This window comes from Mesorhizobium sp. M6A.T.Ce.TU.016.01.1.1 (genome assembly GCF_003997065.1).
GTDB lineage: Bacteria > Pseudomonadota > Alphaproteobacteria > Rhizobiales > Rhizobiaceae > Mesorhizobium > Mesorhizobium mediterraneum.
Genome location: NZ_RZTJ01000004.1, coordinates 410,269 through 467,939, shown reverse-complemented (window position 1 = coordinate 467,939; position 57,671 = coordinate 410,269). Strand labels below are relative to the sequence as shown.

Sequence of the window (57,671 nt, the reverse complement as noted above, 5' to 3'; positions counted from 1 at the left end):
GGCCGATCAATGCGTTCGCGCATTATCTTTCGTTACAAAAACTCGACCCGTCGATGACCGTTGCTATGACGGTTGCAAGCTTCGCATTGGCTGCATTCTCCTGGAAGTATATCGAGCAGCCGTTTCGGCAGAAAAGGTCCTTCACCGCCCCGGTGCCCATCTTCGCCTTTTCAGCCGGCGCGATCGCTCTTCTTTGCGTTGGCGGGGCGGCCGGGGCGCTCGGCAACGGTTTTCCGCAACGGTTTCCGGACTATGCCCAACAGCGGATTCCTGTCGGGGACTGGCTCAAGGGCACCTGTTTCAACGAGGGCTCCAGCCAGATCGAAAGCTGGAAAATCGAGGATTGCACGCGCACTCGCGGCTTCCCTACAACCGTTCTGTTGTGGGGCGACTCGTTCGCCGCCCACTATGTTTCAGGCCTGGACGCCAACATAAATCAGCTTCAGGCCAACGTCGTCGAATATACTTACGCAGGCTGTCCACCGATTCTCTCCTACTTCTCCTATGCACGCCCGGATTGCATGCGGTTCAATCAGCAGGCCCTGAAGGTCATCAAGGACGCCGGCATCAAGACGGTTGTACTCAGCGGTCGGTGGACCGACTACGAGGCCAGAAGTTTCGACGGTCTCCAGCAAACGATCGATACGCTTCGTGGCCTGGGTGTGCGCGTGTTCGTCATCGGCCAGTCTCCGCAGTTCATAACCGACGTTCGGAAAATCGCGTTCTTCGCAAAGCGCGGAAATCTCAGTGATACATCCTGGCCAATGGCCATGGATCCCGACATCAACAACCGCGTGCGCTCATTTACCAAAGGCGCCACCTTCATCGATCCGCTCGAATTCCTCTGTAGCGCAGGACGCTGCTCCTACGCCGACGCAGGCCAGTTTCTCTATTTCGATTATGGCCACTTCTCTTCAATCGGGGCCACGCTGGCAATTTCGAAATACTGGCCGGCTTTTTCCGCAGAAGATGCCCTTGCCACGACAGAGTAACAGTCGGACGGTTGGCAAGGCACGAGTCCACGCTTAACGATTGCCCGAACGCGGGCTTGCGTGGTAACGAGGCTGCTGCGCGGGTATGATGTAATGGTAGCTTGTCAGCTTCCCAAGCTGAACGCGCGGGTTCGATTCCCGCTACCCGCTCCAGTTTGTGCCACAAGGGTTTGCGCCTGATTTGGCGAGTGCCGAAAACCAGCGGTTTTACAGGTAGTTTTACACAGAGCGTTCACTTTTTGGCCTGATCGAGTTTTCGGATGCGCTCCTTGATTGCGGCTCCGCGGCTCACATAACGCCTTATGATGCGCGAAACATGGTCTTCTTCCCAGCCCATGATCTCGGCGATCTCGCGCTCGGTCAGGCCGGCGGTGTAGAATTTCGTCGCGGCCGTGCCCCGAAGATCATGGAAGTGCAGGTCATCGCCTTTCGGCCATGCGATCTTCTTGGCGTCGGAGAACGAGCTAGCCAAACCGTTGACAGTCCAGGGGCGCTTCTTGCTGCTGGTCAGGATGACCGGTGAACGCTTCGGTATTCGCCCGAGGGCGTCGCGCAGTTCCTGATAGAGCGGAATGATGGCTTCGCGCTGGTGTCTGCTTTTGCCGGTGGCGATGGTTATGGCATCCTCGTCGACGTGGGACCATGATAGGCGGATGAGATCGCCTACCCGAAGACCAGTGCATGCAGCCAGATCGAGGGCATAAGCAATTTCGGCCGAGCACGTCTTCTTCAGATGCTCGACGTCGTTGTCTGTCCAGATGATCTCCGAGCGAGAGCCGCTGTAGAGCTGCCTGACGCCTTCGCAAGGGTTCGAGCCAATCTTGCCGAGTGGATCTACCGCGTATGAGAGCACGCGAGAGAGAACCTGAATGCCGTAATCGGCAGACCTGGGCGTCTCGGCATATGCCGCGCGCCACCGGCGGATTATTGGTCTGATCTTTTCCGGCCGATCGAACTGGGCGATGCGCAGTTCCCCGAAATGGCCGGCAATCCGGTCGAGCCAGGGACCCCAGTTACGTCGCGTCGACTCGGCGAGCTTCCTGTAGTCGGCGCTCGCCTTGTATTGCGTGATCAACGATCGAAAGCGGTTATTGTCAGGTGTCGTGCGGCTGGCAATCGCCTCATTGTAGGAGGCGAGGAATTCCGGTGTGCTTGGCATCCCAGCAAGGCGCGGACCACCGCGCCAGGCATACCAATAGACCCTGCCCTTGGCCGTGACCCGATGTAGGCCCTTCAATTCAAGCGTGACCATGGTGCTTCGTCTCGAACGCTGCCAGTTCGCGGTCGAGATCATCCTCGTCGCGGACTGGAGAACGTGCCGCAAGCGTCTCGATGCCCGACATGGCGTCGACGGCACGATCGAGTGTCTGAACGTCCCAAACCTTCCGACCGAGGAGTTCGAACGGCCCTGGAAAGGTGCCGTTGCGGACGAGCTTGTCAAAATGGGTCGGACTAACACCTACATAGGATGCAGCTTCCCTTCGGTTACAGCCGCGGCGGGCTTCGAACGGTAAGGCGTGTATAAGCTCGCAGGTGATCATCGTCATGGCAGAATGCTCCTTCTGCCTGACGTTATAGCGCTCTCGCCGCCGAGGAGCCGAAGATTTGAGAAAAAGTCGTCCTGGAGAGGACGGCGCCATGCCAACGCACAGACCTCCGCATGCATACTGATCAACTTGCCGAAGCATGTAATGCGTGCTTCTTAGGTGCTAGCTGTATGCACCAAGGACATCTGACATTGAGTTACATCGTTGCCTTCGTTCGCTTCGCGCCCAAGGAAGACCTTTACCCGGTCAATTGCTGGCGATCGGACGTAAAAGAAGGGGATGTCGTGGTAGTCCGCATGAAGACACGAGGCGACACTCTTAAGCACGCTGAAGTTGCTTACCTTGCTTACCTCAATTGGGATTGCTCCAATGCGATTGAATGCATGGCAAGAGAAGCGGAATTCACGCCGCACGGGATCTTCCCGCCAAATCCCCCTCGGATACACCAAGGCATCAACCGACCCGTTGACGTCTGGAACGCCATCCGGGAGTTTGGCTGGCGCCTTCACCGAACCAGGAGTAGGACGTATGAATTCGCGTGCTCCGCATGCAATGCGTCGTCAGTCTGTTACCTGTTCTTCAGGAAGAACGGGGTGGACATCCAGATCATGGACTTGGCCTCGGTCCCCGGAAAGGGCGATGACGTCCTCAGTTTTTCTCCTACCGTCGGTAACGTCGATCGAGCGGATTGCAGGGGCACGGATGCGAACTTCTATGTCTACATCTGTGAACTGGCGATCGCGTTCTCTGAAAACCGAGACTGCCTGAAAGTGGAGCGTCCTTCGCTTTCCACACGGCGGATACCATGGTCGGGGCCTGCCAAGCCAGAGCAAGACACGAATTGGCGTGACGCTTTCAGGGACACGTGTGGCTATCTACATGACGGTCAATACCTTTGATGCGCATGCCTATTCCGAGTGATGGCTGCTCCGTCACTAAGAATCGCGCAGCTTCCGGCGGGCTCCACTCGCTGACGTCGGGTTCTCCGGGAGGGTGCCAATGCGGGCCATAAGGTCCTTTGCAGTGTTGTGGGTCCAGCGTCCACCTCGAGCGGAGGAGACGTCAGACGCGTTCAGCGCCGTGGCCAGGGCCGATGGAGAGAGCTTCTTGCCAGCCGGCAGCTTGGCCATCTCCTTCAGGACGAAATCCTGAAGGAGATGAGCGCGCTGGTCAGCGTTACGACGATTGGCGCGATTGCCAAGCTTATAGTTGGCGCTCGGAGGTGCAGCTCTCTTTGTTCGGGATAGCCGAATTCCGGCTTTCACCGGTTCCGACCGCGATTTGTTCGTCTGGGCGGCGATTGTGACAAGAGAGCGCCGTTCGTTGTCCGTCATCGATTGCCAGGTGCGGCCCAAGGATGCATCCCAGACGTCGATATCGAGAGCATCTAGGGCATTGGCGCACTCGCTGATCCGGTCCCGTGTCGTGCGGTCCATGAGTTCGCGGACGTCAGCCAAAAGCAGGTCGGCGCCGGCGCTACGCGCAACCGTGACCGCTTGCCGGAATCTCTCACGCGAAACGAATGGAGCCGCGCGGTAAGTGCTCCAGTCTGGGAAATTCTCCAGGATGCGTCTTCCGCTAGCTTTCTCGAACCTCCTCGACGTGCGGCGCAATGAAAGTCCGTGCCTCCTCGCGCGTCATCATCTTGGATCGAAGCAGTTGCCTGAGCCCGCCTCCGGCACACCGCGAGCGACCAAATAAATAGTCCTTTGGCTAGATCTCCATCGGCAGACGCCGGGTGAGGTTCTGGTCATGAGGAGCGACGCGTTCGCAGGCGAGCTCACTGGAGAGCTCGGGCACCGGATTGCATCGATCCGCTACACATCACCATGGCGCTCTCTGACGGTAACCCCTGACGGTGTGGTGAGCGAATTTGGCGCCCTGCGACCTGATTGCCCCTTGCGACACCTCGCGGACCTTCAAGACACCGGTTGGTGGACGGACTTCCGTCGATCCTGAGAGACGGTTCGCGGTGAATAAACGGTCATCGAGGACGCGACCCCGCCGGAGAACCATGGGGCTCATAACCCAGCATTCAGGACATCGAACCAGCGAAACGAATGATGAAAATGGTTGAGCCCAAGTTCCGCACGTCTCCCGAGCACCTGCATTCGGCACATATAAATGCGTCTATTTAGGCGAGGCCCGTCAAAGGTTTAGGGGAACAGCGACCTGGGAACCGGGCAGGACGTGAAATAGATTCCTTGCGGTATCGAAGCTTGTAGCGCCCGTGCATCTTACCTTCGGTCCGCATAGAGCAGCCTGCCCCGGCTCGGCACCGCTTCCTGGATCCAGTCGTGGTTGACAAAGCCCGAAAAACTGGATTTCGGAGGATTCTGTCAACTTGAGGTAAACTTAGTGTAATGCGTTCTCTTACCGGCCTAAGAGAACGCACGTTTCTGGTTGATAGAATTCGTCGCGGGTAGTCGGTGAATGGGCGGCTAAGTTGTCATTTGTCAACCTGGGCTTGATCAAACCCGTCTCCTTCCGACGACCAGGGTGCACCCCACACAAAGCGGTGCATTGGTGGGAATATTGTCTGCCGCAACAAAACGCATCCCCACGCGCTTAGCACGCCGACTCTAAGACTTCGATCCATGGGTTTTCCTAGGAGGTTCATCCAATCTCGTGAACAAAGTCGATCGGTTCCTACCCCCGCTCTGGTTGCACAGGAAGACCCGGGGCACCGGTAATCATTGGCACCGCAGTTCCCGATTGTTCGCATACGATCAATACCGACTTATCTCGGTCCACGGAAGACACGTCATCAACGTGTGGGAGCGGCCGCCAGTGGGCGAGGTTTGGGCGTTACACCGATTGGTAGCTCCCACAGCACGCCGTCATTGACCCGGGTATGGTCCGATCTTCCCAAAAATGGCCCGCAAGATCTTTGCGCGCTTCGCCGTCAAGGGAGGATCGGTATTGTCCGACGCTTTACGAAGCGCCTCAATCCACGAGAGCTCGTTCTGGCTCACGACAGTTCCGAAGATCTGCTTGATCGCCACCAACGCGCTGCTTTCAAAATGCTGCTCGAGCGCCAGGAGGAAAAGGCTCGCAGGGTCGCACTCGAGTGCTTTCGCCAACCCGGGAACGCGGTCGAACGGAATTTTTGTGGCGCCGGATTTCATCATCGAGAGGACATTCACGTTGGTGAACCCAGCTTGGACAGCGACGTCTTTCTGGCTTTTCCTGCCCTTGAGCTGATCGATGCGACCATCTATGAACTTCGCGATTTTCGTATTCGCATTTGGGCGGCCCGATGGTGTATTCATTTCGTTTCTCGCTTCATCTGTATAAGATCATGTATATCTTATCTATAGCGAGAATATAACGGGATACTCATATAATACTCAGCCTACGTGCGCAAATCACACAAGTATAGATCGATCCTTTATTGCCTACTGCAATCGACCATCGATTGGAACGCCTCGCAAGCGGGCCGCGTCCAAATCGGGCTCGGAGGCCTTGCCTGATCGATATTCGATCTGGAGCTGCCCCGGGGCCTGGCTTCACCCAGCGCAGCACGTCTTTCTCGAAAATGACATGTGATACAACCTCTGCTATTACGCCTAGACGTCGAGGATATGTCACACAAGCCTACACAACGGGATCAAGCCCGTGCACTGCTGCAGGATGGCAGTCTGGTCCGTCTGCGCGACCTGACCACAGCGGGAGTGAGTCCAGAGACAATGGCCCGCCTGGTTCGCGAGGGTGAGGTCGTGCGGCCCGCGCGTGGCCTCTACCAACTGGCAGAAGCCATGCCAGATGGGCGCCGTTCAATCGCTGAAGCTTCGGCACTGGTTCCCAAAGGCGTGGTCTGCCTCACCTCAGCGCTGCAATTCCACGATCTGACGCTGCAGATGCCCGCCCGATCTCCAAGACGCCGCCGTCCAAACGGTGCTTCGTCAAGCTGAGGCGCTTTCTGCTACTTGGACAGCTTAATCGAAATTGCTCGGCAGCCATCCCTGAGAGCGCCTTTGCGCTACCTGCTCCCCGGATGAGGAAGTGACTTCATGAAGTTGATGACCTCCAGCCGCTGAATGAAGTAGAGCTCACTCGCCAGCCTGCGGACCGGTTTGGTCGCGAAATACCACTCGCCATTAATCGGCCGCGAAGTTCTTGCGAACCACCCGCGCTTCAATCGACGGAGGGAGATCCAGTCCTTAGTGCTGTAGCTGGTCCACACTACGGTCGGCTTCTCCTTCAAATGAGCTTGGTGCTGGCGGACTTTCTCCCACTCGCCGGCAGCAAGGCGCAGAGCTTTCCGCGCCGCCTCGGCTTCATGGAGTTCGATCTGAAGCTCGCCGTGCAAGTGAAGCCGACGACGCTGCGAAATCTCCAACGCAAACCAGCAATCGACCTCGCGGCCAAGCGCGGCCTGTAGACGTCGGGCTATGCGCTTCGACAGCCAGCCGGCGGCCTGCGCCTCCACGTCTGTAGACAGTCGAAGGGTGAAGGCTCGGATATCCTGAAGTCAAGACCCAAACACTCTAGACGACCGATTCGGGTGCCCTCTCGGACGTCTGACGCACAGCGCTTCCTCCAGTTCCTGGTGCCGCCGCCCAAACTCATTGGTGAACAACCGGAGCTTGGGCAGCCGACGAAAGTTCTACGAGCGGCTATCACGCGAGAGCGGGACCATATCGATTGTGTGGACGCACGTCGCCCAGCCCCGCCCGGACCAATGACCGTGCGGGGAACGAGCATGCGCCTGGAGGCGTATCTTGCGCGGCTGGGGAACGCCGGGGATGACTTCGATATTGTCGGAGAAGGTCACACGACATTCCTTCTCGCTGCCGTTCGCCTCTTTGAGGCCGCCGGTCAGGGTTTCCTTTGCGAGAACGTAACCTTCCGGTGCGGTGAAAAACTGGACCTGACTATCGCAGGCCTTCCGCCTTCCATCGCCTTTGGTCGCGTCGGTCGTGCACTGCGCCGTGATCACCACAGCCTGAGGCGCGGGGTGCTTCTCAGCGGCGGAGGCGAGCGTGGCACCAAGAAGACTCAGAGTCACTGCAGTAGTGTGCGTTTTCATGGTATCAAACCTTCTTCCTTAGGAGACAAATAGGAGCCGCGCATTTTGCAACAGCTCGGCTTCGAAAGATGAGCACCAGAGAAATTGGGGCAATGGAAAAATATCTGGGGAGCTGCCGAAAATAAATCTGCTCAAATGGCCCCCAAAAAAAACGGAGATTGAAACCCTAGCGATGGCCTACTACCTTCCGTAAGGAACAACCTTTCCAGGAGGCCTCGTGTCCCCGCTTCAAGGCCTTAAAATGTTCTCTCATGCTTGGAACCAGATTGCTGCCGAGCTACTCCTCTCTGATCCGTGGAAGTTTGAGCACGGAGCACCGAAAGGTTTTCAGAAGGCGATTACCGATCTCGAGACCGGTGCAGCCTTCGCTGTTATGGCCACCATGGCGGAAGAGAGTGATGGGGTTCTGAGCCGAAGCGTCTTGTGGAAGGAATGGGCCGAGGCCGAGCTTGCCACTCACGCCATTTCGCTGGAGAAACTCAAGACGATCGAGTCGCTTAAGCAGATGGAAGCCTACGAGAAGACGGAGAAGCGCATCAAGGCAGAGATCGATGATTTTGCTAAACTATTTGCGCATTTCGGCCTGTTCACTGGACTCGCCGGGAATAAATATCGGATCGAAGCAGAAGGTCGGAAACGGCTTGCACAGCTAGCGGCTTAGGAGGTGGATATGTTGAAGAAGTGGGTTGTCGCGATTCTGCTCGTTATATCTGCTATGCAGATCGCATCCATTCCATTGAGCCCCCCCGCGCAGGCTATTCCGGCAGGCCTGGTCGACAAGGTTATCAAGTAGGTCGGGCTGATCGCGTGCGATCGGCCGGACGGAAGATCCATAGTGTAAGTGCCGAAAGGCGCTCCGGAGGAGCGCCAGAAACGTCACGTTCTCGCCCTCTGTGCTCGCCCCGGCTCGGCCATCGACGGCAGCCCAACTGATGAGTTTCGCCCCAGCCCATGAGGATGGGCGCTTCCGGATTTTTATGCTCTGTGGCGCCAGAACGCATCCGGATGGAGGGACGGCGGGCACCCTAGGACTTCCAAATTGGGGACGGAATCACCCATCGATCAAAGTCGGTTGGTTTCTGGGGTTTTGGTCCGGCGACGGATGACCGGTGGTGACGCAGCTGGTTTCGAGGCATACCAATCGGCGCAGAGCTTGCAGGTCAACCTGCGTGACACCTTGCTGCGAGAACAGATTGACGATTAGCACCACCTAGCTGGCTGATTGTCCGGACGAGAGTCCTGACGATCGATAGAAGACCCAAGCACCCGCCGGGTGGAGATCGTGTGACTCCATTTATCGGGGCGGGGCGGCAGATGGCTTTTCATCCTCTACGATCGCGAATCGAGTGGGATTAATCGGAGCTTCGATCAGATTTTGGAGTGGCGGCAGCTCTCACTCACGACGATCTGACATGTCGTGGACAGCTTTGAGATCCGGCTGCTCCCCACACATCGTTCCGTCGCCAGGCGCGATGGTCGTCATGGACGTTCGAGTGACCAGCCGTTCGATCTGGAGATCCCGACTCACTATGAATGTGGTGCTCGAATTCACCACTTGATGAGCACGTGGTCTCTCTCGACCGTGGTTGGCAATTCCGATCAGCTTCGATGAGGGACTGCTTCGGCGGGCCTCCGAGCTATCGGCATCTTCTAAGATTCGCCCGAATTGTCGGGAGTGGGGTGCAGGCACGGACTGCCTGCACACCGTTCAAAACCATCTCAATCCAGAAAGTCATTCCTTCACGGACTTCGCCTCGGTGCGCGTCATCATTCCTATCAGGGCGACCCGATCTTCTGCCGTCAGGGTTCCCAGGAGATCGTAGTCGAGCAGGCGCTCCGCCAAGGCGTTTCGGTAGGAAAGCATGCGGTGGAGTCGTTCCGGATAGTGGAATTGTCCGTCCAGGAACTCGCTAGCAAGCGGCATGTCCGAAATAATCGCGGGGTCGGTGCCGTCAGCCGGCAGGAGTTCTGCCGTAACGACCCCGCGCTTTTCATCAAACGAGAAAGACCAGCCGTCGCCGAACAGGGCCTCCAACTCCATGAAGCGTCGTTCATTCGGCTTGCTGGCGTAGTCCAGAGCCATATCGTAACCTTGCATAGAGTCGACGGCGGGATTGAAGGCGCCTCTCGGTAGAGCGGAATCCGGTCGAGGCGAGCGCAACGCGATCATCAGGACGTTCCGGCTCAGATACGGGTTGCGCGTGAGGAGTTGCCTGATTGCGGCGCGGTCGTCCTTCAGGTCGCCTTCCTTTCCATTGCGCACCGTGCCCAGCTTGGCCGCGACAACATCGGCTCCGATGTCTCCGTAGGTCATTGCATAGGAAGCGATTGACGCGTCAAGAACGAGCGAGATCTTGTCCAGCGCGCTACGGCCCTGTCTCTGGAGGTCGACGTTCTCAGAACCCAGCACCTGCTGGGCCTTTACAAAAGAATCATTGGAAAACAGGTCGAAGACGGGAGCAAGCGTCAGCAGCCAGTCGCTGATCAGCATGATGTGGTCCGTCACCATCGGGCTTTCGAGGAGGAGCTGGGCGTTATGTTCGGCGCCCTCTCCCGTGGAACACAGCAGTCGGCGGGTGTCGCTGTCCGTGAGAAAGCCTTTTTCACCGTTGCTGTTGCAGGCGGCAGGCTGCTGGTTTTCCGGAAGATTCTTTCTCAGGGCATTAAGGAGGGCAGCTTCGGCAGCCGTTCTCCGACGAAGCTCGACTGTTGTAGCGCTCGGGGCCACCAGACCCTGATAGACGAGCGGCAATGGTGTCCGCGAATTTGCCGCCTCCTCCTCGACCCAGTTTCTGACTGGGTCATAAACGTCTTTCTGGTAAAGCTCGAGCGACTTCTTTTCGTGATACTTCTCTGCCGCGCTACCTGTAAGGTCGGCATCGACCGTGATGTTGATTGCAGCAGCCAGAGAGAAGAAATTTCCGAACCAGTTCGTGGCGGTGATGCTGGCTGCGGTCGTCTTCGCCACGTTCAGGCAGTTCTTCAGCTCCTGTCCCGATGCCGAGATAAAGCGGTCGATCCCCGTCAGGCTCGTGAACTGCCCGTTGACAAAATCGAACATGGCCGGAGCATCAGTGAGTTCCTGGTAGGCAGAATGGCACTGCAGCCAGGGCCGCCACTCCTCCCGTTTCTGGGACAGAAGCACGGACTTCAACTCGAAGTCCATCCGATCGAGCTTCTCGTCCAAAGCCTGATAATAAGCCTCGAGCTGTTTTGACAGATCGGCAATCATCTGTAAGGTCTGTTTCTGGAGGCCGACAATCTCTTCGAGTTTCTTGTTGATCTTGGCGAACTCCTGCCCAAGATAGGCCATGAGTTGCGCATGTCGCTCGGCGGCCGGATCGGCGGTTCTGCCGCCGAAGACGCCGCTCACCGCCGAGATCGCCCCGAGGTAATCGCCGGAGGCGTAGGCAGCGAAGGCGCTGACGGCAGCATTGCCTATGCTCACCGCCTGGTCCAGGCCATCGATCTTCAGTCCAAGATTGTTCGCGATGGAAGCGACGTTGCTCACCGCAGCCAGTGTCACGCGCATGTCCCCGAGCGCCTCCTGGACTTTTGCCTCCGCCTTGAATTGCTCGATCAGCGCGTCCTTGGTCTTGGCCACTTCGCAGTCGGACCCGCCGTCTCCGCACCGGAACTGGTCTTCCTTGTAGCCGGCTTCGAGCAGGGCGGCCTTTTCGGCCGGGCTGGAATTGTCGAACATGAATTCGGCGATAAAGGCCCCCTGCTGCTCCTGCGCCTTCAGGCGGTCGTCGAGCCCCTTGACCGATTTGCCCAAATCGCCCATCGCGCCCTGCAGGGCACCAATCGCATCCTCGTGCGCCTTGAACGCCGTGGTCGTCTGGTCTTTAAATTTCTCGAGAGACTTGTTGACCGTTTCGATTCTACCCTTCGCCTCGTCGATCGCTTTTGCGTTGAACTCTATCTTGTCCAAGGCGACGAGGGTGGTGTTGCGCACGGCGTCGACGATCAGCGAGTCCGCGAGGGCCTTGCCGTCCTCGTCTACAGGAAACATCGATCTTAAGTCGCTGTAGAGTTCCGGCGACTCCGCCAGCTTCTCCTTAATCTCCTTGACGGGCAGATCTTTGAGCTGATCGTATTTTACGCCCCCCACCGTCTGAAGCTGGTCTCGCTTCGAAGCGAGCACGACGCGCAGGTCCTGCTTGAGCTTCTGCTCGGCATCCTCGAAATAGGCGTCGGTAGCGGCCTGCGCCGCTGCCTTGATGATGATGCCCCCCACTGGGCTGGCGCCAAACGCGACGCCTGCAGATACTGAGGCAACACCAAACTCGGCGGCCGATTTTTTCAAGCCGAGACTGCGCTCCCTGCGAGCGCGCTCCTCCTGATATCCTCCCATGACCTTCTGAAGCGCCGCCCGCTCGGCGGGCAGATTTGGGTCGGCGACAGCAGCATCAGGCGATGACTTGATGACGGTCTTGACCATGGTGAACGTCATTTTCGAGGAGGCTTCAATAAGGCTCTTCGTAAACTCGACCTTGTTCCCGGCGAAACAGGGCACAGCGCCCAAATACAGGGACGTAGTAAGCAAAACCACTCTGTGACCAGGGCGCACGGCCATTCCCCACTCAGACGCGATCTCTTATACTACGTTTTCGAAGTCCAAGCGAATTCCAACTACGCCGCGCGTGACGATCGTGGCCGAATTCCTGCAGGAACCGGAGAATTATGGAGAGGTTGTCGGGGGTTTGATGAAGAACAGGGAGAAGAAATGCGCACATTGGAACGGTTCTCGGAACCTTGTGCCAACAATCTCGAACGAAGGAGGAGAAGATGTCGCAGTGCTTTAGGCTGTTCGCGGGCTTGGTCGCGGCCACTTGCGTTTCAATTTCGACTTCGGCAATTGGTCGCGCTGAAGGCCGATTCATCTCGGAAGGGAAATTCAATGTTATCGGCCGCTTCGCGGGGGACGCTTACCGCGGACCACGCGTAGATCTCGACGCGGGCAAGGTAAGAAACTGTCCAAATCCAAAGTCGCCGTTGAGTTCATGCAGCCCGGCGAAGCCGAAATCACCTTACGATTTCATGTTCACGGTTATTGATACTGGGCAGATGTCGATTATAGCCTTACAGCCCTGGGTGGATGCTCGGATTGATGGAGAACTTACGGCCGTGAGGGCTGAGATAAAAGCTCTTGGAAAGAGGCTCGACGAAGCCGATGCTTCACAACAGAAGGCACTAAAGGATTTCGCCAAACAGGTGCTGGATCGATTCGCGCAAATGCCGTTGGAAACCGTGAAAGACAAGCGAGCCTATCCGCTACTTCGCGACCGCATCGTCGCCGACGTCCTTGCCGAGCTGGAAAAAAAGGGAAAATAGTCCGAGTCCGATTTCATCGGTTTACCCGGACGTGCGGTTGCGGCGTTTCGAGGTGGTGAGGTCCCGCTCAGCTCGCCTCCTGGTCCAGGCATGGGCATGGCTCGTGCGGCAGGCTGGCCACACCGCCGCTTGCGTCGCCGCAGACCTTCCGAAGGGCCTAGCCACGCCAGAACTGGTCGATCCGCAAGCTGCCACTCAATGTTCCAGGCCAGCTATGTCTCGCGGACCGGCGATCTGTTCGAGGCGCGCACGCCATCACCGAATAGCCGACATGAGCGCCGAGCATGCAGAAAGGCGGCGTATCACGGGGGTTAATCGCCCAGCCTCGCACCCTAGCCCTACACTTCTCGAGCGCTAGGTGCCTCCCTTCTCGATGAACCGGATTGTCGGGATTTTGCTTCTCTAAGTCACCTCGAACCGAGCAGGTCTGGTTCGAGCAAGCGGCGGGAGTGTCGGCTATGCGCATCTGTGATCTGGCCGATCGCCAAGTCGATCCGAAGCAGCACCGGAACCGGACATCGGCTCATCGCCATTCATGAGCGTGCTACTTGATTACTCCGTCAGTCCTCGCTCACGCATTCGGCGTCGCTTTTCATTTAGCCGCTTCATTAGCGATTGCTAAGGAAGCCGAAGTGCCCCGACTAGAGTATCATCGGCGGCACCGCGACGGCGCTCAAAGGTTTTACAGGCGCATTGATTTCATTGGGTAACCTCTGGTCGAAAAACGACCTGTTTTACAGCTAAGTCACTGAAATGTCGGCATTAAACCCAGCTTCCCAAGCTGAACGCGCGGGTTCGATTCCCGCTACCCGCTCCAGTCGTCTCTCTCAGCCCACCTCCCTCAAAATAAAGTCGTGCAGCATCTTGGCCGCGGGCGACAGCACGCGGTTTTTCACGGTGATCAGGCTGTAGGGCCTGACCTCGATGTCGAATTCGGTCTGAACGACGTCGATGGCGCCGGCCAGCCCCTCGGGGTTCTGGATGAATTTCGCCACCTGGATCGACACCGGCGCGATGGCGTCCGACTGCGCGACCATGACCAAGGTGAGCAGCAGCGAACTGGTGTTGAGGATGCGGTCCGGCAGCGCGATGTTGCGGTTCAGGAAATTGCTTTCCATCGCCTGGCGCAGCGGCGAGCCGCCCGACTGGAAAACCCAGTCGTAGGCGGCGGTCTCCTCCAGCCGCACCGCCTTGCCCTTGGCGAGCGGGTGGCCGCGGCGCACGATCAGGCAGGCTTTTTCGACACCGATGACGCGGGCCTCGAACAGCCGTGGATTGAGGTCGTCGGGGATGCGCGCGATGATGAAATCGTGACGCGTGGCGATCAGCTCGCGCGCCAGCACATTGGAGGTCTCGACCTGCATGGTGATCTCGATACGCGGATAGATGCGCCGGATTTCGCGGATCGCCGGCACGGCGAGCTCGATCGCAGGGGCCGTCACCGCTCCCAGGAACACCGAGCCGCCTTTGCCCGCCTTGAGCTCGGATATCTCGCGGTCGACTTCACGCATCTCGAGCAGGATCGAGCGCGCGCGCCTCGCCAATGCCTTGCCATAGGGCGTCAGCGTGATGCCGCGCGGCAGCCTTTCGCACAGCTTGACGTCGAGCACTGCCTCCATCTCGGCGATCATCCGTGAGGCGGCGGGCTGCGAAATGTTCATGACCTGGGCTGCCGCGCTGACCCGGCCATGGTCGTCGAGGGCTGCGATCATGCGCATGTGGCGCAGACTGAGGCCGCTGCGCAGCAGGACCTCTCCGTCGCCGGGGGGTTCTTCGTAACTGGCTGAAAGTCCGTCAGGATTCCGCAGCGCCGCCATCGTCTTTTTCCCCGCTCGTGTTCGGCCGGCAATCCGGCCAGCTCTTCGTCGGCTTTCAATATATCAGTTTCGGTATAGCAACCATCAAAGATCGCATTTGACAGTTATGGCAAAGAGCCACACCCTTTGCGCGTCCTGAAGCTTGACCGTCGCCAGCGAGAAAAATCGCATCGACTGGAACCAGAGTCTCAGGGCCGATTGGGAGGATACCGGAGATCGATATGACGGCAGCGGCGCGTTTGGCGCTCCTGCACGATCGCGCGGCCCACGAAACCCAGGGTGCGCGTCCATCAAACAGGGAGAGTTAATGTGAAGATCATCAAGACACTGGCCGCCGTCGCGGCCCTTGGCATCGCGGCCATGACGGTCCCGGCGCAGGCAGGCGAAGGCCTCGTCGGCGTGCTGATGCCCACCAAGACCTCGCAGCGCTGGATCAACGACGGCGACGCCGTCAAGTCCCAGCTCGAGGCTCTGGGCTACACTGTCGACCTGCAATATGCGCAGGACGACATCCCCAATCAGCTCAGCCAGCTGGAAAACGAAATCACCAAAGGCCCGAAGGCGCTGATCATCGCCTCGATCGACGGCACCACGATGTCGGACGCGCTGCAGAAGGCGGCCGATGCCGGCGTCGTCGTCGTCGCCTATGACCGCCTGATCAAGAAGACCGCGAATGTCGACTACTACACCACATTCGACAATTTCGGCGTCGGCGTCATCCAGGCCAAATCGCTGCTCAAGGGCCTCGGCTATCCCGAAAACAAGGGTCCGTTCAACGTCGAGCTGTTCGGCGGTTCGCCGGACGACAACAACGCCTTCTTCTTCTACAACGGCGCCATGTCGGTGCTGCAGCCGCTGATCGACGACAAGACCCTCGTCGTGAAGTCCGGCCAGATGGGCATGGACAAGGTCGGCACGCTGCGCTGGCTGGCAGCGACCGCCCAGGCCCGCATGGACAATCTGCTCTCCGCCAACTACTCGGATGGCAGCCGCGTCGATGGCGTGCTCTCGCCGTATGACGGCCTGTCGCGCGGCATCATCGCCTCGCTGCGCGCCGTTGGTTACGGCACGGCCGACCAGCCCTGGCCAATCGTCACCGGCCAGGACGCCGAGACCGCTTCGGTCAAGGCGATCATCGCCGGCGAGCAGTACTCGACCGTGTTCAAGGATACCCGCGAACTCGCCAAGGCGACGGTCGAGCTCGTCGACAAGGTGCTCTCGGGCGGCAAGCCGGAAGGCCTCGACACCACGACCTACAACAACGACGTCAAGGTCGTCCCCTCGATCCTGCTGACGCCGCATGAGGTCGACAAGTCGAACTACCAGGCCCTCGTGGTCGACTCCGGCTACATCAAGGCCGAAGAGCTGAAGTAACCGCAGTTGCAAAGTCTGGGGTCCTGCGCAACGCAGGGCCCCTTTTCGTTAACCAGCGAGGCCGGTATGTTTGCCGATCTCGGAGGAGCTTAATTCCTGATGACCTCGACGATTTTGGAGATGCGTGACATCACCAAGACGTTTCCCGGCGTCAAGGCGCTGTCGAATGTCAACCTCAGCGTTGAGGAAGGCGAGATCCATGCCGTGGTCGGCGAGAACGGCGCCGGCAAATCGACGCTGATGAAGGTGCTTTCGGGCGTGTACCCATCCGGCACCTATGACGGCGAAATCATCTATCGCGGCGATGAGTGCCATTTCAAAGGCATCCACGACAGCGAGCGCCGCGGCATCGTCATCATCCACCAAGAACTCGCGCTGGTGCCGATGCTGTCGATCGCCGAAAACATCTTTCTCGGCAACGAGCAGGCCAGATTCGGCATCATCGACTGGAACGCCAACGAGACGCGCACCGGCGCTCTGCTCAAGAAGGTAGGCCTCAAGGAAGACCCAAAGACGCTGATTACCAATATCGGCGTCGGCAAGCAGCAGCTGGTCGAGATCGCCAAGGCGCTCAGCAAGGAAGTGAAGCTGCTCATTCTCGACGAGCCGACGGCATCGCTCAGCGAAAAGGACAGCCAGGCGCTGCTCGATCTGCTCCTCGAATTCAAGCGGCAAGGCATCACCTCGATCCTGATCTCGCACAAGCTCAACGAGATCAATCGGGTCGCCGACAAGGTCACGATCATCCGCGACGGGCGCACCATCGAGACGCTGCCCAAGAAAGACATCTCGGAAGACCGCATCATCACCTCGATGGTCGGCCGTTCGCTGGACGACCGGTTCCCGCCGCGAGAGCCAGAGATTGGCGAGACCGTGCTCGAGGTGAAGAACTGGTCGGTCTATCACCCGATCCATGCCGAGCGGCAGGTGATCAAGGGCATCGATATCAACGTCCGCAAGGGCGAGGTGGTGGGTATCGCCGGGCTGATGGGTGCTGGACGCACCGAATTCGCGATGAGCCTGTTCGGCCGCTCCTATGGCCGCCGCATCACGGGCGAAGTGCTGCTCAAGGGCAAGCCCATCGATGTCTCCTCTGTCAGCAAGGCGGTGGAACATGGCATTGCTTACGTCACCGAGGATCGCAAGACCTACGGTCTCAACCTAATCGATCATATCAAGCACAACATCACGCTGGCCAATCTTCCCGGCGTGTCGCGCCATAGCGTGATCGACGATATGCGCGAGCTTGCGGTAGCCAACGACTACAAGGCCAAGACCAACATCCGCTCGTCCAGCGTCTATCAGATGACCGGCAACCTGTCGGGCGGCAATCAACAGAAGGTGGTGCTGTCGAAGTGGCTGTTCGCCAATCCGGAAGTGCTGATCCTCGACGAGCCGACGCGCGGCATCGACGTTGGCGCCAAGTATGAAATCTATACGATCATCGCGCGTCTCGCCTCGGAGGGTAAGGCGATCATCGTCATCTCGTCGGAAATGCCCGAACTGCTCGGCATCACCGACCGCATCTATGTCATGAACGAAGGGCGTATCGTCGGCGAAATGGCGGCGAGCGATGCCAGCCAGGAAAAGATCATGCGCGCCATCGTTCGCGGAGAAGGAAAAGCATCATGAGCACCGAAAGCGCTCCCGTGCCGAAAAGCGGCGTCGCCGAAGATGTGCAGCAGGGGCCGCGCGTTGCCGTCTCGGCGCTGGTCACCAACCTGCGCGAATACGGCCTGATCCTGGCGCTGATCCTCATCATGGTGTTCTTCCAGTTCACGACGTCCGGAACGCTGTTCAAACCGGTGAACCTGAGTAACCTGGTGCAGCAGAACAGCTTCATCATCGTGATGGCGCTGGGCATGCTGCTGGTGATCGTCTCCGGCCATATCGATCTCAGCGTCGGCTCCGTCGCCGGTTTCATCGGCGCGCTGGCAGCGATGATGATGGTCATCTGGCCTCTCGGCCCTTTCAGCAATCCGCTGGTGGTGTCGATCATCTGCCTGATCGTCGGTGGCGCAATCGGCGCGGCACAAGGCTACTGGATTGCCTATCACCGAATACCAAGCTTCATCGTCACCCTGGCGGGGATGCTGATCTTCCGCGGCATCTGCCAGGCGCTGCTGGGTGGCGGGTCTTCCGTGGGGCCGCTTCCGGTCGGCTTCAAGGCGCTAAGTTCCGGCTTCATTCCGGACGTGATCGGCTCGTTGACGCTGATCCCGCCGGTCGTGAACGCCGCTGGCAAGACCATCGTCGGCAGCGGGCTGACGCTGCACATGACGACGATCGTGATCGGCCTCGTCGCTGTGCTCGCCTATGCCTATCTCGGGCTCAGGGCGCGGCGCAGCCGAGAGCGGCATGGCTATGAAGCCGAACCCTTCCCGCTGTTTGTCGTCAAGACACTGGTGATCAGCGCCCTGACGCTGTTCCTGGTCTACCAATTCGCCACCTACAGAGGTCTGCCAATCGTTCTCGTGGTGATGGGCGTGCTGATCGCGCTGTTCGTCTTCGTCACCAAACGCATGACGGTCGGCCGTCGTATCTACGCAATGGGCGGCAATGCCAAGGCGGCGCAGCTATCGGGTATCAAGACCGAGCGGCTGACCCTGATGGTGTTCATCAATATGGGCGTGCTCTCGGCGCTCGGCGGGCTGATCATTGCGGCGCGCCTTGGCCAGGCGGTGCCGGCGGCGGGCCTCGGCAGCGAGCTCGACGTGATCGCCGCCGTGTTCATCGGCGGCGCTTCGGCGATGGGCGGCGTCGGCCAGGTTATTGGCGCGGTGGTCGGCGGCTTCATCATGGGCGTGATGAACAACGGCATGTCGATCATGGGCGTCAATGTCGATTGGCAACAGGTGGTGAAAGGCCTGGTGCTGCTCGGCGCCGTGGTCTTCGACGTCTACAACAAGAACAAGGCTTGAGCCGGGAGAAACCTGGCCGGACGAGGAAACCATACGGGTCACATCGCGGCTGCCGGCAAGAGGCCGGTGCGAAGAAGTCTCCTGAGAGACCAGGCCAGCGAGCGCAATCCGGACGAAGAATTTCACCCGTGGCACGGATTGGTCCCGAGCCGCGCAGGTCAGGGTTTGCCAGATGGGCGGCCGGGCCAAGACAATAGAGAGGGCACATCATGCTGATTTCCCAGATCCTCGACGACGCGGAGACCATCCGCGTTGTTGCCCGCAACGGCGGCAAGACCAGGATCATCAACGGCGCCCGCAGCGTCTATTCGCTGGCGATGGAGGCCGCGCGCACCGGCACCGGGCTCGCCGCCCTCATCGAGCGCAAGGGGTTCGGTGAAGCGGTCGACCTCGATGCCGCCTACAAGAAGGGACGGCTGTTGTCGCCGATCAACCATCCGGATCCGGCGCATCTTCATCTCACCGGCACCGGGCTGACGCATCTCGGCTCCGCCGCGACCCGCGATGCCATGCACAAGAAGCTCAGCACCGGCGGCGAAGAGCAGCTCACCGATTCCATGAAGATGTTCCGCATGGGGTTGGAGGGCGGCAAGCCGACCAACGGCCAGACGGGCGTGCAGCCGGAATGGTTCTACAAGGGCAACGGCACCATGGCGGTGGCGCCCGGTGCGGCACTTCTGTCGCCCGCCTTCGCCCAGGATGCCGGCGAGGAGCCGGAAATCGCCGGCATTTATGTCATCGGCGACGACGGTGCCCCGTTCCGCGTCGGCTTCACGCTGTCAAACGAGTTTTCCGACCACGTCACCGAGCGTGTGAACTATCTTTTCCTCGCGCATTCCAAGCTGCGCAACGCCTCGTTCGGGCCGGAGATCCTGATCGGCGACCTGCCGTCCGACATCAGGGGTTCCTCACGCATTGTCCGCGACGGCAAGCTGCTGTGGGAAAAGCCGTTCCTGTCAGGCGAGGCGAACATGTCGCACACCATCGCCAACCTCGAACATCACCACTTCAAATATTCGGCTTTCCGCCAGCCGGGCGACGTTCATGTGCACATGTTCGGCACCGCGACGCTGTCCTTCGCCGACGGCGTCAGGACCGAGGCCGGCGACGTGTTCGAGATCGAGGCCAAGGATTTTGGCCTGCCGCTGCGCAACCCGCTTGAAATCGAGCAGCCGGTGAAGGTGTCGGTGAAGGCGCTGTAGCGGGATCTCCCCCCTTGAGGGGGAGATGTCGCCGAAGGCGACAGAGGGGGTCGTCTCGCGTAGAGCGCCAGCCCCCTGCGTCTGCGATAAAGAGCCGAGCCCGGCCGGACCGACCCCCTCTGGCCTGCCGGCCATCTCCCCCTCAAGGGGGGAGATTGGCAGTTCCTACCTCAGTAAATATCGAAGTCGAAATATTTGGCCTGGATCTTCTTGTAGGTGCCGTCGGCGACGATTGCATCGATCGCGGCGTTGAGCTTTTCGCGCAACGCATTGTCTTCCTGGCGCACGGCGATGCCCGCTTCCGTCTCAGTGCCCTTGACGTCGCCGACCATCTTGCAGCAGCCGTCGCTCGACTTCTTCATCCAGTCCATCAGCACGAACTTGTCTGAAAGGACGGCATCGAGGCGGCCGTTCATCAGGTCGGTAACCGCCTCCTCCTGGGTCGGATAGAGCTTCGCCTCGGCACCGGCCTTGCCATAGACATCCTGGGCATAGTCGGCCTGGGTGGTCGAAGCCTGGGCGCCGACCGTCTTGCCGGCGAGTGCGGCGGGTTCGGTCGAGGCAATATCGCTGTCTTTCAAGGCCACCAGCGAAAGCGGCGTCGTATAGTATTTGTTGGTGAAGGAGACCTGCTTCTTGCGCTCTTCGGTGATGCTCATGGACGCGACGATGGCGTCGAACTTTCTGGCCTGGAGCGCCGGAATCATGCCGTCCCAGTCCTGCGTGACAAGTTCGCATTCGACCTTCATCTGAGCGCAAAGCGCCTCGGCGATGTCGATATCGAAGCCGACGAGCTTGCCATCCGCGGTGATGGTGTTGAACGGCGGATAGGCGCCTTCGGTGGCGATCTTCAATTTTTCCTGTGCTTGCGCCGAAAAGGACCCGGCTGATATCACCAGCATGGCGGCTGTTGCTGCCGATGCGATCCATCTTGAAATCTGCATTTTTTTGTTCCCTTGGTTCAGAGCCACCCTGACGGCTGGGCACAGCCAAGCACGACGCGCAGGGTTCAGGCAAGCGCGGTCTGATCGTGATAGGCGATCAGCGCGCGGCGCGGAAATGCTTGGACAGTTTCAGGCCCTGTGCCTGATAGTTCGAGCCGAGATCTGTGCCGTAGAGCGACTGCGGCCGCTTCAGCATGTGCTCGTAGACCAGCCGTCCGACGATCTGACCGTGGTCGAGGATGAACGGCACTTCGTGGCTGCGCACTTCGAGCACCGCCCTGCTGCCGGTGCCGCCGGCCGCCGAATGGCCAAAGCCCGGATCGAAGAAACCGGCATAGTGGACACGGAATTCGCCGACCAGCGGATCGAAGGGCGTCATCTCGGCGGCGTAGAGCGGCGGCACATGCACCGCCTCCTGGCTGACGAGGATATAGAATTCGTCCGGATCGAGCACCAATTCGCCGGCACCGCTCTTGTAGAGCGGCTCCCAGAAGTCGACAACATCCTGTGCGGCGCGCTTGTCGACATCGACCAGGCCGGTGTGGTGCTTGCCGCGGTAACCGACCAGGCCATCCTTATCGCCATCGAGATCGATCGACAGCGCGATGCCGCCGCCGGAAATGTTCGGTGGCTCGGTGGCGACGAGCGTCTCGGCGCGGTGCAAGTCGTTGAGCTCGCTTTCAGACAAAAGCGCATTGCCGGTGCGGAACCTGATCTGCGACAGCCGCGAGCCGGTGCGGACGACGATCGGAAAGGTGCGCGGGCTGACTTCCAGATAGAGCGGGCCGTTGTAACCGGCAGCGATCTTGTCGAACTCGTGGCCGCGATCGGTCATCACGCGGGTGAAGATGTCGAGCCGTCCGGTCGAGCTCTTCGGGTTGGCCGAGGCCGAAATGTTTGCCGGAAGCGCCAGGCTCTCCAGCAGCGGCACGATATAGACGCAGCCCGTCTCCAGCACCGCGCCGTCGGCGAGATTGATTTCGTGCAGCTTCAGGCGGTCGAGTTTTTCGTCGACCCTATGGTTCGGGCCGGGCAGGAAGGAGGCGCGCACCCGCCAGGCCTTGTCGCCAAGCCTGAGGTCGAGACTGGCCGGCTGTATCTGGTCGGCATCGAGCGCGCGTAGCGACGTCAGCGCGCCCGACTGGAACAGCGCGGAAATATCCTGATCGGGAAGAATGCCTGTCTGCCGCAAAGTCTGGCTCCGCTCGAAGGCCGGGCAACGTATCGTTTGCCGCAGGTTCTTGCCGCGGAACCTGCTGGTACAAACCTCTTAATCATGCCGGCAATTGACGCAAGCGCGGCGCGGGTCTAAAGGGTCGTTATCCCGTGGTGATTTGGCCGGTCGGCTTGCAGCCACGTTAAACAAGTCGCTAAAGGACCGTCGGGCCGCAAGGCCGTATGGACCGGTTGCGACTTTCGCGACCGGTTTTTTTGTGTCTGGAACAAAAGTGATGACAAGCAAGAAGCGCAACTGGAAACCTCAGACAGCACTCGTGCATAGCGGGACCTTGCGTTCCGGCTTCGGCGAGACCTCCGAGGCGATGTACCTCACCCAGGGCTATGTCTACGACACCGCGCAGGCGGCGGAAGCGCGCTTCAAGGGCGAGGAACCGGGCTTCATCTATTCGCGCTATGCCAACCCGACGGTCGACATGTTCGAGAAGCGCATGTGCGCACTGGAAGGTGCCGAAGATGCACGCGCCACAGCATCCGGCATGGCGGCGGTCACCGCAGCACTTTTGTGCAGCGCCAAGGCCGGCGATCATATCGTGGCGGCGCGCGCGCTGTTTGGCTCCTGCCGCTGGGTGGTCGAGACGCTGGCGCCGAAATACGGCATCGAGGCGACGCTGGTCGACGGCACCGAAATCGCCAATTGGGAAAAGGCGGTCAGGCCGAACACCAAGCTGTTCTTTCTTGAAAGCCCAACCAATCCGACGCTGGAAGTCGTCGACATCGCAGCCGTTGCCTCGCTTGCCAATTCGATCGGCGCGCGGCTGATCGTCGACAATGTCTTTGCCACGCCGTTGCAGCAGAAGCCCTTGCAGCTCGGCGCCCATATCGTCGTCTATTCGGCGACCAAGCACATCGACGGCCAGGGCCGCTGCCTCGGCGGCGTCATCCTGTCGGACAAGAAGTGGATCGATGAGAACCTGCACGACTATTTCCGCCACACCGGTCCGAGCCTGTCGCCCTTCAACGCCTGGACGCTGCTGAAGGGCCTGGAAACGCTGCCGTTGCGCGTGCGCCAGCAGACGGAAAGTGCCGGCCGGATCGCAGATTTCCTTGCCGAGCGATCAGAGATTGCCCGTGTCATCTATCCGGGCCGCACCGACCACCCGCAGGCGGCGATCGTCAAAAAGCAGATGTCGGGCGGCTCGACGCTGATCTGCCTCGACGTCAAGGGCGGCAAGCAGGCGGCCTTCGCCTTCCAGAACGCGCTCGATATCGTGCTGATCTCCAACAATCTCGGCGACGCCAAGAGCCTGATCACTCACCCGGCGACGACGACGCACAAGAATCTGAGCGACGAGGCGCGCGCCGAACTCGGCATCGGGCCAGGCACGCTCAGGCTGTCTGTCGGCCTGGAGGACGCCGACGACCTGCTCGAAGACATCGAGCAGGCATTGAAAGCCGCCAGATAGGGATACGCACTGGAGCGGCTTTGCTCGCATCGTCAAAAGCAGGCGCTGTCAGGCGCCCGACGGGGTCTCTTCCAATTCCGCAGCGGCGCTGGTGTGGATGGTCATCGTGTTGCCGCGCCAGTCGACGGCACCGCTGAGCCAGCCTCGCGCCCAAATGGCGGGAAGCATCACGTCCCGCGCAACCATCGCCGGGATCATGCGCAGCGACAGGTGCCAGTCCTTAGCCGAGGCGAGAGCGCATTCCGGCAAATACGCGACTACCAGCACGGCGATGGCGGTTGCCGACAGGCTGAAGCCGGCGCTGGCCGCCGCAATCAGCGCAAGCGCCAGCGGCATCGCCGCGCCGATCAGTATCTCGGGCGCGAAGAACAGGGGGAAGGTGACGCGGCGCAGGCGTGCCCAGCGGGCCTGGCGCGACCAGATTTCGCCGAGAGTTCGCAAACCGAGCGGCTGCTCAAAGGGCGAGGCGACGAGATTGACGCGCAGTCCGAGCCCGTTGACCAGCTTGGTCGCGGCGGCGTCCTCGGCGATCTCGGCGGCAAGCGCACGGATGCCGCCATTGGCGTCGAGCATGGGCTTGTCCCACAACATGCTCTTGCCCTGGGCAAAACCGAGGCCGATCGCCTCGCCGGCATATTGCCAGCGCGCCTGTAGCGTGTTGAGGAATGCGCATTCGACCTCCGCCCAGAACCCGTCCGGCCGCGAGCCGATCGGCGTCGAGCAGACAAGGCCGGTGTCGGGCCGCCACGTCGCCATCAGATGCTGGACATAGTCCCTTGGCATCAGGACGTTGGAATCGGCAAGGATGACCCAGCGGTGGCGCGCGGCCTCCCAGCCCTTCACACAATTGTTGAGTTTCGGATTGCCGCTGATGCGGTCGTCGCCGACGAGCAGCCGGGCCGGCACGGCCGGAAAGCGGGCGATCGCATCGGTGATCGGCCTGACCACCGGGTCGTCGGCATGGGCGACGCAGAAGATGAGCTCATAGCGCGGCCAGTCGAGCGAGAAGACGCGCTCGAGCGTTTCCTCGGCAAACGGCTCGACGCCGCGCGACGGCACGACGATCGACACCGCAGGCGCCTTGCCGGCTGGCGGCGCGATCCTGCCAGGCCGCTTCAGCTTCAACGAAGCGAGCAGGATGCTGGCGAGATTGACAAGGAGCAGAGCTGTGGAAAGCAAGGCGGCTGTGACTGTCAGTTCCATCGATATCTGGTCACTCCAGAAAAACCGGCCGCATGGAAGCCGTTTTCAACAGTTCGACAGAATGCTGAGTCGCCCGGCCCTGCACACCATCATTGTCATGTGTCACTTAAATGACATTGTTCTTCGGCAGCTGCGCTCAAAGGAGTCGGACAACGCCAGAAAGCACCCGGTTGACCAAACCACGGAGAGCGTCGAAAGTTCCGTCTACATATTGTGGAGTAGTCTATGTACAGCGCCGTTACGCGCAACATCGAAGTACAGGTCAGGCCGTTCTATCTGGAGGATCGCTCCGATCCGTCGGAGAACCGCTATGTCTGGGGCTACCAGGTTACCATCGACAATCAGTCGGATGAATTCGTGCAGCTTCTGTCACGCTACTGGCACATCACCGACGGCACCGGCCGGGTCGAGGAAGTGCGCGGCGCCGGTGTTGTCGGCGACCAGCCCGAACTCAACCCCGGCGACAGTTATCAATATACATCCGGCTGCCCGCTCTCGACGCCGTCCGGCATCATGGTCGGCCACTACACGATGCGCAACAAGCGGGGCGAGACGTTTGATATCGCCATCCCCGCCTTTTCGCTCGACTTGCCGGGCACACGGCGGACGGTGAACTGAGAGAGAAAGCATCGGCCGTTCGCGCCGCCCCTCATCCGCCTGCCGGCACCCTCTCCCCGTAAAGGACGGGGAGAAGGGACAAGCTCCAGCGCCCCCTCTCCCCGTCCTTATGGGGAGAGGGTGAGGGGCAGCGCCAACGCTATCCACTTTACTGTGCCGAGCCGAACTCCGCCGGATCGAAGTCATATTGCTTCGAGCAGAATTCGCAGGCGACGTGAATGCCGCCATCCTCGGTGCTGTCCCTGATCTCGTCGGCGGAGAAGCCTTCGAGGATGCCGCGGATCTTCTCCTTGGAACATGAGCACTGGTCGGCGACCGGCACGCCGCCGAAGACATGGACGCCGTGCTCGTGGAACAGCCGGTAAAGCAAGCGCTCGGCGCCGATCGTCGGATCGATCAACTCCGTCGGCTCGATCGTTCCAAGCAACGCCAGCAGTTCCTGCCAGGAATTGTCGGCCGGATCGTGGATCTCCTCACGCGGATCGCCGTCGCCGCCCGGAAGGTCGGGCACGCGCATGCGTTCGGGCGATTGCGGCAGGAATTGCGCCAGAATGCCACCGGCACGCCATTGCTCGCGGGCACCGCCAACGCCGGGCGTCAACAGCTTGGCCACCGAGAGCCTGAGATCGGTCGGGATCTGCTCCGACTGACGGAAATAGGTGCGCGCGGCCTCCTCCAGCGTCTCGCCGTCGAGCTGGACGATGCCCTGATAGCGTTGCGTGTGGGCGCCCTGGTCGATGGTCAGGGCCAGGACACCGCTGCCGAGCAGCGTCTGCTGCGAGGTCTCGCCGGCAGACGTCAGCGCTTCCAGCCGGTCGGCATCAAAGCGCGCATAGGCGCGCAGAGCCTGCGGCGTGGAAAAATCCGCAACCAGCATGTCGACCGGCCCGTCGGTGCGGGTCTGCAGGATGAACTTGCCCTCGAATTTGAGCGAGGTGCCGAGCAGCACCGTCAGCACGCAGGCTTCCGCCAGCAGGCGGGCGACCGGCTCGGGATAGTCATGACGGCTGAGGATCGCGTCGAGCATCGGCCCGAGCTGGACGGTGCGGCCACGCACGTCGAGCGGGCCGACCTCGAAGGGCACGACATGATCGTCGCCGGCATAGCCGAACTCGCCGAGTTTGGGTTGATGTTCAGCCAATTGATGAGTTTCCAACATAACAAAGCTCCGGGGCGCGGCCATGCCGCCCTCCGGGGCGCATGCGTCGAAACGCGCTCGATTTGCGTGATGCGCCTGAGATAGGCACCACACATTGCCGGATCAAGGTGGGCCGGATCAAGGTGGGCCGGATCAAGGTGGGCCGGATCAAGGTGGGCCGGATCAAGGTGGCCCGGATCAAGGTGGCCCGGATCAAGCGCCGAGGCACCAGGCCAGAACCGCCTTCTGGGCGTGGAGCCGGTTCTCGGCCTCGTCGAACACCACCGAATGCGGCCCGTCGATGACCTCGTCGGTGACCTCCTCGCCGCGATGCGCCGGCAGGCAGTGCATGAACAATGCGTCGGGCTTTGCCTTCGCCATCAGCGCCGCGTTGACCTGATAGGGTGAGAAGACATTGTGGCCGCGGGCACGGTGCTCCTGGCCCATCGACACCCAGCAGTCGGTGACGACGCAGTCGGCCTCGTGGACCGCCTCCTCGGGCGAGCGGGTGAAATTCAACTTGCCGCCATGCGCCGTCGACCAGTCGACATGCTTCTGCGCCGGCTCGCTGCCTTCCGGCACGGCAACGTTGAGGTTGAAGCGGAACCGCGCCGAGGCTTCCAGAAGCGAATGCAGCACGTTGTTGCCGTCTCCGGTCCACGCGATGGTCTTGCCGGCGACCGGACCGCGATGTTCCTCGAAGGTCATGATGTCGGCCATCAGCTGGCAGGGATGGGTATCGTCGGTCAGCCCGTTGATGACGGGAACGGTGGCGTTCTCGGTCAGCTCCAGCAGCCGGTCATGCGATGTGGTGCGGATCATGATCGCATCGACATAGCGCGACAGCACCTTGGCCGTGTCGGCGATGGTTTCGGAGCGGCCGAGCTGCATCTCGGTGCCGGTCAGCATGATGGTCTCGCCGCCGAGCTGGCGCATGCCGACGTCGAAGGAGACGCGCGTGCGCGTCGACGGCTTGTCGAAGATCATCGCCAGCACCTTGCCTTCGAGCGGTTTCGTCCGCTCGCCGGCCTTGAGCCTTGCCTTTCGCACGACGGCATCGTCCAGCATGAAGCGCAGATCGCCCTCAGAAACGGCGGAAAGATCGGTGAAATGGCGAAGGCTCATTTGGGGTCTTTCGACTGTTACTTCGCGGCAGCCGCGGCGATGGCGTCGGCCAGGCCCCGGGCGCCGGCGCGGATGCGGTCGAGCGCCTCGTGGATCTCGGCATCGGTGACGGTGAGCGGCGGCAGCAGGCGAAGGACGTTGTCGCCGGCCGGAACCGCCAGCAGATGCTGGTCGCGCAACGCCATGTTCACCTTGGTGTTGGGTGCGGCGCATTTCAAGCCGAGCATCAGGCCGGTGCCTCTGATGTCTTCGATGATATCAGGAAATTCGTCGGCGACACTCGCCAGCCCCTGCTTCAGCAGCAACGCCTTGCGCTGGACATCCTCCAGGAAGCCGTCTTCCAGCACCACGTCGAGCACGGCGTTGCCGACCGCCATCGCCAGCGGGTTGCCGCCGAAAGTGGTGCCGTGCACGCCGGCCGTCATGCCGACGGCCGCCTCGTCGGTGGCGAGGCAGGCGCCCATCGGGAAGCCGCCGCCGATGCCCTTGGCGACCGCCATGATGTCGGGCGTGACGCCAGCCCATTCATGCGCGAACAGCTTACCGGTGCGGCCGATGCCGCACTGGACCTCGTCGAAGATCAGGAGCAGGCCATGCTGCTCGCAGAGCTGCCTCAGCCGTTTCAGCGACTGCGTCGGCACCGGGCGGATGCCACCCTCGCCCTGCACCGGCTCGATCAGGATCGCGGCGGTCTCTGATGTGATCGCCTTTTCGGCGGCGTCGATGTCGTCGAAGCCGACCTGGTCGAAGCCTTCGACCTTGGGTCCGAAACCTTCCAAGTATTTATACTGGCCGCCGGCGGCGATGGTCGCCAGCGTGCGGCCATGAAAGGCGCCTTCGAAGGTGATGATGCGAAAGCGCTCGGGATGGCCCTTGACGAAGTGGTAGCGCCGAGCCGTCTTGATGGCGCATTCCAGCGCCTCGGCGCCGGAATTGGTGAAGAACACCTTGTCGGCGAAGGTGGCGTCGGCCAACCGCTCGCCCAGACGGCTCTGCCCCGGAATCTCGTAGAGGTTGGAGACATGCCAGACCTTAGCCGCCTGCTCGGTGAGTGCCGAGACCAGATGCGGATGGCTGTGCCCAAGCGAATTCACGGCGACGCCGCCGCCAAAATCGAGATATCGCTCGCCCTTGTCGGTGACCAGCCAAGTGCCTTCCCCATGGTCGAAGGCCAGGGGTGCGCGGGTAAAGGTCTCGAAAAGCGCCGAACCGCTCATTATATGCGTCTCCGGTACCGGAAAATCAAAAAAGCCGCCAAAGCGGCGGCCTTTGCGGCTTATCGTGTTTTTCGGCCATGAAGTCAACGAAAACGTCGCGCAATGACGCGCGGCAAGCCCTCCAGCGAGGCGCCGGCTCATAAGCGACCGGGCAAGTTGGGGAAAACCGAAAAAACCGATTCGTGTTGGCCCTCGGACTCTTGTCACCGAGTCAGCGCATAAGGTAATTGTAGTCGAGAAATAACTAGATTTCGTGCGGCGGACCTAATCACCCGATATATGTGGTGTCTGCCCGGCGAAAGCCGGATCGTGGAAGGATTCCGATCGCCGCACATTTCAGCAGGAGCGCGGTCTCATGAATTGGACTGACGAGCGGGTCGAACTTCTTAGAAAATTGTGGTCGGAGGGACTGAGCGCCAGCCAGATCGCCGCACAGCTCGGGGGTGTCAGCCGCAATGCTGTCATCGGCAAGGTGCATCGGCTGAAACTGTCGGGCCGCGGACGCTCGACCGCCACGCCGGCACGCCAGAAGAAGAGCGTGCAGGGATCAACCGTCCAGAAATCGGTGTCGCGGGCGGCAAGCACAGCGCGGCATATCACCACGTCGATCGGCGCGACCGCGCTGCAGGCGCAATTCGACGCCGTACCGATGACGCGTCATTACGTCCGTCCGGTCGAGAACGTCGTTGTGCCGATCTCGCGGCATCTGCAACTCGTCGAGTTGACCGAGCGGACATGCAAATGGCCGAATGGCGATCCGCTTTCGGAAGAATTCCATTTCTGCGGCAACGACGCGGCCGAAACCGGACCCTATTGCAAGTATCACTCCCGCATAGCGTTCCAGCCGGCCTCGGAGCGGCGCCGCAGTCGCTGAGCGAATAGCGAATAGCGAATAGAAACGGATTGAGCCTCCGCGAGGAAGCAGCTTCATTTTCACCTATTCGCTACTCGCTATTTCCTATTCGCTCTCTTTCACAGCCAGCCGCTCTTGCGGAAGCGCCAGTAGAGAACCGAGCAGACCAAAACAATCGCTCCCAGCACGATCGGATAGCCATATTCCATCCTCAGTTCCGGCATGTCGTTGAAATTCATGCCGTAGATGCCGGCGAGCGCCGTCGGCACCGCCAGGATGGCAGCCCATGAGGCAAGCTTCTTGGTGATCGCCGTTTCCTGGCTCTGACCAACCAGAAGGCTCGCCTCGAAGGCAAAGGCGAGAACCTCCCGCAAGCTGTCGATCTTCTCCTGGACGGTGCGGATGTGGTCCGTGACGTCGCGGAACAGCGGGTGCATGGCCGCATGGATCTGCGGCAGGTCGGCGCTGGTCAGCCGGCGGCAGACTTCCACCAGCGGCAGTGCCGCATTGCGCAGGCGCAACAGGTCGCGGCGCAGCATGTAAAGCCGTTCTATGTCGGAGCCGGCCATAGGTTTCAGCAGAACCTTGTCCTCGATCGCCTCGACCTCATCCTCGATCTGCTCGAGCACCGGCATGTAGTTATCGACGATGAAATCGAGAATGGCATAGAGGACGAAATCCTCGCCCTTGGCCAGCGAATGCGGGCAGCTTTCCCAGTGCTGACGAACGGCGGCATAAGAGGTTGATGGACCGTGCCTGACGCTGACGATGTAGCCGGCACCGACGAACAGATGGGTTTCGCCGAAGGTGACGCGACCGTCGATCAATTGAGCCGTGCGGGCAACGATGAACAAGGCGTCGCCATATTGCTCGATCTTGGGCCGCTGATGCGGATGCTCCGCGTCCTCGATCGCCAGATCATGCAGATGGAATTGCGCCTGGACGCGAAGCAACAGGTTGCGGTCGGGCTCCAGCAGGCCGATCCAGACGACATGGCTTGGCTTCTTTGCCCATTCGCCAGCTTCCTCGATCGGAATGTCGGCGATACGCCGGCCGGCCGTGTAGACGCCGGAAGCGATAATGCTGGACGTCGGCGGCGCAGGCATGAACTCCCGAACATATTCCATTCGCAGCCTCCTGAAAGGATGGCCTTCACTAGGGAACTGAGAAGCTTAACGTCCGGATAGTTTAGCGCAGTTTCATAAAGCGTTCGAGAGGCCGAGCGAGATGAGTTCAGACGGGATCTTCTCGCTTTGGCCGTTCATTTCGCGGGTAGCGCTCCCGGGAGAACAATCTTGTCTGTATTGTCGCCCTTCGGCCGCTCGGCCGGCATCTGATCGCCGGTGACGATGTAGTAGATCGTCTCGGCGATATTGGTGGCGTGGTCGCCGATCCGCTCGATGTTCTTGGCGCAAAACAGCAGGTGCGTGCAAGGCGTGATGTTGCGCGGATCTTCCATCATGTAGGTCAGCAATTCGCGAAACAGCGAGGTGTACACGGCGTCGATCTGATCGTCGCGATCACGCACGAAGACGATCTTTTCCACCGAGCGCGACGCGTAGACGTCGAGCACTTCCTTGAGCTGCGTCAACGCTAGGTCGGCCAAGGCCTCGATGCCGCGGAACAGGCTGGTCGGCTGGCGTCCTTCTGTGACGGCAACCACGCGCTTGGCGACATTCTTGCCGAGGTCGCCTACCCGTTCGAGATCCGCCGAGATGCGGATCGCGCCGACGATCTCGCGCAAATCCGTCGCCATCGGCTGGCGCTTGGCAATGATGACGATCGCCTTGTCGTCGATCTCGCGCTGCCCTTCGTCCAGAACGAGATCATCACGGATGACCTTCTGGGCAAGGCCGGGGTCGGCGTTGACGAGCGCCGCAATCGCCTGTTCGACCATACGTTCGGCATGCCCGCCCATCGCGGCGATGCGCTTTGACAGATATTTCAGCTCCTCGTCATAGGCGCTTACGATGTGCACGGACTGCATGGAAATGCCTTCCAGAGTGAGTCGTTTCCTCGAATCCCCGCTGATACGCTAGCCGGATGACAGAAAAAAGAAAAAGCCCGTTAATACGTAGTGCGGCGCTAATGCGCCGGCAAATGAACCGAGAAGGCTGCGCCCTTGCCGACCTGGGACTTGATCGAGAGCCTGGCGTTGTGGCGCGTCAGGATATGTTTGACGATCGAGAGGCCAAGGCCGGTGCCTTTCTGGGTCCGGCTGTTTTCGACATCGACGCGGTAGAAGCGCTCGGTGATGCGCGGGATGTGTTCCTCGGGAATGCCGGGACCGAAGTCCCGGATGGTGACGTCGATGCCCGGTTCGGGACCGTCATCGCTGTGAGCAATCGTCACCACGACACGTCCACCCGATTGTCCGTATTTGCAGGCGTTTTCCAGCAGATTTTCGAAGACCTGGAAAAGTTCGTCGCGATCCCCAGGCACATCGAGCGGTCCTTTCGCGAAATCCCGCTCAATGGCAACGCCGTTTTCCCTGGCAAGCGGCCCGAGCGAATCGATGACGCTGTCGAGCGTCTGGCGGAGATCGACCTCGGTTCCCGGCTTTAGATAGGGTTTCATCTCCAGCCGCGACAGCGACAACAGGTCATCGATCAGGCGCGCCATGCGGCCGGTCTGGTTCTGCATGATCTGCAGGAACTGCTCGCGCGCCGCCGGGTCGTTGCGGGCCGGGCCACGCAGCGTCTCGATGAAGCCGGAGATCGAGGCGAGCGGGGTGCGCAGTTCGTGGCTGGCATTGGCGATGAAGTCGGCGCGCATCCGGTCGATCCGGCGCGCCTCGCTCTGGTCCTTGAAAACCAGCACATAGAGGTCGGTGCCGTGGCCGACTGAAGACGCACTCACCCGATAAGCCCGTTCGACCGGCAGCTTTTCGGTATAGTCGACGACATCCGAAGCGGCGGCCCCAGACAAAATACTGTCCAGCAAGGCCTGCATCTCGGGCGCACGGAATTTCAGCGACAGCGACATGCCCGGTGCGATGCCGCCGAAGGCGGCGAAGGCGGCGGCGTTGGCATGGACGATCGTGGCGGTGCGATCGAAGATGATCAGCGGATCGGCAACGGCCGCCGCCAGATATTCCCCCGACAGGTGTTGCAGCCCGCTCGCCTCGATCGCCGCGGCATCCCCGGCGGACTGGCGCGCAACGCCGGCCGGCAGCATCGCGGCGGCAAGCAGCAGCACCGCACATGCCAGCAGCACCACATAGCCGGCCGCGAAAACATAGACCGTCAGGACCGCGACGATGCCGGCCGCCAGCAGCCAGCGGCTGTTCCACAACCGACTGGCGACGGCTTGCGCCTTGCTTCGTTGTTCTGTGCCGATGTCAGCCATTGTCAGCCATTCACGCGCGCCGTGCGTCCAATTGGATGCACAAAGGACGCTCTGCCACTTTTAATCTGCTGCCTCGTTCTTTCCGAAAATCGATTCCGATTTTCGGGCCGATGCAGTTAGGCTCCCAATAGCATGAGTCCGGAAGCTGGAAAGGTTCGTCTCGATGAAAAACTCCAAGGAAGATGCCACCGCGCCCGTTGCAGGCCCGCTGAAGATACGGATCGACGGCAAGGAGCTCGAGTTTGACATCGAGGATCCCAAGCTTCCCAATTGGGTCGAGGACAATAAGCTGACCGCCGGCGGCTACCCCTACGACAAGAAAATGAAAAGCGACGAGTACGACGAGACGCTCGAGCGGCTGCAGATCGAGCTGGTCAAGGCGCAGGCATGGCTGCAATCGACCGGCAAGCGGGTGATGTCGCTGTTCGAAGGACGCGATGCCGCCGGCAAGGGCGGCACGATCTTTGCGCTGCGCCAGTACCTGAATCCTCGAACCGCACGCAATGTCGCGCTGACCAAGCCGACCCCGACCGAGCTCGGACAGTGGTATTTCCAGCGCTATGTCGCGCACTTCCCGACGTCCGGCGAGTTCGTCACTTTCGACCGCTCCTGGTACAATCGCGCCGGCGTCGAGCCTGTCATGGGCTTCTGCACGCCGGAGCAGCATGAGAAATTCCTGGACGAGACGCCGTATTTTGAACGGATGATCTGCAACGAGGGCATCCATTTTTTCAAATTCTGGCTGAACATCGGTCGGGAGACACAGCTTGAGCGGTTTCACGATCGCCGCTGGAGTCCTTTGAAGAGCTGGAAATTCTCGCCGATCGACATTGCCGGCATCACCAAATGGGACGACTACACCAAGGCGCGCGATCTCATGTTCGAACGCACGCACGAGGAATTCGCGCCCTGGATCATCGTGCGGGCAAACGACAAGCGGCGCGCGCGACTTGCCGTCATCCGGCGTATCCTGTTGTCGCTTCCCTATGAGGGCCGCGACCTCGACACCATCGGCAAGGAAGACAAGAAAATCATTGGGGAAGGGCCTTCGTTCCTGGGAACACGGGCCTGAAGCACTGCCGCGCGCCAAAGACGCGCGGCACGATTCCGGACATTCTTGTCATTCTCCCGAGTGACTTCTCATGCCGCCAGCCGGGCAATCCGCTGCAGTCGCTTCAGCGTGGCATCGTCCTGCAAAGCCTGCTGAAACAGCGAAATCTCCTGGTCGATGCGATCGCAGAGCGCGCCTGTGTCGCCCTTGAGCAGGTCGCGCGTCTGCAGCAGCGCGGCGACCGGCTTTTTGGCGAGTTGCCTGGCTCTGCCAAGTGCGGCTTCCTCGACATCGCCCGCCACGATCTCCGTGACCAGGCCAAGCATCCTGGCGTCCTCGGCACTGAGCGTGTCGCCCAGGCAGAAGAAGCGGAAAGCGCCGGCATAACCGAGTTTCTGCGGCGCCAGGATGCTGGTCGCCGCGTCCGGCACGAGGCCGAAATCGACGAACGGCACCCGGAACGTGCTTTCATCAGATGCGATCACCATGTCGCAATGGAACAGGATGGTGCAGCCGACGCCGACGGCGCCGCCATCGACACAGGCAAGGACCGGTTTTGGAAACGTCGCCAGCGTGCGGAACATGTCGGTGACGGCGGCGATCAATCGTTGATGCTTGGTGGCGTCGAGGAACTCGGAAAAGTCGCCGCCGAGGCAGAAGCAGCCGGCGAGGCCGCGCAGCACCACGACGCGCACATCATCGTCGACGGCGGCTTCATGGAAGGTCTTGGCCAGGCTTTCATAGGCTCGCCTATCCAGCACCGGCCGGCCGTCATCCGACGACACCGTGACGATCAGCGTATGGTTGCGGAACTCCGTTTGCGTGTGGACGTTCATGGTTGTCTCCAATCTCACGAGGCCTGCCTCATTCCGAGCCTGTCGGGATACCCCCTGGCCAGCACCGGCGCGAAATGGCTACGACGCGAACGCACCACCTCAAGCGTATGCTCGTTGAAGGTGAGCAGCGTGGCGACGACCTGCTGGTTGCCATAGGTGCGCTGGTAGCCAAGCGGCTTCGCCAGGAAGTGCAATTGCAGCGCCCGCAGGACCCACATCGGCTCGAACTCGATGATCACCTGATTGACGTTCCGCTTCAGCCCCCACTCGACGAAGCCGGCAATGAGCTCGGTGCCGACCGTCGATACGCCGCGCTTGCCGTCACGAAAGCCCGGCGCCACCGCATAGCGGGTCAGCTCCCAAACGTTCGGCCCGGACGGTGGCGTCCCTTCATAGAGGTCCGCCAGCACCTCGGTCAGAAGATGCGCCCGCGTTGTCGGCAACATCCGCTGATAACCGGCAAGCTCGCCGTTGCGGATGACGAGCTGATGCACCGCCTCGTCGTGGTCGAACTGATCGATCTCAAGCCCATCGGGGCGCTGCAGATCGGTCCACCCCATTTCCTCGACGAAAATCTTGTAGCGCAAACGATGAACGGCCTCCCATAGGTCGGGACGTTCCATAAGTTCCTGTGTGGTAAGGGAAAAAAGCATCTGCCGTCTCCTAGGTTCAATAGGAAGATACGGCCGGGCTGTCCCGAGAAAATTACGCGATCACGTAGGCAAGAATTTCTAGGCCGGCACGGCCGAGCTAGCTAATATAGCCGCGCCTTATCGCTTCCGCGACCGCCTGCACCCGGTTGACGGCACCGAGTTTGCTTTTGGCGTTAAGAAGGTGTTTCTCTGACGTGTGTTCCGAAATGCCGAGAATCTGTGAAATCTCCCATTCGGACTTGCCGACGGCGGCCCATTGCATGCATTCGCGCTCACGCGGCGTCAGTTCGACGTGGTCGATGGTCTTGGCCGCCATCGTGTGGAGTTGCATGGCGCGGCCGATCGCATAGGTCGCTGCCAGCGATACCTGCCCGAACTCGGCTCCCGACAGTTCCACGGCCTCGCCGCCGAGCGACACCATAACGATCTGACCGTCGAGCGTGACCAGCGGGAAGGCCATGCCGTCGCGCAGTTTGAATTCGCTGGCGTCGCCCATCACCTCGCCACTGCTCTTGTCGATGCGAATGCCCTGAGACGCTTCCCGCCACTGAAACGGCGCCTGCAGTTGCTTCATGTGACTGACGACGGGGTCATGGTCAACATAGTTGCGCGCCACATAGCGCTCCAGCCATTCTCCCGGCCAGTCACAGAGCAGCACATGGTCCTTTTGCTGGCCTCGCGGGGTGCCTGGCTGCGGAACCGTCCCGGCCATAAGTGCCGTCAGGCCGAACTCCGAGGTTATGCCAAGCAGTTTTTGGCAGACCGCCGCCGCTGTGTCGGCGTGCTGCAACTGATCTATGAATTCCAGTGTGCGATCGAAGTGGCCCATCGCAACATCTACCCCATGTTGCCTTCCGCGTTGAGATCAACGGTCCGGTGCCTGATCTGCACTTTGCCATCGACCCCGGATTACAAACCTGCTCTCCTCTGCTTGCAGCGCCTTGCTCCCCTCCAGCCGACGCCGCACACGTTTGCAAACTCGCTAAACCATATCCCTAAATCGGCGTGATGAAATCAAAAACCGTTGTGCCTGCACCATTTTCGTACGAAAAGCCAATCTGGACAGAACAGGGCGGAGTTCCGATCGTGGCAATTCGGTGGATATCCATCGTCCTGATGCTGGTAATGACGGGGGCACAGTTGCTCACGAATGCGCGTGCCGCGGAGCCGCAAGTGCCGGTGCTGTGGGATGCCAAGGAGCGGCTGCCAAAGCCGGACCTTTCCGCACTGCCGCGTCTGAGATTCCTGACCACCACCGATTTCCCGCCCTTCAATTTCCTCGACGGGGCAGGCCGGTTGTCCGGCTTCCACGTCGATCTGGCGCGCGCCATCTGCGCCGAACTCGGCATCGCGGAAAAATGCCAAATCCAGGCGCTGCCCTGGGCCGAGCTCGAAGGGGCGCTGCAGAAGGGCGAAGGCGAAGCGATCATTGCCGGCATCGCCGCCACGCCGGAGTCGCGGTCGAAATATGCCTTCTCACGTTCCTACCTGCAGTTTCCGGCGCGCTTCATCATGCAGAAGACAAAGGCGCTGACGGAACCGATCTTCGACAGACTGCGCGACAAGCGCGTCGGCGTGGTCGCCGGTTCCGCGCATGAGCGGATGTTGCGCGATTATTTCGGCACCGTTCAGGTCGTTCCCTTCGACCGGCCGGAAGAACTCTATGATGGCCTCAAGGCCGGCAAGGTCGACGCCGCCTTCGGCGACGGCATGCGCTTCGCCTTCTGGCTGGGCGGTTCGGATGCAGCAGCCTGCTGCCGCTTTGCCGGCGGCCCCTATCTGGCACCCGAATATCTGGGCTCGGGCATGGCCATCGCCACCAGGGCCAACGATCCGGCGCTCGCCGCAGCGTTCGACTACGCGCTGCAGGAGATTTCGGTGAAGGGCATCTTCGCCGAATTCTATCTGCGCTATTTCCCGGTCAGTTTTTTCTGATCCGGCCCGGTCAGTTTTTTTCTGATCCGGTCCGATCAGCATCTTTTGGCCCTTCAGTGCCTGGATCAGGTCAGCGTGCGAAGGCGGGCCTTGGCGGCACGGGCGATCGCGGCGACGGTCAGCGTATCGAGATCGAGCTGGCGGCGGATGAGCTGCAGCACCCGCACCTCTTCCATCCGCATTTCGAGATCGACGGCCGCGACCTCGAAAGCGGCGGCATAGGCGGTATCGTGGAGCCGCTCAGGCAGCGACTCGGCGACGCGCGCGAGGACGCCTTCCAGCCCGTCCTTTTCATGCAGCATCTTCTGGCAATCCTGGGCGACGCCAACCACTCGGTCGTGGTCGAAATCCTCGAAGACCGGCCACGAGCGGACGACGTCGCCAATCCGCGCCAATTCGACATCGGTCATGTCGCGATCGGACGCGGAGGTGATAACCATCAGATAGATCAGGGCTTCATGCGGCGGCAACGACATTTGAAAACTCCTCGAACGGGCTCCGAAGTTAGGAACGAGGCACCAACGCCGCAAGGAAAAAGAGCCGCGATCGTTGACGCCCACGGCAGGCACGCCTAGAGACCGGTTGAAAAAACCTCTTCCGGCCCCCTTCTGCGGCGATGCCGGCGAATGATTTGGAAAACAGTGACATGGCGGGATCAAACATCATCGATCTCAATCCCGAGGTGCTTGCGGCGGCGGGTGAAAGCAAGGCCTGGCCGTTCGAGGAAGCCAGGAAGATCGTCGAGCGCTACAAAGGCACTGACTTTCCCGACACCGTCCTGTTTGAGACCGGCTACGGTCCGTCGGGGCTGCCCCACATCGGCACTTTCGGCGAGGTCGCACGCACCTCGATGGTGCGCCACGCTTTCCGTGTGCTTACCGGAGACACGGTCAAGACCAAGATCTTGTGCTTTTCCGACGACATGGACGGTATGCGCAAGATTCCGGACAACGTCCCGGATCGCGCCGCACTCGAGCCGCACCTGCACAAGCCGCTGTCGTCCGTCCCCAATCCTTTCGGCGGCGACTATGCGAGCTTCGCAGACCACAACAACGCAATGCTTTGCCGCTTCCTGGACACGTTCGGCTTCGACTACGAGTTCGCCAGCGCGACGGAATACTACAAGGCTGGCCGTTTCGACGAAGTTCTGCTGCGCGCTGCCGAACGTTTTGACAAAATTATGGACGTGATGCTGCCGACGCTCGGCGAAGAGCGCCAGGCGACCTACAGTCCGTTCTTGCCGATTTCCCCCAAGAGCGGCCGCGTGCTTTACGTTCCCATGAAGCATGTCGACGCCAAGGCCGGCACCATCACCTTCGACGATGACGGCACCGAGACAACACTTCCCATAACTGGCGGCAAGGTGAAGCTGCAATGGAAGCCCGATTTCGGCATGCGTTGGGCGGCGCTCGGCGTCGATTTCGAAATGTTCGGCAAGGACCACCAGACGAATGCGGTGATCTACGACCGTATCTGCAACATCCTAGGTGGGCGGGCGCCGGAGCATTTCGTCTATGAACTGTTCCTGGACGAGAACGGCCAGAAGATTTCAAAGTCGAAGGGCAACGGACTGACCATAGACGAATGGCTGACCTATGCACCGACCGAAAGCCTCGGGCTGTACATGTACCAGCGGCCGCGGCAGGCCAAGAAGCTCTATTTCGACGTCATTCCGAAGGCGGTGGACGAATATTACGCCTTTCTGTCCGCCTATCGCCGGCAGGAGTGGAAGGAGCGGCTGGGAAATCCCGTCTGGCATATGCATGACGGTAACCCGCCTGTCGTCGACCTGCCGGTGTCGTTCGCGTTGCTGCTGAATCTGGTCAGCGCCTCGAACGCCCAGAACAGGGACGTGCTGTGGGGGTTCATTTCGCGCCACACATCGGGTGTGACGCCGACGACCCATCCCGAGCTCGACCGGCTGGCTGAATATGCGATCCGCTATTTCGACGATTTCGTGAAGCCGGCCAAGGTGTACCGGGCCGCCGACGGGGTCGAGCGCGAGGCGCTGACGAAACTCTCCGAAGCGCTCGCCGCGTTGCCGCCAGACGCCGATGGTGAAGTGATCCAGAATGCCGCCCTCAACGTCGCGCGCAAGGTCGAGCGCTATCAGGACCATTCGAAGCAGAGTCCGGAAGGCGGGCCGGGCGTCTCCGTCGCCTTCTTCCAGATGATCTACCAGGTGCTGATCGGACAGGAGCGCGGCCCGCGCTTCGGTTCGTTCGCCGCGCTCTATGGCATCGCAGAGACCCGCGCGCTCATTCAGAAGGCGTTGGCTGGTCAGTTGGTGGCGTAGCCGTCGTCTCGGATGGCGGCGTAGCCGTCGCCGACGGATCGAGAATCGGCTGCGTCGGTTGCGATGCGGCAGCGACGGGGGCTGGTGCCGGAGGCAGGCCGGAGAGACTGGGCGCCGGCCCGAAAATGCCCTTCTTCGCCGTACGCGCCTTGTCGCCGGCCTCGACGTAAGGGCCGTTCTTGGTGGCGCGTGCCCAACCGTTTTCGATCAACCACTGGCCGACATCCTGGTTGCCAACGCGGCATTCGGCGGCGACCAGGTCGCGGCCGCCCTCGGGCGGCACCGTGCAGACCACCGCCCGGCCGCGCAGGAAAGCACGGAACGCCGTTCGCGCCCGGACGCCGCACGTCCAGGACTTGGCGCTGTCGGTGCAAGTTTCGTCCTGCCTGACGATGTCGATACCGGAAATCGCGACCGAGTAGCCCTTGGCCTCGATCACTCCTGCGGCCGATGCAACCGGCTGGAACAGCTTTGTCCCGTTCCAGTCGTCGGGCATTTTCGTTTTGGGCGGCTTGGGCGGTCCGGCCAGCGCCAGCTCGCTCAACGGCGCGCGCGGCTCGACCCGTTCAAGCTCTTCGGACTGAAGCTGCGGCGGCGCGATGACCTCGGGATCGATGGCCCTGGAATGGACCTCCGGCCTTACCATCTTGGGTCGGGGAATCGCTGATGTAGCAGGCGCCTCGGATTGCGCCGCCATGCCGGCCTGCGCCCGAGCTGCGACACGGACGCTTTCGTCATGCAGCACGGCGCGGCCGCCGGCGACGATCGCGGCCCCTGTCACCAAAATCGTCAACACCGCAGCGGCTGCATGAAGCGGACGCACCGGCGGCCCCTTACTGGCTTGCCCAGACAATCCGCGCCACCCATTCGACATCGCGCATAGGAATGTCGCGGTCCGGGTGATCGGGATTGAGCGAGACCAGCATGATCGACTTCGCCGTCTGACGGTCCAGCACCTTGGCCATCACCTCGCCGGCATTGGTCTTGACGACAACCCGATCGCCCTTGCGGGTGGCAGCGCCCGGCTCGACGATCAGCACGTCGCCGTTGCGGTAGAGCGGCAGCATGGAATCGCCCTGGACCTGCAGCGCATAGGAGGTTTCGGTCGCCTGTGCCGGAAGCTCGATCAGGTCCCAGCCCTGCCCCGCCGGAAAGCCGGCATCGTCGAAGAAGCCGCCGGCGCCGGCCTGAGCGAAGCCAAGCAGCGGCACGGAAGACCTCTGCGCGGGCAGGGATCCGGGGCCGGGCTTGCCCCGGCCTTCGACCAGTCCCGTAAATTCGTCGAGCGAGGCGCCCGTCGCCTCGATGATCTTGGCCAGCGATTCGGTCGACGGCCAGCGCGGCCGCCCGTCCGAGGACAGCCGCTTCGACTTGTTGAAGGCGGTCGAATCGAGGCCCGCACGCTTCGCCAGCCCCGAGGCCGAAAGCGAATAGCGCTCGGCGAGAGCGTCGATGGCGGCCCATACGCGATCATGCGAGAGCACTTTTGCTCTCCTTCAGAACAGGAAAAAATACCTTCCTCGTTCTAACCGGTGGCCGTGATTTTGTCCACCACCGAAGGCGGCATCAGGCTGCCTTCTTCACCTCGCCTTTCGCGTAGGGATCGAAGCGCTGGTAGAAGGTCTCGCCCTTCTCCGCCATGTCGAGCAGGAGCTTGGGCGCCTTGAACTCGGCGCCGTACTTCTTCTGCAGGCCCTTGGCGATCTTGACGAACTTCTTGGCGCCGACGCCGTCGATGTAGGACAGCACGCCGCCGGTAAAGGGCGCGAAGCCGAAGGCGAGGATCGAGCCGACATCGGCTTCGCGCGGATCGGTGACGATGCCCTCCTCCATCACTCGCGCCGCCTCCAGCGCGATGGTGACCAGGAGCCGTTGCTTCAGTTCCTCATAGTCGACCTTTTCGGGCGCCAGCTGCGGATAGAGATCCTTCAGGCCCGGCCACAGCTTTTTCTTGGCAGGCTTTTGCGGATAGTCGTAAAAACCCTTGCCGTTCTTGCGGCCGAAGCGGCCATGCGTATCGACCAGCGTGTTGATCAGCGCCATCTGCTTCGGATCGACCGCCTTTTCGCCGAGATCGCGCATGGTCTGCTTCATGATCTTCTGCGCGAGGTCGATCGCCGTTTCGTCCGTGAGCGCCAAGGGGCCGACCGGCATGCCGGCGGCCTTCGCCGCATTCTCGATCATCGGCGCCGGGACGCCTTCGATCAGCATCTTGTAGGCTTCCGACATGTAGCGCAGCACGCAGCGGTTGACGTAGAAGCCGCGCGTGTCGTTGACGACGATCGGCGTCTTCTTGATAGCGCGGACGAAGTCGATCGCGGTAGCCAGCGCCTTGTCGCCCGTCTTCTTGCCCAAAATGATCTCGACCAGCATCATCTTGTCGACCGGCGAGAAGAAATGGATGCCGATGAAATTCTTCGGTCGCGCCGAATTCTTCGCCAGCGAAGAGATCGGGAGGGTGGATGTGTTCGACGCGAAGACTGCCGCCGGCTTCAGCACGGCCTCTGCCCTTTCAGTGGCGTCCTTCTTGACGCCCGAATCCTCGAACACCGCTTCCACGATCAGATCGCAGCCGGCGAGGTCGGCATAATCCGCCGTCGGCGTGATCAGCGACAGCAGTCTGTCCTTGTCCTCTGGCTTGGCGCGGCCCTTCCTGACCTGATCCGAGATCAGGCTGTCTGAATGCGCCTTGCCCTTGGCGGCCGCTTCCATGTCGCGGTCGAGCAGCACCACCGGAATGCCGGCCTTGGCGGTGACATAGGCGATGCCGGCGCCCATGAAACCAGCGCCGAGCACGCCGATCTTCTTGAATTTGGTTTCCGTCACACCGGCCGGGCGGCGGGCACCCTTGTTCAGCTCCTGCAGCGAGACGAACAGCGAGCGGATCATCGCCGCAGCTTCCTTAGTCTGCATGATCTCGGTGAAATAGCGCTGCTCGATGCGCAAGGCGGTGTCGAACGGCACCAGCAGGCCTTCATAGACACATTTCAGAATGGCCGCGGCGGCAGGATAATTGCCATAGGTCTCGCGACGCAGGATGGCGATTGCCGGCGGCCACAGATTGGCTCCAGCCACCGAATAGATCGGGCCGCCAGGCAGCTTGAAGCCCTTCTCGTCCCACGGCGCCACCGGCTTCAAGCCATTTTTGATCATGGCCTTGGCGGTCTCAACCAGCTTTTGCGGCTCGGCGATCTCGTGGATCAGGCCCATCGACTTGGCCTTCTGCGGCGACAGCGTCTGGCCGGAAGTGAGCATCTGCAGCGCCTGCTGCTGGTCGGTCAGCCGCGGCACGCGCTGGGTGCCGCCGGCACCCGGGAAGATGCCGATCTTCACTTCGGGGAGCGCCATCCTCACCTTGTCGGAATCGGCCGCGACACGGCCATGGCAAGCGAGAGACAATTCGAATGCGCCGCCCATGCAGGTGCCGTTGATCGCCGAAACCCACGGCTTGCCCGAAGTCTCCAGCTTGCGGAACAGGCCGGTCATGTAGCCGGCATTGTCGAACAGCGCCTTGGTCGCCTTTTCGACGTCCTTGCCCTTTTCGGCGGCGAAGGTCGTCAGCATCTTCTGCAGCATGGTGATATCGGCGCCGCCGGAAAACGTGTCTTTGCCGGAGGTGATGACCGCCCCCTTTATCGCCGCATCGCTCGCCACCTTGTCGACGATGGCGTTCAGTTCCAGCATCGCCTCTTCGGTGAAGACGTTCATTGAGCGGTCGGGCATATCCCAGGTGATCAGCACGATGCCGTCTGCGTCGATGTCGAGGGTGAAATTGGTGTAGCTCATCGGTCTCTCCCGTCAGACGCGTTCGATGATCGTCGCGGTGCCCATGCCTGCGCCGATGCAAAGCGTCACCAGCGCGGTGTTCAGGTTCCGGCGCTCCAGTTCGTCCAGTACGGTGCCGAAGATCATCGCGCCTGTGGCGCCGAGCGGATGGCCCATGGCGATGGCGCCGCCATTGACGTTGATCCTGTCGTGCGAAATGTCGAATGCCTGCATGTAGCGCAGCACCACCGAGGCGAAAGCCTCGTTAAGCTCGAACAGATCGATGTCCGACAGCTTCATTTTGGCGCGCTTCAGCAGCTTTTCGGTCACGTCGACCGGACCGGTCAGCATCAGCACCGGTTCCGAGCCGATATTGGCGAATGCACGGATGCGTGCGCGCGGCTTCAGGCCGAGCGTCTTTCCGGCCTTCTTCGAGCCGAGCAGAACGGCCGCCGCGCCGTCGACGATGCCGGACGAATTGCCGGCGTGGTGGACGTGGTTGACCTCTTCCACCTCGGGATGCTTCTGCACCGCGACGGCATCGAAGCCGCCCATTTCGCCGGGCATGACGAAGGACGGATTGAGTGCCGCCAGCGACTGCATGTCGGTCGAAGGCCGCATATGCTCGTCATGGTCGAGGATGGTCAGCCCGTTCTGGTCTTTGATCGAGATCACCGAATTCTTGAAGCGGCCTTCGCCCCAGGCTTTGGCGGCACGCTTCTGGCTCTCGACCGCATAGGCGTCGACGTCATCACGCGAAAAGCCGTATTTGGTGGCGATCAGATCGGCCGAGATGCCTTGCGGAACGAACCAGCCCGGCAGGCCAACCGAAGGGTCCATGAACCAGGCGCCGCCGGATGCGCCCATGCCGACGCGCGACATCGATTCGACGCCGCCGGCGATGACGATCTCATCGGCGCCTTGTGCGATCTTGGCGGCGCCGAAGTTGATGGCGTCCAGGCCCGAGGCGCAGAAGCGCGAGATCTGCATGCCGGGCGCCGTGGTCGCATAGCCGGCTTCGAAGGCTGCGGCACGCGGAATGACAGAACCCGCCTCGCCGACCGGATCGACGCAGCCGAAGATGATGTCGTCGACGGTGCCGGTGTCCAGCCCATTGCGGTCACGGATCGCCTCGAGCACCTTGGCGCCGAGCCGCACCGCCGGCACTTCGTGCAGCGAGCCATCCTTCTTGCCCCTGCCGCGCGGCGTGCGCACGGCGTCATAGACATAAGCTTCGGCCATTTTCCTGCTCCTTGGGTTTGCTGAAAAGTCGCTCAGAGAGAGCGCCCGATCAACAATTTCATGATCTCGTTGGTGCCGCCGTAGATGCGCTGAACGCGGGCGTCGCGGAACATGCGGGCGATCGGGTATTCGTTCATGTAGCCATAGCCGCCATGCAATTGAAGGCATTCGTCGACGACTTTTCCTTGCAAGTCGGACAGCCAGTATTTGGCCATTGAGGCCGTCACCGGGTCGAGGCCGCCATTGATGTGGCGAGCGACGCAGTCATTGTAGAAGACGCGGCCGATGGTCGCCTCGGTCTTCAGTTCGGCCAGCTTGAACTGGGTGTTCTGGAAATCGATGATCGCCTTGCCGAAGGCCTTGCGCTCCTTGACGTAGTCGATTGTCAGCGCCAGCGCCCGCTCGACCATGGCGATGGCGCCGGTGCCGATCTGCAGCCGCTCCTGCGGCAATTGCTGCATCAGTTGGACGAAGCCTTGGCCTTCCTCGTGGCCGAGCAGATTTGAGGTCGGCACGCGCATATCGTTGAAGAACAGTTCCGACGTGTCGTTGGCCTTCAAACCGATCTTGTCGAGGTTGCGGCCGCGCTCGAACCCTTCCACCTCGTCGGTCTCGACAACGATCAGCGAAGTGCCCTTAGCGCCCTTCTCCGGATCGGTCTTGGTGACGACGATGATGAAGTTGGCGAGCTGGCCATTGGTGATGAAGGTCTTCGAGCCGTTGACCTTGTAATGGTTGCCATCCTTCTCGGCACGCGTCTTGACGCCTTGCAGGTCGGAGCCAGCGCCGGGCTCGGTCATGGCGATGGCGCCGATCAACTCGCCGGTCGCCAGTTTCGGCAGCCACTTCTTCTTCTGCTCCTCCGAGCCGTAGTGGAGGATGTAAGGGGCGACGATCGAATTGTGCAGGCCGATGCCGAAACCGTCGACGCCGACATGGCCGATCGCCTCGATGATGGCGCTCTCATGCGCGAATGTCCCGCCCGAACCGCTATATTCCTCCGGTATCGAGGCACAGAGCAGACCGGCCGCGCCTGCCTTCAGCCAGCACTCGCGGTCGACCATCTCGTTCTTCTCGAACTCGTCATAGCGCGGCGCGATCTCTTCCGACATGAAACGGTGCGCCATGTCGTAGAGCATGCCGACCTCATCCGCCGCCCAGGCGGGTTTAGGGAGGCCGAGGATTTCGGCAGGATTTGTCGCCACGATTTCCTCCGCGTATCGACAGGTCAAAGGTCGGCTGTGCCGACGCTGTCGAGCTTAGAACGCTTCCGCCGGCAGTGCCATCAATGTCTCGGCGCCGCTGGAGATGCGAGCGAGGTGCGCCGACGTCTCCGGCATGATCCGCTCCATGAAGAAGCGCGCCGTCACCAGCTTGCTGTCGTAGAAAGACGAAGCACCGTTGGCGCCGTTCGCCAGCTTCGCGCCGGCGGCCTTCGCCATCTGCGCCCACATGTAGCCCAGCGCCACGAGGCCGAAGAGATGCATGTAGTCGGTCGAGGCGGCACCGGCGTTGTCGGGCCTGGCCATGCCGTTCTGCATCAGCCACATCGTCGCCGCCTGCAGATCGTTGTGGCCCTTCTTCAGCGCCTTGGTGAAAGGCGCCATCTTCTCATCTGTGCGATTCTCCTCGCAGAACTCGTCGACCTCCTTGAAGAAGGCCTGTACCGCGCGGCCGCCATTCAAGGCCAGCTTGCGGCCGACGAGGTCGAGCGCCTGGATGCCGTTGGCGCCCTCGTAAATCATGGCGATGCGGGCATCGCGCACGAACTGGCTCATGCCGTGCTCTTCGATATAGCCATGGCCGCCGAACACTTGCTGCGCCATCACCGCGTGGTCGAAGCCCTTGTCGGTGAGCACGCCCTTGACCACCGGCGTCATCAGGCCGGTGTAGTCGTCGGCAGCCTGGCGGTCCTTGTCGTCGTCGGAGCGGTGGGCGATGTCCGACTTGATCGCCGTCCACAGCGCCAGCGCGCGACCGGCTTCATTGAAGGCTTTCATGGTCATCAGGCTGCGGCGGATGTCAGGATGGACGATGATCGGGTCGGCCTTCTTGTCCGGCGCCTTCGGCCCGGACAGCGAGCGGCCCTGCAAGCGATCCTTGGCATAGGACACAGCGTTCTGGTAGGCGACCTCCGACAGAGAAAGCCCTTGCAGGCCGACGCCGAGCCGGGCCTCGTTCATCATCGTGAACATAGCCTTCAGCCCGCCATTGGCCTCGCCGAGCAGCATGCCTTGCGCCTCGTCATAGTTCATGACGCAGGTCGAATTGCCATGAATGCCCATCTTCTCCTCGATTGAGCCGCAGGAGACGGTGTTCTTCTCACCCGGATTGCCTGATGCATCGAGCTTGAGCTTCGGCACGATGAACAGCGAAATGCCTTTCACGCCTTCCGGCGCACCCTCGATGCGGGCCAGCACGAGGTGGACGATGTTGTCCGACATGTCGTGCTCGCCGGCCGAGATGAATATCTTCTGGCCTGAAATCCTGTAGGTGCCGTCGCTGTTGGGAACCGCCTTGGTGCGCAGCAGGCCGAGATCGGTGCCGCAATGCGGCTCGGTCAGGTTCATGGTGCCGGTCCAGGTGCCCTCGACCAGCTTCGGCAGCCATGTCGCCTTCTGCTCGTCGGTGCCATGGGTGATGATGGCCGCGATCGCGCCCTGCGTCAGGCCGGGATACATCATCAGCGACATGTTGGCCGAAACCATGTATTCGGAAACAGCGGTATGCACCGCGTAAGGCAGGCCCTGGCCGCCAAATTCGACGGGTGCCGCCAACCCCATCCAGCCGCCTTCGCGATACTGGTCGAAGGCCTCCTTGAAGCCTTTCGGCGTCGTCACCGAGCCATCGTCATGGCGCACGCAACCTTCCACGTCGCCGACGCGGTTCAGCGGCTGCATGACGTTTTCGGCGAGCTTGGCGCCTTCGGCGAGGATGGCCTCGATCACGTCCGGCGTCGCGTCGGAAAATCCGGGAAGATTGGAATAGCGTTGGTAGCCCAGTACCTCGTTCAGCACAAACAGCGTGTCCTGGACGGGAGCCCTGTAGATCGGCATGCTCTTCCTCCACCATGCGGGCTTGGTCCCGAAATCAAGCCCCAAAATGAAGTCAGGGACAGATGCGGACCAATGTTCAGATCGAGATAGCAAAAGTTGACGTTTGCGTAAACGTCAATTTTTTGATACGACAAATTTTCCCTCCCGTGAGGTTAGGGGCGCTATGCCGTTGAAGCCAGTGCGGAACAGATTGAAATGTCTTCTTCCCGCCGCAGCCACAAGACAACGGAAAGAGCCGCGCGGCCAAGGCCACGCGGCTTTCATTCTCAGAAGGGCGGCTCACCGGAAGCCGGTGAGGCCGAATTACCCGGCGACGCTGGCCTGCGGCGCCGAACGTTCGCTCAGCATCTGGCGCACCGCCGCCATCGAGTTGCTCAACTCGTTGATGGCATCATCGATCAGCGCCCGCTGCTTCTGCAGACGGGCAAGCTGCTTCTCCGACTTGTCGAGCGCCAGCCGCAACTGCTTGGTGTTGGAGCCGGTCGGGTCGTAGAGGTCCATCATCTGCTTGACGTCGCGCAGTGAGAACCCGACCTTGCGGCCGAGCAGGATCAGCTTCAGCCGCGCCTTGTCGCGGCGCGTGTAGAGACGGGTCGAGCCGTCGCGCTGCGGATTGAGAAGGCCCTTGTCCTCGTAGAAACGTAACGTGCGCAACGTTACTCCGTATTTCTTGGCCATCTCGCCGATGCGGACAAGATCCTCACCGGCTTTGTCAGACATGTCATTGGTATTGGCCGCGGCTTCGCCGGGCGAAACAAGTTTCATGGTCACTGGCTTTCCCCATCTGGCGGCGCCGCGGTCCCGGACCAAGCGTCGCCTGAGTGGAAGCGGGGGCGTGCTTCCAGTCGTGGTTTCAACAAACAAATCGCAAACGGCACGGTCTGTGCACCTTTACGTTTACGTCAATTCTATACCGATAGCCGCCTCACGAAGCAAGGGCGTTGTGCGGGAGGAACTTTTTGCCGCATCCGCCAGAGCATCACTCCGGCTTTAGGCGGCCCGCCAACACAACGTTGCAACTTCTTAAGCTTGGTTAACGCGTTGTTTACCACGTTGGGCGAAATGTGCGCATGTCGGTTACCCGTGTTTATCCTGTAGCGAATTTTTCACGGTTTTTCGGAGCGCGGGTGAAACCCGGGAAGCTCGTCTTCCACCGCAGCAGAGCCGCGCGGCCGCCTTCGTTTCCGGCAGACTTGGGAAACTGGTCATAGGCCAGCATTTAGACGGACCAGTAATTCTGAACGGGCGCATCGATGAACAGCAAGCGGTCCTATCTCGATACACTCAACGCCGGCAGGCAGCGCAGGCCGCACACCACGCTTGAACAGCTCAACCGTTCCTTGGAAACGCTGGAGCAGCGGCTGGAGCGGACGCGCGAGGACATGAGCGAGCGTCCCGATCCTCGCCGGCCGAGCGCGGAGCCGCGCTATGCCAGCGCCCGGCCTTATGATGATCCGCGCCCCGCGCAGCCGCCGAGAAGCCAAGCACCGGCTGCCTTCGACCAGAATTACCACGCGATCGCCCGCGACATCGACCGCGTGCGCGGCCAAGAAGACGGCGTCGCCGTGGTCGGCAAGATCGCCGGCGAATTGCGCGGCCTGCGCGAGGAACTGCGCCACCAGATGACCGCCGGCCTGCAGCGCGAATTCGAAGCGCTGCGCAAGGACATCGAGCGGGCTTTCCAAGCAAGCGCTCAGCCGGGGGGCTCCGGCAAAGGCAGCGCCGAACTCGGCGTCGAGTTCGAACGGCTTTCCGGCGCCATTCAGACCTTGGCCGAAAAGAGCGACGACAGAAGCGTCAACATGCTCCGGCTCGAGCTGGAGCAGGTCAAGGCCGCGCTCGACACGCTGGCGCGCGAGGAGAGCGTGCAGGCGGTCGGCCGCCGCTGGGACGATTTCGACCGCCGCTGGACCGCGTTCGAGGATCGTGTCGATGCCGATCAGCGCAAGCGATCGGACGCACCCGGTCTTTCAATGCTGACCGACCGGCTCGAACAGATCAGCAATGCCGTCAACAATTTGCCGGAATCGCTGTCGCTGCGGTCGCTTGAAGAGAAGGTCCGCACGCTTGCCGGCGCCGTCGATCATTTCGCCAGGCAGCAGGACAATCGCGGCAGCGGCACATTCGGTATGATCGACGAGCGGCTGGATGAGATTTCCCGCGCTATCGTTGCCTCAACCGTCGCCGCGCAGGCCAATTCATTCGACCCCGAGCCCTTCGAGCGCATCGAGAAGCGGATCGCCTCGCTTGCCCAGCAGATCGAGGAAGTCACGCAGGTGCACCCCAGTGGCGAGGTCATCGACCGCCTCAACATGCTGTCGAGCCGGGTCGACGATCTTGCCGGCCGGGCCAATCTGCCGGAGCAGGCGATGGAGCGCCTCGACAAGCAGATCGCGCTCGTTGCCGAGAAGATCGACAGGGCGCCTGCCATGCCGGACGCCGATTACATCTTCCAGGGGCTGGAACAGCGTTTCGACGTGCTGTCCGGCATGATGGAGCGCCGCCAGGGAGACGCGATCGAACAAGGCAACATGCTGTTTCGCGATCTCGAGCGCCGGCTGGACGAAGTCGCCGACAGGCTGGACCAGCGCATGCCGCAGATCGATGGGGCCGGCATCATGGACGCCATCGACGCCCGCTTCAGCGCGCTGGCCAAGCGCATGGAGACGCGTGTTCCCGATTCCGCAGGCGAAGCGGCGATCCGTGGCCTGGAAAGCCGCCTCGAAGACATTTCAAGCCGGCTGGATTCATCCGCGGCACAAGTCGCTGGCATCGACCCGGCCCTGATCCGCAGCCTGGAAGCGCAGGTCGCGGGCCTGTCGGCGCATCTTTCGAAGCCCGGCACGCCATTGCCGGAATTCGAAGACATCAGCCCGCGTCTCAACGAAATCGAGAAGTCGCTGGCTGGAACCCGCGATTCCATCCTTAGCGCGGCGCGCGAGGCAGCCGAGAGCGCTGTCCGTTCGCTTGCCGACTCCAGTGCCAATACGGCGGCCGTTTCTGGCCTCGCCCAGGATCTGAAGACGCTCGAAGCACTGACGCGCCGTTCCGACGAGCGCAATTCGAGGACCTTCGAGGCCATCCACGACACGCTGCTCAAGATCGTCGACCGACTGGGCTCACTGGAGACCGGCGAGCCGACCGACGCGGTGAGCGAACTTCTCAGCACGAAACCGGTCGAACCGGACAGCTGGCGCGGCGCGCGATCGTCAAAGATGGCCGTTCGGGACGCGCCGTCCATGGACATCGACCAGCCATTGCCGCTGACCGGGGACATGGCCGACCTCGACAGCCGTGCACCTGCCGTCATGCGCAATGAGCCAGGTTCGCGTAGCGAACCAGGCACCCGCACGCCAGCCGAAGCCGCTGCGGCCGCGGCCATGGCGGCGCTTGGTTCGGACACGACGACGGAGAAAAGCGAGCAGACCGGCGGCCGGAGGTCGATGCTCGGCGGACTGGCGCGCGCCTTCAAGGGCAAGAAGGAGGCGGATGTTCCACCGCTTGCCGGCTCGGCGCCTGATGTCGAGATACCGAGCGCCGATCTCGACGAGCCACTGGATCCGAAGGTTGCCAACCGGCCGCTGGAGCCCGGCTCCGGGCCACCCGACCTCAACGCCATCATGAAACGCGTGCGCGACGAACGCGGACCGCCGGTCAGGGCCGGCAATGCCGATGCATCGAAATCCGACTTCATCGCAGCAGCCAGACGCGCGGCGCAAGCCGCCGCTGCCGAGGCCGAGGCTCTCAAGCGGCAGTCGACGACGCGTGGCCCGGTGAAGGCGCTCAGGATCGGCGACCTGCTCAAGGCGCGGCGCAAGCCGATCCTGATGGCGGCCGCTGCAATCATGCTGGCGCTCGCCGGCCTGCAACTGGGCAAGGCCTTTTTCTCCGACCCCGTCGAAATAGCCAGCAACGATGCGGCGTCGACCGTGGCCGCGCAGCCAGCGGAAGCCGCGTCGGTCGGTGCCGCCAGGGAGCCAACGACGGACGCGCAAACTGCAGCGCCGGACAGCGCGCCGGCCCGCGCCGTCCGGCAGGCAGAGCCGTCCGAATCGGTAACCGAGAACGACATGCCGGCACAGACCACCCTCGCCGCGCCGTCGGACGCCGGAACGCCGATGGACACCGCACCCGAGGCCGAACCCGTTCCTGCCATGGCTTCAACGGCGTCGCCCGATCCGGGGGCGGACGCGACAGCGTCGGCACCTGAGGGCCCGGCAGCTGCGGACACCGAGCCAAAGGCCACAGAGCTGGCCGCCACGCCGGCGACCCAGGACATGACCGGCACGGTTATGCCCGCAGATGCTTCGATTGCGGCAGCCACTGCCAAGATCGACATCCCGGCCGATGCCGGTCCGGCTGCATTGCGTGACGCAGCGGCCGGCGGCGATGCCAAGGCGTTGTTCGAGATCGGCTCGCGCTACGCCGAATCGAGCGGCGTCAAGCAAGACATGGCAGCGGCCGCCAAATGGTATGAGAAGGCCGCCGAGCTCGGCTTCGCACCGGCGGAATACCGCATTGGCAACTTCTATGAGAAGGGCACCGGCGTCGCGCGCGACGTCAAGAAGGCGAAGACCTGGTACCAGCTCGCGGCGGAGCAGGGCAACGCCAGCGCCATGCACAATCTCGCCGTGCTCTTTGCCATGGCGGCCGACGGCGTGACCGACAATGAATCGGCCGCGCACTGGTTCCAGGCCGCCGCCGATCTCGGCGTCAAGGACAGCCAGTTCAATCTCGGCATCCTGGCGGCGAAGGGCGTCGGCATGAAACAGAATCTCGAGGAATCCTACAAATGGTTCGCGCTCGTCGCCAAGACCGGCGACAAGGATGCGGCGGCAAAGCGCGATGAGATCGCCAAGGCGCTCAGGCCCGAGCAGCTCGAACGCGCACGCGCCGCCACCGAAATGTGGAAGGCGAAACCGCTCGATCCGGCGGCCAATTCGGCCGACATTCCTGAATCGTGGCAGGACGGCACGCCGCAGACGACCGCCAGCGTCGACATGAAGAAGGCCGTTCAGAACATCCAGCGCATTCTCAACAAGAATGGCTATGAAGCCGGCAACCCCGATGGCTTGATGGGCCTGAAGACCAAGAATGCCATCATGGCTTTCCAGACCGACAACGACATGACGGCGACCGGCACGGTCGACGAAAAGCTGGTCAAGGCGCTGCTTGCGCGCAAATAACGGCAGATGCGTCGTTTACACGATGCCTTTGCCACACATTTGCCTGTTAACTGATTGAGTTGTTTTTTGTTTCGGCTGTACGGCGGGGTTTGACTTCGCCGTCCTGCCGGCGCAATAACAATTTAGCTTTTTGGCGCAAAAATGCCCGCAACGGTTGCATTCACCGAGAGGCAAACTGATCGAGACTGACGGGTGGGCATCTATCTCCCGATCGCGGAAATTTCCGTCAACGTCTTCGTGCTGCTGGCCATGGGCGCGGCGGTGGGCTTTCTATCGGGCATGTTCGGAGTGGGCGGCGGCTTCCTCATCACGCCGCTTCTGATCTTCTACAACATACCACCGGCGATCGCGGTCGCCACCGGCGCCAACCAGGTCATCGCCTCCTCCTTCTCCGGCGCATTGTCGCACGTGAAGCGCGGCACGCTCGACTTCAAGCTTGGCGGAGTGCTTTTGGCAGGCGGTATCGTCGGCTCAACCGGCGGCATCTTTGTCTTTGGCTTCTTGCGCCGGCTCGGCCAGCTCGACCTGTTCATCTCGCTACTCTACGTCGTGCTGCTTGGCACCGTCGGCGGGCTGATGCTGGTCGAGAGCGTCAATGCGCTGCGCGCCACCCGCAGTGGTGCCGCGCCGGTGCTGAAGAAATCCGGCCAGCACAACTGGATCCACCGCTTGCCGCTGAAGATGCGGTTCAGGGCCTCGAAGCTTTTCGTCAGCGTTATCCCAGTGCTCGGCCTCGGCGCCGGCATCGGCTTCCTGTCGTCGATCATGGGCGTCGGCGGCGGCTTCATCATGGTTCCGGCGCTGATCTATCTCTTGAAAGTGCCGACCAACGTCGTCATCGGCACCTCGCTGTTCCAGATCATCTTCACCTCGGCCTACACCACGCTGGTGCATGCCACCACCAACCAGACGGTCGACGTCATGCTCGCCTTCCTGTTGATGGCGGGCGGCGTCGCCGGCGCGCAATATGGCGCCAAGGCTGGTCAAAGGCTGCGTGGCGAGCAGCTCAGGGCGCTGCTGGCACTGCTGGTGCTGGCGGTCGCCATCCGGCTCGCCATCGATCTGTTCGTGACACCGCCCAACCTCTATTCCCTGTCTGGCGTGGGTCTGACCTGATGGCCGGCTTGAGGGCGTTCTTGGCCGTTGCCTCGCTGTCGCTGTTCGCTGCCGTGTCACCGGGAGAAGCGCAGACGCCGGCTGCCGAAAACATCCAGATCGGCCTGTCCACCGACCATGTCTCGATCACCGCCGGCTTTTCCGGTGCCGACCTCACCATCTTCGGCTCATTGGAAAATGCCGACCCGCTTGTCGCGCGCCAAGGTCGCTACGACATCATCGTCGTGCTGGAAGGGCCGGCCCGGCCGGTCGTCGTGCGCCGCAAGGACCGGGTGCTCGGCATCTGGATCAATCTGGAGTCCGAGACCTTCGAGAATGTGCCGGTGTCCTATTCGGTGGCGACGACGCGACCGCTGCAGGACGTCACCGACCCCAACAGCTACAAGCAACTGTCGCTCGGCGCCGCCAACCTCTATATGCAACCGGCCGATGACGACGACAGCCCGGCGACGATCGAGGAATTCACCGCGGCGCTGCGCGAGCGCAAAACGGCAACCGGCCTCTACAGCGAGAATGTCGGCGGCGTGCAGTTCCTGTCGCAGAACCTGTTCCGGGCCACCGTCAGGCTCGCCCCCAATGTTCCGGTCGGCACCCACAAGGCCCGTGCGTTCCTGTTCAAGAGCGGCTTGTTCATCAAGGAAAGCTCCGCCCAACTCGAAATCCGCAAGTCCGGTTTCGAACAGTCGATCTTCCGCGTGGCCCACGACTATTCCTTCCTCTACGGCATCTTCGCCGTGTCGCTGGCCATGCTGACCGGCTGGCTCGGAAGGCTCGTCTTCCGGAAGGACTGATCTTTTCCGAAAGACGGTTCCCCTTTCGAGCTTCATGGGTTAGACCGCGTTCCCCGGCTCGGCCGAAGCGCGAGCTGTCGCTCCCCAAATCAAGAATACAGGATCTTGCGATGCGACCAGCATTCGGCGGTATCGATTTCGGCACGTCAAATTCCACCGTGGGCGTGGTCAGAAACGGGCAGCCGCGGCTTGTGGCCCTGGAAGACGGCCAGGTCACGCTGCCCAGCGCCGTGTTCTTCAACTTCGAGGACAACCGCACCTATTTCGGGCGCAGCGCCATCGCCAACTATACCGACAGCATCGAAGGTCGCCTGATGCGCTCGCTGAAGAGCGTGCTCGGCAGTTCGCTTGTCCATGAAAAGACGCGGATCAAGGCACGGTCGATCGCCTTTACCGAGATCATCGGTCTGTTCGTCGGCCATCTCAGGAAAAGGCTGGAAGAGGATGCCGGCGACGTGGTCGAGAGCGTGGTGCTCGGCCGGCCGGTGCAATTCGTCGACGACGATGCCGAGGCCGATGCCAAGGCCGAAGGCGAACTCGAAAACGCGGCGCGCGCCCAGGGCTTCAAGCATATTGCATTTCAGTTCGAGCCGATCGCGGCGGCGCTCGACTACGAGCAGAAGGTCACGCGGGAAGAACTGGCGCTGATCGTCGACATGGGCGGCGGCACTTCCGACTTCTCGATCGTGCGGGTCTCGCCGCAGCGCGCCCGCTCCCTCGATCGCAAGGACGACATTCTGGCGAGCCGAGGCATCCACATCGGCGGCACCGACTTCGACCGGCTGCTGAGCATCGTCCATGTGATGCCGCAGCTCGGCTATCTCTCGCCGACCAAGGACGGCAAGCGCAACTTGCCGGCCAGCTACTTCATCGATCTGGCGACATGGCAGCGCATCAATCTGGTCTACACCGCCCGGGCGATGACGCATCTGCGCCAGATCCGCTACGAGGCTGAACGCGCCGACCTAGTCGACCGTTTCATCCATATCGTCGAGCATCGTTACGGGCATGCGCTGGCCGCTTTGGTCGAAAAGGCCAAGATCGAGCTGACGGAGCAATTGTCCGCCGATGTCGTGGTCGCGCTGACGGGGGTAGAATTCACGGCAGAAATTTCGCGCGACGGTCTTGAGGCCACGATCGCCAGGGACATCGAACGGGTTGCCGCGACGGTCGGTGAGACCATCCGCGACGCGCAGGTGAAACCGTCCGACATCACCGCGGTGTTCCTGACCGGCGGATCGACCGCCATCCCGCTGGCAAAGCAACAGATATTAGCCTTGGTGCCGCAGGCGTCCGTCATCGAAGGCGACATGTTCGGCTCGGTCGGGCTTGGGCTGGCGCTCGACGCGCAGCGGAAATTCGGCTGATCCAGCTTACCCCCGGACGGTCTCGCCGGCCTTCTCGCCCAGATGCGCCTTGAGCGCCATTTGGGCCAGACTTGCCTGCCGGTCACGATGCGTGATCATCGCGAAATCGCGCTTCGGCAGATCGATCGGCACGGACCGCAGGCTACCTTCGGCGACCGCGCGGGCCACGACGAGCTCCGAAATGATGGTGGCGCCGGCGCCGGCCTCGACCGCTTGGCGGACCGCCTCGTTGCTCGGCAGCACCAGGAATATCCTGAGGTCCGCGAACGAAATCCCCTCGCGGCGGGCAAGATCTTCCAGCACCTCGCGGGTGCCCGACCCGCCTTCCCTGATGATCCAGCGGAGCTCCCTGATATCGGGATGCCCGCGCGAGACTTCAGCGATCTCAGGATGAGAATGCGCCACGACCAGCATCAGGCGATCCACATCGACCTTGGCGCGCCGCAATATGTCTGACTCGGTTCGCCCCTCGACCAGGCCAAAATCCGCCGTGCCGTCCAAGACATTGGTCTCGACCTGTCTGGTGTTGCCGATGGTCACGCTCAGCCTAACGGCGGGATAGGCCTCGTGGAAAGAGGCCAGCCGGCGCGGCAGCCAGTAGCTGGCGATAGTTTGGCTGGCGGCGATCGAAAGGCTGCCGGTAATCGTCTGCGAGACGTGCTCCAGCACGTTGTGGGCGGCAGCCGCCCGTTCGAGCACGGCCTTGGCTTCGGGCAGGAACCGGCGCCCGGTCTGCGCCAGCTCGATGTTGCGGCCGACCCGGTTGAACAGCTGGACGCCGTGCTGCTGTTCGAGCGAACGGATGGCGGCCGATGCCGCCGACTGGGAAATGCCCAGCAACTCGGCGGCCTTTGTCATGTGCCCCCGTTCGGCGACAGCAACGAAGATCCGCAATTGGTCCAGGGTCATGAGTGAATTAAGAAACAAATTCGATTGGAATTACAAGAGCAACTTGTTAGACGGATCGATCATTTTGTTCTAAGTTTTTGGGCGAAGCTGGAAAAATATCGCGGCCAACCCGCAAAGGGCAGAAAGTGATCGGGCGATTCAAATCCCTGTTTGCCCAT

Annotated in this window: 48 protein-coding genes, 1 tRNA gene and 1 riboswitch (1 of these 50 running past the window's edge); of the genes, 21 read left to right on the top strand and 28 right to left on the bottom strand. The window is 61.4% G+C overall.

What is annotated here, in order from left to right; genetic code table 11:
- Both EOC94_RS10930 and EOC94_RS10925 read left to right on the top strand, forming a co-directional pair.
- On the top strand, positions 1 to 992 hold the 3' portion of the coding sequence (locus tag EOC94_RS10930) for an acyltransferase family protein (RefSeq protein ID WP_127290343.1). 880 nt of this gene lie to the left of the window's left edge; 992 of the gene's 1,872 nt are visible here — the last part of the coding sequence; its start codon lies off the left edge, out of view; it ends in the stop codon at positions 990 to 992.
- Positions 993 to 1,071: 79 nt separating this feature from the next.
- Positions 1,072 to 1,145: transfer RNA gene (locus EOC94_RS10925), tRNA-Gly, on the top strand.
- Positions 1,146 to 1,224: 79 nt separating this feature from the next.
- Here the strand turns inward: EOC94_RS10925 and EOC94_RS10920 are convergent.
- From EOC94_RS10920 to EOC94_RS10905, 4 genes are all read right to left on the bottom strand, one after another.
- Positions 1,225 to 2,244: a site-specific integrase gene (locus tag EOC94_RS10920; RefSeq protein ID WP_127290341.1), complete on the bottom strand. Its 1,020-nt coding sequence runs from the start codon at positions 2,242 to 2,244 to the stop codon at positions 1,225 to 1,227.
- On the bottom strand, positions 2,231 to 2,539 hold the full coding sequence (locus EOC94_RS10915) for a hypothetical protein (RefSeq protein WP_185928205.1): 309 nt from the start codon (positions 2,537 to 2,539) through the stop codon (positions 2,231 to 2,233). Before EOC94_RS10915 ends, EOC94_RS10920 begins: the two co-directional genes overlap by 14 nt.
- 935 nt (positions 2,540 to 3,474) lie before the next feature.
- A complete protein-coding gene (locus tag EOC94_RS10910) occupies positions 3,475 to 3,975 on the bottom strand; it encodes a hypothetical protein (protein ID WP_185928204.1) in 501 nt (166 codons plus the stop codon).
- 1,404 nt (positions 3,976 to 5,379) lie between these two features.
- The gene (locus EOC94_RS10905; protein ID WP_127290337.1) at positions 5,380 to 5,811 is read right to left on the bottom strand and encodes an XRE family transcriptional regulator; all 432 of its coding nucleotides are present in this window, start codon (positions 5,809 to 5,811) and stop codon (positions 5,380 to 5,382) included.
- Between the two features lie 312 nt (positions 5,812 to 6,123).
- Here EOC94_RS10905 and EOC94_RS10900 point away from each other — a divergent pair, with 312 nt between their 5' ends.
- A complete protein-coding gene (locus tag EOC94_RS10900) occupies positions 6,124 to 6,453 on the top strand; it encodes a type IV toxin-antitoxin system AbiEi family antitoxin domain-containing protein (protein ID WP_127290335.1) in 330 nt (109 codons plus the stop codon).
- Positions 6,454 to 6,746: 293 nt separating this feature from the next.
- Positions 6,747 to 6,923 (top strand): hypothetical protein, encoded by a 177-nt coding sequence (locus EOC94_RS34065; protein ID WP_185928203.1) that lies wholly within the window; start codon positions 6,747 to 6,749, stop codon positions 6,921 to 6,923.
- 225 nt (positions 6,924 to 7,148) lie between these two features.
- Here the strand turns inward: EOC94_RS34065 and EOC94_RS10895 are convergent, their stop codons facing one another.
- A complete protein-coding gene (locus EOC94_RS10895) occupies positions 7,149 to 7,571 on the bottom strand; it encodes a hypothetical protein (RefSeq protein ID WP_127290333.1) in 423 nt (140 codons plus the stop codon).
- Between the two features lie 217 nt (positions 7,572 to 7,788).
- On the opposite strand from EOC94_RS10895, the gene EOC94_RS10890 reads away from it, so the two are divergent.
- Together EOC94_RS10890 and EOC94_RS35060 are read left to right on the top strand one after the other, a co-directional pair.
- A complete protein-coding gene (locus EOC94_RS10890; RefSeq protein ID WP_127290331.1) occupies positions 7,789 to 8,232 on the top strand; it encodes a hypothetical protein in 444 nt (147 codons plus the stop codon).
- A 9-nt stretch (positions 8,233 to 8,241) separates the two neighbouring features.
- Positions 8,242 to 8,364, top strand: a complete 123-nt coding sequence (locus tag EOC94_RS35060; protein WP_281032966.1) for a hypothetical protein — start codon at positions 8,242 to 8,244, stop codon at positions 8,362 to 8,364.
- 939 nt (positions 8,365 to 9,303) lie between these two features.
- Here the strand turns inward: EOC94_RS35060 and EOC94_RS10885 are convergent.
- The gene (locus EOC94_RS10885) at positions 9,304 to 12,015 is read right to left on the bottom strand and encodes a hypothetical protein (RefSeq protein ID WP_210212073.1); all 2,712 of its coding nucleotides are present in this window, start codon (positions 12,013 to 12,015) and stop codon (positions 9,304 to 9,306) included.
- Between the two features lie 347 nt (positions 12,016 to 12,362).
- Here EOC94_RS10885 and EOC94_RS10880 point away from each other — a divergent pair, with 347 nt between their 5' ends.
- Positions 12,363 to 12,908 (top strand): hypothetical protein, encoded by a 546-nt coding sequence (locus EOC94_RS10880; RefSeq protein ID WP_127290327.1) that lies wholly within the window; start codon positions 12,363 to 12,365, stop codon positions 12,906 to 12,908.
- 827 nt (positions 12,909 to 13,735) lie between these two features.
- Here EOC94_RS10880 and EOC94_RS10875 read toward each other — a convergent pair.
- Positions 13,736 to 14,725, bottom strand: coding sequence for a LysR family transcriptional regulator (locus tag EOC94_RS10875; RefSeq protein ID WP_127290325.1), 990 nt, complete (start codon positions 14,723 to 14,725; stop codon positions 13,736 to 13,738).
- 309 nt (positions 14,726 to 15,034) lie between these two features.
- Between EOC94_RS10875 and chvE the strand changes: the two genes are divergently transcribed.
- From chvE to araD1, 4 genes are all read left to right on the top strand, one after another.
- On the top strand, positions 15,035 to 16,099 hold the full coding sequence (gene chvE / locus EOC94_RS10870) for a multiple monosaccharide ABC transporter substrate-binding protein (protein WP_095488013.1): 1,065 nt from the start codon (positions 15,035 to 15,037) through the stop codon (positions 16,097 to 16,099).
- Positions 16,100 to 16,198: 99 nt separating this feature from the next.
- Positions 16,199 to 17,731 (top strand): multiple monosaccharide ABC transporter ATP-binding protein, encoded by a 1,533-nt coding sequence (gene mmsA / locus EOC94_RS10865; protein WP_126103697.1) that lies wholly within the window; start codon positions 16,199 to 16,201, stop codon positions 17,729 to 17,731.
- Complete coding sequence (gene mmsB / locus EOC94_RS10860; protein ID WP_095488009.1) at positions 17,728 to 19,020, top strand: multiple monosaccharide ABC transporter permease; 1,293 nt, start codon at positions 17,728 to 17,730, stop codon at positions 19,018 to 19,020. The genes mmsA and mmsB overlap by 4 nt, the downstream gene beginning before the upstream one ends.
- A gap of 209 nt (positions 19,021 to 19,229) precedes the next feature.
- The gene (gene araD1, locus EOC94_RS10855; protein ID WP_095488007.1) at positions 19,230 to 20,222 is read left to right on the top strand and encodes an AraD1 family protein; all 993 of its coding nucleotides are present in this window, start codon (positions 19,230 to 19,232) and stop codon (positions 20,220 to 20,222) included.
- A gap of 170 nt (positions 20,223 to 20,392) precedes the next feature.
- Here araD1 and EOC94_RS10850 read toward each other — a convergent pair whose 3' ends face one another.
- Both EOC94_RS10850 and EOC94_RS10845 read right to left on the bottom strand, forming a co-directional pair.
- A complete protein-coding gene (locus EOC94_RS10850; protein WP_095488005.1) occupies positions 20,393 to 21,166 on the bottom strand; it encodes an ABC transporter substrate-binding protein in 774 nt (257 codons plus the stop codon).
- Positions 21,167 to 21,263: 97 nt separating this feature from the next.
- Entirely contained in the window at positions 21,264 to 22,358 is a 1,095-nt protein-coding gene (locus EOC94_RS10845; RefSeq protein ID WP_127290323.1) for a 2'-deoxycytidine 5'-triphosphate deaminase, read from the bottom strand.
- 124 nt (positions 22,359 to 22,482) lie between these two features.
- Positions 22,483 to 22,560: riboswitch (SAM riboswitch) on the top strand.
- Between the two features lie 57 nt (positions 22,561 to 22,617).
- Here EOC94_RS10845 and EOC94_RS10840 point away from each other — a divergent pair.
- Positions 22,618 to 23,808 carry an O-succinylhomoserine sulfhydrylase gene (locus EOC94_RS10840; protein ID WP_127290321.1) on the top strand — a complete coding sequence of 397 codons (1,191 nt, stop codon included), beginning with the start codon at positions 22,618 to 22,620 and terminating at the stop codon, positions 23,806 to 23,808.
- 48 nt (positions 23,809 to 23,856) lie between these two features.
- On the opposite strand, the gene EOC94_RS10835 is transcribed toward EOC94_RS10840, so the two are convergent.
- Positions 23,857 to 25,011, bottom strand: coding sequence for a ceramide glucosyltransferase (locus EOC94_RS10835; protein ID WP_127290319.1), 1,155 nt, complete (start codon positions 25,009 to 25,011; stop codon positions 23,857 to 23,859).
- Between the two features lie 225 nt (positions 25,012 to 25,236).
- On the opposite strand from EOC94_RS10835, the gene apaG reads away from it, so the two are divergent.
- Entirely contained in the window at positions 25,237 to 25,629 is a 393-nt protein-coding gene (gene apaG, locus EOC94_RS10830; protein ID WP_095487997.1) for a Co2+/Mg2+ efflux protein ApaG, read from the top strand.
- A 148-nt stretch (positions 25,630 to 25,777) separates the two neighbouring features.
- Here apaG and EOC94_RS10825 read toward each other — a convergent pair whose 3' ends face one another.
- The 3 genes from EOC94_RS10825 to EOC94_RS10815 all read right to left on the bottom strand — a co-directional run bounded on the left by EOC94_RS10825 (position 25,778) and on the right by EOC94_RS10815 (position 29,109).
- Positions 25,778 to 26,812: an Hsp33 family molecular chaperone gene (locus tag EOC94_RS10825; RefSeq protein WP_126103701.1), complete on the bottom strand. Its 1,035-nt coding sequence runs from the start codon at positions 26,810 to 26,812 to the stop codon at positions 25,778 to 25,780.
- Positions 26,813 to 26,980: 168 nt separating this feature from the next.
- Complete coding sequence (argF, locus tag EOC94_RS10820; protein ID WP_095487993.1) at positions 26,981 to 27,892, bottom strand: ornithine carbamoyltransferase; 912 nt, start codon at positions 27,890 to 27,892, stop codon at positions 26,981 to 26,983.
- A gap of 17 nt (positions 27,893 to 27,909) precedes the next feature.
- Positions 27,910 to 29,109 carry an aspartate aminotransferase family protein gene (locus EOC94_RS10815; RefSeq protein ID WP_126103702.1) on the bottom strand — a complete coding sequence of 400 codons (1,200 nt, stop codon included), beginning with the start codon at positions 29,107 to 29,109 and terminating at the stop codon, positions 27,910 to 27,912.
- Positions 29,110 to 29,464: 355 nt separating this feature from the next.
- On the opposite strand from EOC94_RS10815, the gene EOC94_RS10810 reads away from it, so the two are divergent.
- Positions 29,465 to 29,983 carry a GcrA family cell cycle regulator gene (locus EOC94_RS10810; protein ID WP_095487991.1) on the top strand — a complete coding sequence of 173 codons (519 nt, stop codon included), beginning with the start codon at positions 29,465 to 29,467 and terminating at the stop codon, positions 29,981 to 29,983.
- Between the two features lie 98 nt (positions 29,984 to 30,081).
- On the opposite strand, the gene EOC94_RS10805 is transcribed toward EOC94_RS10810, so the two are convergent.
- From EOC94_RS10805 to EOC94_RS10795, 3 genes are all read right to left on the bottom strand, one after another.
- The gene (locus tag EOC94_RS10805; RefSeq protein WP_127290317.1) at positions 30,082 to 31,089 is read right to left on the bottom strand and encodes a magnesium and cobalt transport protein CorA; all 1,008 of its coding nucleotides are present in this window, start codon (positions 31,087 to 31,089) and stop codon (positions 30,082 to 30,084) included.
- 134 nt (positions 31,090 to 31,223) lie between these two features.
- A complete protein-coding gene (phoU, locus tag EOC94_RS10800) occupies positions 31,224 to 31,949 on the bottom strand; it encodes a phosphate signaling complex protein PhoU (RefSeq protein WP_127290315.1) in 726 nt (241 codons plus the stop codon).
- Positions 31,950 to 32,047: 98 nt separating this feature from the next.
- Positions 32,048 to 33,310: an ATP-binding protein gene (locus EOC94_RS10795; protein WP_127290313.1), complete on the bottom strand. Its 1,263-nt coding sequence runs from the start codon at positions 33,308 to 33,310 to the stop codon at positions 32,048 to 32,050.
- Between the two features lie 163 nt (positions 33,311 to 33,473).
- Here EOC94_RS10795 and ppk2 point away from each other — a divergent pair, with 163 nt between their 5' ends.
- On the top strand, positions 33,474 to 34,382 hold the full coding sequence (gene ppk2 / locus EOC94_RS10790) for a polyphosphate kinase 2 (RefSeq protein ID WP_127290311.1): 909 nt from the start codon (positions 33,474 to 33,476) through the stop codon (positions 34,380 to 34,382).
- 68 nt (positions 34,383 to 34,450) lie between these two features.
- On the opposite strand, the gene EOC94_RS10785 is transcribed toward ppk2, so the two are convergent.
- The 3 genes from EOC94_RS10785 to EOC94_RS10775 all read right to left on the bottom strand — a co-directional run bounded on the left by EOC94_RS10785 (position 34,451) and on the right by EOC94_RS10775 (position 36,679).
- Positions 34,451 to 35,197: an enoyl-CoA hydratase-related protein gene (locus EOC94_RS10785; protein WP_126103706.1), complete on the bottom strand. Its 747-nt coding sequence runs from the start codon at positions 35,195 to 35,197 to the stop codon at positions 34,451 to 34,453.
- Between the two features lie 14 nt (positions 35,198 to 35,211).
- A complete protein-coding gene (locus EOC94_RS10780; protein WP_077377404.1) occupies positions 35,212 to 35,850 on the bottom strand; it encodes an acyl-homoserine-lactone synthase in 639 nt (212 codons plus the stop codon).
- Positions 35,851 to 35,947: 97 nt separating this feature from the next.
- Positions 35,948 to 36,679 (bottom strand): LuxR family transcriptional regulator, encoded by a 732-nt coding sequence (locus EOC94_RS10775; protein ID WP_095487979.1) that lies wholly within the window; start codon positions 36,677 to 36,679, stop codon positions 35,948 to 35,950.
- Between the two features lie 287 nt (positions 36,680 to 36,966).
- Between EOC94_RS10775 and EOC94_RS10770 the strand changes: the two genes are divergently transcribed.
- Positions 36,967 to 37,785 carry a transporter substrate-binding domain-containing protein gene (locus EOC94_RS10770; protein WP_127290447.1) on the top strand — a complete coding sequence of 273 codons (819 nt, stop codon included), beginning with the start codon at positions 36,967 to 36,969 and terminating at the stop codon, positions 37,783 to 37,785.
- Positions 37,786 to 37,850: 65 nt separating this feature from the next.
- Here the strand turns inward: EOC94_RS10770 and EOC94_RS10765 are convergent, their stop codons facing one another.
- On the bottom strand, positions 37,851 to 38,261 hold the full coding sequence (locus EOC94_RS10765; protein ID WP_126103707.1) for a tellurite resistance TerB family protein: 411 nt from the start codon (positions 38,259 to 38,261) through the stop codon (positions 37,851 to 37,853).
- Between the two features lie 170 nt (positions 38,262 to 38,431).
- Between EOC94_RS10765 and EOC94_RS10760 the strand changes: the two genes are divergently transcribed.
- Positions 38,432 to 40,081, top strand: coding sequence for a lysine--tRNA ligase (locus tag EOC94_RS10760; RefSeq protein ID WP_127290309.1), 1,650 nt, complete (start codon positions 38,432 to 38,434; stop codon positions 40,079 to 40,081).
- On the opposite strand, the gene EOC94_RS10755 is transcribed toward EOC94_RS10760, so the two are convergent.
- The 7 genes from EOC94_RS10755 to EOC94_RS10725 form a co-directional block, all read right to left on the bottom strand.
- Entirely contained in the window at positions 40,044 to 40,904 is an 861-nt protein-coding gene (locus tag EOC94_RS10755) for a thermonuclease family protein (RefSeq protein ID WP_127290307.1), read from the bottom strand. The genes EOC94_RS10760 and EOC94_RS10755 overlap by 38 nt on opposite strands.
- Before the next feature lie 10 nt (positions 40,905 to 40,914).
- Positions 40,915 to 41,565: a helix-turn-helix transcriptional regulator gene (locus tag EOC94_RS10750; protein ID WP_095487973.1), complete on the bottom strand. Its 651-nt coding sequence runs from the start codon at positions 41,563 to 41,565 to the stop codon at positions 40,915 to 40,917.
- Between the two features lie 82 nt (positions 41,566 to 41,647).
- Positions 41,648 to 43,867 carry a 3-hydroxyacyl-CoA dehydrogenase NAD-binding domain-containing protein gene (locus EOC94_RS10745; RefSeq protein ID WP_127290305.1) on the bottom strand — a complete coding sequence of 740 codons (2,220 nt, stop codon included), beginning with the start codon at positions 43,865 to 43,867 and terminating at the stop codon, positions 41,648 to 41,650.
- A 12-nt stretch (positions 43,868 to 43,879) separates the two neighbouring features.
- A complete protein-coding gene (locus EOC94_RS10740; protein ID WP_127203564.1) occupies positions 43,880 to 45,088 on the bottom strand; it encodes an acetyl-CoA C-acetyltransferase in 1,209 nt (402 codons plus the stop codon).
- A 32-nt stretch (positions 45,089 to 45,120) separates the two neighbouring features.
- Positions 45,121 to 46,293: an acyl-CoA dehydrogenase family protein gene (locus tag EOC94_RS10735; RefSeq protein ID WP_127290303.1), complete on the bottom strand. Its 1,173-nt coding sequence runs from the start codon at positions 46,291 to 46,293 to the stop codon at positions 45,121 to 45,123.
- Between the two features lie 54 nt (positions 46,294 to 46,347).
- Positions 46,348 to 48,144, bottom strand: coding sequence for an acyl-CoA dehydrogenase (locus EOC94_RS10730; protein ID WP_127290301.1), 1,797 nt, complete (start codon positions 48,142 to 48,144; stop codon positions 46,348 to 46,350).
- Positions 48,145 to 48,447: 303 nt separating this feature from the next.
- Positions 48,448 to 48,909, bottom strand: coding sequence for a MerR family DNA-binding transcriptional regulator (locus tag EOC94_RS10725; RefSeq protein WP_095487963.1), 462 nt, complete (start codon positions 48,907 to 48,909; stop codon positions 48,448 to 48,450).
- Positions 48,910 to 49,397: 488 nt separating this feature from the next.
- Between EOC94_RS10725 and EOC94_RS10720 the strand changes: the two genes are divergently transcribed.
- The 4 genes from EOC94_RS10720 to EOC94_RS10705 all read left to right on the top strand — a co-directional run bounded on the left by EOC94_RS10720 (position 49,398) and on the right by EOC94_RS10705 (position 56,604).
- On the top strand, positions 49,398 to 53,330 hold the full coding sequence (locus EOC94_RS10720; protein WP_127290299.1) for a peptidoglycan-binding protein: 3,933 nt from the start codon (positions 49,398 to 49,400) through the stop codon (positions 53,328 to 53,330).
- A gap of 192 nt (positions 53,331 to 53,522) precedes the next feature.
- Positions 53,523 to 54,446, top strand: a complete 924-nt coding sequence (locus EOC94_RS10715) for a sulfite exporter TauE/SafE family protein (protein ID WP_095487959.1) — start codon at positions 53,523 to 53,525, stop codon at positions 54,444 to 54,446.
- Positions 54,446 to 55,237, top strand: a complete 792-nt coding sequence (locus EOC94_RS10710; protein WP_095487957.1) for a TIGR02186 family protein — start codon at positions 54,446 to 54,448, stop codon at positions 55,235 to 55,237. The genes EOC94_RS10715 and EOC94_RS10710 overlap by 1 nt, the downstream gene beginning before the upstream one ends.
- A gap of 110 nt (positions 55,238 to 55,347) precedes the next feature.
- Positions 55,348 to 56,604, top strand: coding sequence for an Hsp70 family protein (locus tag EOC94_RS10705; protein ID WP_127290297.1), 1,257 nt, complete (start codon positions 55,348 to 55,350; stop codon positions 56,602 to 56,604).
- A gap of 6 nt (positions 56,605 to 56,610) precedes the next feature.
- Here EOC94_RS10705 and EOC94_RS10700 read toward each other — a convergent pair whose 3' ends face one another.
- A complete protein-coding gene (locus tag EOC94_RS10700) occupies positions 56,611 to 57,513 on the bottom strand; it encodes a LysR substrate-binding domain-containing protein (RefSeq protein WP_127290295.1) in 903 nt (300 codons plus the stop codon).
- Positions 57,514 to 57,671: the final 158 nt, after the last annotated feature.

Coding starts and splice junctions, on each gene's coding strand:
- apaG (WP_095487997.1), top strand. CDS start 25,237: ATGTACAGCGCCGTTACGCGCAACATCGAAGTACAGGTCAGGCCGTTC.
- EOC94_RS10765 (WP_126103707.1), bottom strand. CDS start 38,261: ATGTCGTTGCCGCCGCATGAAGCCCTGATCTATCTGATGGTTATCACC.
- EOC94_RS10760 (WP_127290309.1), top strand. CDS start 38,432: ATGGCGGGATCAAACATCATCGATCTCAATCCCGAGGTGCTTGCGGCG.
- ppk2 (WP_127290311.1), top strand. CDS start 33,474: ATGAAAAACTCCAAGGAAGATGCCACCGCGCCCGTTGCAGGCCCGCTG.
- EOC94_RS10780 (WP_077377404.1), bottom strand. CDS start 35,850: ATGCTTTTTTCCCTTACCACACAGGAACTTATGGAACGTCCCGACCTA.
- EOC94_RS10805 (WP_127290317.1), bottom strand. CDS start 31,089: ATGGAATATGTTCGGGAGTTCATGCCTGCGCCGCCGACGTCCAGCATT.
- EOC94_RS10795 (WP_127290313.1), bottom strand. CDS start 33,310: ATGGCTGACATCGGCACAGAACAACGAAGCAAGGCGCAAGCCGTCGCC.
- EOC94_RS10915 (WP_185928205.1), bottom strand. CDS start 2,539: ATGACGATGATCACCTGCGAGCTTATACACGCCTTACCGTTCGAAGCC.
- EOC94_RS10705 (WP_127290297.1), top strand. CDS start 55,348: ATGCGACCAGCATTCGGCGGTATCGATTTCGGCACGTCAAATTCCACC.
- araD1 (WP_095488007.1), top strand. CDS start 19,230: ATGCTGATTTCCCAGATCCTCGACGACGCGGAGACCATCCGCGTTGTT.
- EOC94_RS10840 (WP_127290321.1), top strand. CDS start 22,618: ATGACAAGCAAGAAGCGCAACTGGAAACCTCAGACAGCACTCGTGCAT.
- EOC94_RS10835 (WP_127290319.1), bottom strand. CDS start 25,011: ATGGAACTGACAGTCACAGCCGCCTTGCTTTCCACAGCTCTGCTCCTT.
- mmsB (WP_095488009.1), top strand. CDS start 17,728: ATGAGCACCGAAAGCGCTCCCGTGCCGAAAAGCGGCGTCGCCGAAGAT.
- EOC94_RS10880 (WP_127290327.1), top strand. CDS start 12,363: ATGTCGCAGTGCTTTAGGCTGTTCGCGGGCTTGGTCGCGGCCACTTGC.
- EOC94_RS10775 (WP_095487979.1), bottom strand. CDS start 36,679: ATGGGCCACTTCGATCGCACACTGGAATTCATAGATCAGTTGCAGCAC.
- EOC94_RS10905 (WP_127290337.1), bottom strand. CDS start 5,811: ATGAATACACCATCGGGCCGCCCAAATGCGAATACGAAAATCGCGAAG.
- EOC94_RS34065 (WP_185928203.1), top strand. CDS start 6,747: ATGAGCTTGGTGCTGGCGGACTTTCTCCCACTCGCCGGCAGCAAGGCG.
- EOC94_RS10785 (WP_126103706.1), bottom strand. CDS start 35,197: ATGAACGTCCACACGCAAACGGAGTTCCGCAACCATACGCTGATCGTC.
- EOC94_RS10770 (WP_127290447.1), top strand. CDS start 36,967: ATGCTGGTAATGACGGGGGCACAGTTGCTCACGAATGCGCGTGCCGCG.
- EOC94_RS10740 (WP_127203564.1), bottom strand. CDS start 45,088: ATGGCCGAAGCTTATGTCTATGACGCCGTGCGCACGCCGCGCGGCAGG.
- EOC94_RS10815 (WP_126103702.1), bottom strand. CDS start 29,109: ATGAGCGGTTCGGCGCTTTTCGAGACCTTTACCCGCGCACCCCTGGCC.
- EOC94_RS10745 (WP_127290305.1), bottom strand. CDS start 43,867: ATGAGCTACACCAATTTCACCCTCGACATCGACGCAGACGGCATCGTG.
- EOC94_RS10900 (WP_127290335.1), top strand. CDS start 6,124: ATGTCACACAAGCCTACACAACGGGATCAAGCCCGTGCACTGCTGCAG.
- EOC94_RS10725 (WP_095487963.1), bottom strand. CDS start 48,909: ATGAAACTTGTTTCGCCCGGCGAAGCCGCGGCCAATACCAATGACATG.
- mmsA (WP_126103697.1), top strand. CDS start 16,199: ATGACCTCGACGATTTTGGAGATGCGTGACATCACCAAGACGTTTCCC.
- EOC94_RS10885 (WP_210212073.1), bottom strand. CDS start 12,015: ATGGTCAAGACCGTCATCAAGTCATCGCCTGATGCTGCTGTCGCCGAC.
- EOC94_RS10700 (WP_127290295.1), bottom strand. CDS start 57,513: ATGACCCTGGACCAATTGCGGATCTTCGTTGCTGTCGCCGAACGGGGG.
- phoU (WP_127290315.1), bottom strand. CDS start 31,949: ATGCAGTCCGTGCACATCGTAAGCGCCTATGACGAGGAGCTGAAATAT.
- EOC94_RS35060 (WP_281032966.1), top strand. CDS start 8,242: ATGTTGAAGAAGTGGGTTGTCGCGATTCTGCTCGTTATATCTGCTATG.
- EOC94_RS10850 (WP_095488005.1), bottom strand. CDS start 21,166: ATGCAGATTTCAAGATGGATCGCATCGGCAGCAACAGCCGCCATGCTG.
- EOC94_RS10720 (WP_127290299.1), top strand. CDS start 49,398: ATGAACAGCAAGCGGTCCTATCTCGATACACTCAACGCCGGCAGGCAG.
- EOC94_RS10825 (WP_126103701.1), bottom strand. CDS start 26,812: ATGGCCGCGCCCCGGAGCTTTGTTATGTTGGAAACTCATCAATTGGCT.
- argF (WP_095487993.1), bottom strand. CDS start 27,892: ATGAGCCTTCGCCATTTCACCGATCTTTCCGCCGTTTCTGAGGGCGAT.
- EOC94_RS10910 (WP_185928204.1), bottom strand. CDS start 3,975: ATGGACCGCACGACACGGGACCGGATCAGCGAGTGCGCCAATGCCCTA.
- EOC94_RS10920 (WP_127290341.1), bottom strand. CDS start 2,244: ATGGTCACGCTTGAATTGAAGGGCCTACATCGGGTCACGGCCAAGGGC.
- EOC94_RS10710 (WP_095487957.1), top strand. CDS start 54,446: ATGGCCGGCTTGAGGGCGTTCTTGGCCGTTGCCTCGCTGTCGCTGTTC.
- EOC94_RS10730 (WP_127290301.1), bottom strand. CDS start 48,144: ATGCCGATCTACAGGGCTCCCGTCCAGGACACGCTGTTTGTGCTGAAC.
- EOC94_RS10875 (WP_127290325.1), bottom strand. CDS start 14,725: ATGGCGGCGCTGCGGAATCCTGACGGACTTTCAGCCAGTTACGAAGAA.
- EOC94_RS10810 (WP_095487991.1), top strand. CDS start 29,465: ATGAATTGGACTGACGAGCGGGTCGAACTTCTTAGAAAATTGTGGTCG.
- EOC94_RS10895 (WP_127290333.1), bottom strand. CDS start 7,571: ATGAAAACGCACACTACTGCAGTGACTCTGAGTCTTCTTGGTGCCACG.